Origin of the sequence: Natronococcus sp. CG52, assembly GCF_023913515.1 — an archaeon.
Classification (GTDB): Archaea; Halobacteriota; Halobacteria; order Halobacteriales; family Natrialbaceae; genus Natronococcus; species Natronococcus zhouii.
Genome location: NZ_CP099391.1, coordinates 888801 through 944608 on the forward strand (window position 1 = coordinate 888801; position 55808 = coordinate 944608).

General features: G+C 63.2%; 60 protein-coding genes and 1 tRNA gene (2 of these 61 cut by a window edge). 24 read left to right on the top strand and 37 right to left on the bottom strand.

The window, feature by feature from the left end:
• The 4 genes from sufD to NED97_RS04630 form a co-directional block, all read left to right on the top strand.
• Positions 1–996, top strand: the 3' portion of a protein-coding gene (gene sufD / locus NED97_RS04615) for a Fe-S cluster assembly protein SufD (protein ID WP_252489551.1). It extends 219 nt beyond the left edge of the window; only the last 996 of its 1215 coding nucleotides appear in the window; its start codon lies off the left edge, out of view; it ends in the stop codon at positions 994–996.
• 138 nt (positions 997–1134) lie between these two features.
• Positions 1135–2139 (top strand): hypothetical protein, encoded by a 1005-nt coding sequence (locus NED97_RS04620; protein ID WP_252489552.1) that lies wholly within the window; start codon positions 1135–1137, stop codon positions 2137–2139.
• Positions 2140–2197: 58 nt separating this feature from the next.
• On the top strand, positions 2198–2692 hold the full coding sequence (locus NED97_RS04625) for a ferritin-like domain-containing protein (protein ID WP_252489553.1): 495 nt from the start codon (positions 2198–2200) through the stop codon (positions 2690–2692).
• 67 nt (positions 2693–2759) lie between these two features.
• On the top strand, positions 2760–3191 hold the full coding sequence (locus NED97_RS04630; protein WP_252489554.1) for a metal-dependent transcriptional regulator: 432 nt from the start codon (positions 2760–2762) through the stop codon (positions 3189–3191).
• An 11-nt stretch (positions 3192–3202) separates the two neighbouring features.
• On the opposite strand, the gene NED97_RS04635 is transcribed toward NED97_RS04630, so the two are convergent.
• The 3 genes from NED97_RS04635 to NED97_RS04645 all read right to left on the bottom strand — a co-directional run bounded on the left by NED97_RS04635 (position 3203) and on the right by NED97_RS04645 (position 7193).
• Positions 3203–4981, bottom strand: a complete 1779-nt coding sequence (locus NED97_RS04635) for a phospholipase D-like domain-containing protein (protein WP_252489555.1) — start codon at positions 4979–4981, stop codon at positions 3203–3205.
• Between the two features lie 64 nt (positions 4982–5045).
• Positions 5046–6395, bottom strand: coding sequence for a HEAT repeat domain-containing protein (locus tag NED97_RS04640; RefSeq protein ID WP_252489556.1), 1350 nt, complete (start codon positions 6393–6395; stop codon positions 5046–5048).
• Between the two features lie 66 nt (positions 6396–6461).
• On the bottom strand, positions 6462–7193 hold the full coding sequence (locus NED97_RS04645) for a protein sorting system archaetidylserine synthase (protein ID WP_252489557.1): 732 nt from the start codon (positions 7191–7193) through the stop codon (positions 6462–6464).
• Between the two features lie 213 nt (positions 7194–7406).
• Between NED97_RS04645 and NED97_RS04650 the strand changes: the two genes are divergently transcribed.
• A complete protein-coding gene (locus NED97_RS04650; protein WP_252489558.1) occupies positions 7407–7850 on the top strand; it encodes a cupredoxin domain-containing protein in 444 nt (147 codons plus the stop codon).
• Positions 7851–8086: 236 nt separating this feature from the next.
• Here NED97_RS04650 and NED97_RS04655 read toward each other — a convergent pair whose 3' ends face one another.
• From NED97_RS04655 to NED97_RS04680, 6 genes are all read right to left on the bottom strand, one after another.
• Positions 8087–8728, bottom strand: a complete 642-nt coding sequence (locus tag NED97_RS04655; RefSeq protein ID WP_252489559.1) for a 30S ribosomal protein S3ae — start codon at positions 8726–8728, stop codon at positions 8087–8089.
• The gene (locus tag NED97_RS04660; RefSeq protein WP_252489560.1) at positions 8721–9035 is read right to left on the bottom strand and encodes a KEOPS complex subunit Pcc1; all 315 of its coding nucleotides are present in this window, start codon (positions 9033–9035) and stop codon (positions 8721–8723) included. The genes NED97_RS04655 and NED97_RS04660 overlap by 8 nt, the downstream gene beginning before the upstream one ends.
• The gene (locus NED97_RS04665) at positions 9032–10249 is read right to left on the bottom strand and encodes an exonuclease (RefSeq protein WP_252489561.1); all 1218 of its coding nucleotides are present in this window, start codon (positions 10247–10249) and stop codon (positions 9032–9034) included. Before NED97_RS04665 ends, NED97_RS04660 begins: the two co-directional genes overlap by 4 nt.
• 3 nt (positions 10250–10252) lie before the next feature.
• Positions 10253–10720 carry a 30S ribosomal protein S15 gene (locus NED97_RS04670; RefSeq protein ID WP_252489562.1) on the bottom strand — a complete coding sequence of 156 codons (468 nt, stop codon included), beginning with the start codon at positions 10718–10720 and terminating at the stop codon, positions 10253–10255.
• Positions 10721–10904: 184 nt separating this feature from the next.
• A complete protein-coding gene (locus NED97_RS04675) occupies positions 10905–12518 on the bottom strand; it encodes a long-chain-fatty-acid--CoA ligase (RefSeq protein WP_252489563.1) in 1614 nt (537 codons plus the stop codon).
• Positions 12519–12614: 96 nt separating this feature from the next.
• Complete coding sequence (locus tag NED97_RS04680) at positions 12615–14216, bottom strand: long-chain-fatty-acid--CoA ligase (protein ID WP_252489564.1); 1602 nt, start codon at positions 14214–14216, stop codon at positions 12615–12617.
• A gap of 197 nt (positions 14217–14413) precedes the next feature.
• On the opposite strand from NED97_RS04680, the gene NED97_RS04685 reads away from it, so the two are divergent.
• The 7 genes from NED97_RS04685 (at position 14414) to NED97_RS04715 (ending at position 20093) form a co-directional block, all read left to right on the top strand.
• Positions 14414–14485 (top strand) — tRNA-Ala (locus tag NED97_RS04685).
• Positions 14486–14644: 159 nt separating this feature from the next.
• Positions 14645–14884 carry a DUF7563 family protein gene (locus NED97_RS04690; protein ID WP_252489565.1) on the top strand — a complete coding sequence of 80 codons (240 nt, stop codon included), beginning with the start codon at positions 14645–14647 and terminating at the stop codon, positions 14882–14884.
• The gene (locus NED97_RS04695; RefSeq protein ID WP_252489566.1) at positions 14877–15476 is read left to right on the top strand and encodes a J domain-containing protein; all 600 of its coding nucleotides are present in this window, start codon (positions 14877–14879) and stop codon (positions 15474–15476) included. The genes NED97_RS04690 and NED97_RS04695 overlap by 8 nt, the downstream gene beginning before the upstream one ends.
• A gap of 157 nt (positions 15477–15633) precedes the next feature.
• A complete protein-coding gene (locus tag NED97_RS04700) occupies positions 15634–15927 on the top strand; it encodes a hypothetical protein (protein WP_252489567.1) in 294 nt (97 codons plus the stop codon).
• Positions 15928–16216: 289 nt separating this feature from the next.
• Positions 16217–17836 (top strand): DUF7845 domain-containing protein, encoded by a 1620-nt coding sequence (locus NED97_RS04705; RefSeq protein ID WP_252489568.1) that lies wholly within the window; start codon positions 16217–16219, stop codon positions 17834–17836.
• A gap of 343 nt (positions 17837–18179) precedes the next feature.
• A complete protein-coding gene (locus NED97_RS04710; RefSeq protein WP_252489569.1) occupies positions 18180–19607 on the top strand; it encodes a HEPN domain-containing protein in 1428 nt (475 codons plus the stop codon).
• Positions 19608–19838: 231 nt separating this feature from the next.
• Positions 19839–20093, top strand: coding sequence for a DUF7692 domain-containing protein (locus tag NED97_RS04715; RefSeq protein WP_252489570.1), 255 nt, complete (start codon positions 19839–19841; stop codon positions 20091–20093).
• A gap of 67 nt (positions 20094–20160) precedes the next feature.
• Here the strand turns inward: NED97_RS04715 and NED97_RS04720 are convergent, their stop codons facing one another.
• The 9 genes from NED97_RS04720 to NED97_RS04760 all read right to left on the bottom strand — a co-directional run bounded on the left by NED97_RS04720 (position 20161) and on the right by NED97_RS04760 (position 27255).
• A complete protein-coding gene (locus tag NED97_RS04720; protein ID WP_252489571.1) occupies positions 20161–20883 on the bottom strand; it encodes a hypothetical protein in 723 nt (240 codons plus the stop codon).
• A gap of 282 nt (positions 20884–21165) precedes the next feature.
• A complete protein-coding gene (locus tag NED97_RS04725) occupies positions 21166–21549 on the bottom strand; it encodes a hypothetical protein (protein WP_252489572.1) in 384 nt (127 codons plus the stop codon).
• Positions 21550–21703: 154 nt separating this feature from the next.
• The gene (locus NED97_RS04730) at positions 21704–22882 is read right to left on the bottom strand and encodes a hypothetical protein (RefSeq protein ID WP_252489573.1); all 1179 of its coding nucleotides are present in this window, start codon (positions 22880–22882) and stop codon (positions 21704–21706) included.
• Positions 22875–23081: a hypothetical protein gene (locus NED97_RS04735; protein ID WP_252489574.1), complete on the bottom strand. Its 207-nt coding sequence runs from the start codon at positions 23079–23081 to the stop codon at positions 22875–22877. Before NED97_RS04735 ends, NED97_RS04730 begins: the two co-directional genes overlap by 8 nt.
• Positions 23078–23887, bottom strand: a complete 810-nt coding sequence (locus NED97_RS04740) for a hypothetical protein (protein ID WP_252489575.1) — start codon at positions 23885–23887, stop codon at positions 23078–23080. The genes NED97_RS04735 and NED97_RS04740 overlap by 4 nt, the downstream gene beginning before the upstream one ends.
• Positions 23884–24408 (bottom strand): hypothetical protein, encoded by a 525-nt coding sequence (locus NED97_RS04745; RefSeq protein ID WP_382205943.1) that lies wholly within the window; start codon positions 24406–24408, stop codon positions 23884–23886. The genes NED97_RS04740 and NED97_RS04745 overlap by 4 nt, the downstream gene beginning before the upstream one ends.
• Positions 24409–24461: 53 nt before the next feature.
• Positions 24462–26237, bottom strand: coding sequence for a hypothetical protein (locus NED97_RS04750; RefSeq protein WP_252489577.1), 1776 nt, complete (start codon positions 26235–26237; stop codon positions 24462–24464).
• Complete coding sequence (locus NED97_RS04755; protein ID WP_252489578.1) at positions 26237–26800, bottom strand: PGF-CTERM sorting domain-containing protein; 564 nt, start codon at positions 26798–26800, stop codon at positions 26237–26239. The genes NED97_RS04750 and NED97_RS04755 overlap by 1 nt, the downstream gene beginning before the upstream one ends.
• A 23-nt stretch (positions 26801–26823) precedes the next feature.
• Positions 26824–27255 (bottom strand): hypothetical protein, encoded by a 432-nt coding sequence (locus tag NED97_RS04760; protein WP_252489579.1) that lies wholly within the window; start codon positions 27253–27255, stop codon positions 26824–26826.
• 109 nt (positions 27256–27364) lie between these two features.
• Here NED97_RS04760 and NED97_RS04765 point away from each other — a divergent pair, with 109 nt between their 5' ends.
• Entirely contained in the window at positions 27365–27550 is a 186-nt protein-coding gene (locus tag NED97_RS04765) for a hypothetical protein (RefSeq protein ID WP_252489580.1), read from the top strand.
• A 120-nt stretch (positions 27551–27670) separates the two neighbouring features.
• Here the strand turns inward: NED97_RS04765 and NED97_RS23445 are convergent, their stop codons facing one another.
• Together NED97_RS23445 and NED97_RS04770 are read right to left on the bottom strand one after the other, a co-directional pair.
• Complete coding sequence (locus NED97_RS23445; protein ID WP_455429869.1) at positions 27671–27979, bottom strand: DUF7344 domain-containing protein; 309 nt, start codon at positions 27977–27979, stop codon at positions 27671–27673.
• Between the two features lie 284 nt (positions 27980–28263).
• Positions 28264–29049 carry a hypothetical protein gene (locus NED97_RS04770; RefSeq protein ID WP_252489581.1) on the bottom strand — a complete coding sequence of 262 codons (786 nt, stop codon included), beginning with the start codon at positions 29047–29049 and terminating at the stop codon, positions 28264–28266.
• A gap of 323 nt (positions 29050–29372) precedes the next feature.
• On the opposite strand from NED97_RS04770, the gene NED97_RS04775 reads away from it, so the two are divergent.
• On the top strand, positions 29373–29870 hold the full coding sequence (locus tag NED97_RS04775) for a type IV pilin (protein ID WP_252489582.1): 498 nt from the start codon (positions 29373–29375) through the stop codon (positions 29868–29870).
• 54 nt (positions 29871–29924) lie between these two features.
• On the opposite strand, the gene NED97_RS04780 is transcribed toward NED97_RS04775, so the two are convergent.
• Positions 29925–30197: an ArsR family transcriptional regulator gene (locus NED97_RS04780; protein ID WP_345781223.1), complete on the bottom strand. Its 273-nt coding sequence runs from the start codon at positions 30195–30197 to the stop codon at positions 29925–29927.
• Between the two features lie 759 nt (positions 30198–30956).
• Here NED97_RS04780 and NED97_RS04785 point away from each other — a divergent pair.
• Complete coding sequence (locus tag NED97_RS04785; RefSeq protein ID WP_252489584.1) at positions 30957–31967, top strand: tyrosine-type recombinase/integrase; 1011 nt, start codon at positions 30957–30959, stop codon at positions 31965–31967.
• A gap of 572 nt (positions 31968–32539) precedes the next feature.
• Here the strand turns inward: NED97_RS04785 and NED97_RS04790 are convergent.
• The 11 genes from NED97_RS04790 to NED97_RS04835 form a co-directional block, all read right to left on the bottom strand.
• Complete coding sequence (locus NED97_RS04790) at positions 32540–33271, bottom strand: FAD-dependent oxidoreductase (protein WP_252489585.1); 732 nt, start codon at positions 33269–33271, stop codon at positions 32540–32542.
• Positions 33272–33457: 186 nt separating this feature from the next.
• On the bottom strand, positions 33458–34705 hold the full coding sequence (kynU, locus tag NED97_RS04795) for a kynureninase (RefSeq protein ID WP_252489586.1): 1248 nt from the start codon (positions 34703–34705) through the stop codon (positions 33458–33460).
• Positions 34706–34775: 70 nt separating this feature from the next.
• The gene (locus NED97_RS23070) at positions 34776–34901 is read right to left on the bottom strand and encodes a hypothetical protein (protein WP_256493409.1); all 126 of its coding nucleotides are present in this window, start codon (positions 34899–34901) and stop codon (positions 34776–34778) included.
• Between the two features lie 56 nt (positions 34902–34957).
• Positions 34958–35143, bottom strand: coding sequence for a hypothetical protein (locus NED97_RS04800; RefSeq protein ID WP_252489587.1), 186 nt, complete (start codon positions 35141–35143; stop codon positions 34958–34960).
• A gap of 258 nt (positions 35144–35401) precedes the next feature.
• Positions 35402–35743: a hypothetical protein gene (locus NED97_RS04805; RefSeq protein ID WP_252489588.1), complete on the bottom strand. Its 342-nt coding sequence runs from the start codon at positions 35741–35743 to the stop codon at positions 35402–35404.
• 70 nt (positions 35744–35813) lie between these two features.
• Entirely contained in the window at positions 35814–37748 is a 1935-nt protein-coding gene (locus NED97_RS04810) for an aldehyde ferredoxin oxidoreductase family protein (RefSeq protein WP_252489589.1), read from the bottom strand.
• A 589-nt stretch (positions 37749–38337) separates the two neighbouring features.
• On the bottom strand, positions 38338–38736 hold the full coding sequence (locus tag NED97_RS04815) for a helix-turn-helix transcriptional regulator (protein WP_252489590.1): 399 nt from the start codon (positions 38734–38736) through the stop codon (positions 38338–38340).
• A 189-nt stretch (positions 38737–38925) separates the two neighbouring features.
• Positions 38926–39156 (bottom strand): SelT/SelW/SelH family protein, encoded by a 231-nt coding sequence (locus tag NED97_RS04820; RefSeq protein ID WP_252489591.1) that lies wholly within the window; start codon positions 39154–39156, stop codon positions 38926–38928.
• Between the two features lie 69 nt (positions 39157–39225).
• Positions 39226–40032 (bottom strand): 5'/3'-nucleotidase SurE, encoded by an 807-nt coding sequence (gene surE, locus NED97_RS04825; protein WP_252489592.1) that lies wholly within the window; start codon positions 40030–40032, stop codon positions 39226–39228.
• 63 nt (positions 40033–40095) lie between these two features.
• A complete protein-coding gene (locus tag NED97_RS04830) occupies positions 40096–41625 on the bottom strand; it encodes a small ribosomal subunit Rsm22 family protein (protein ID WP_252489593.1) in 1530 nt (509 codons plus the stop codon).
• 6 nt (positions 41626–41631) lie between these two features.
• Positions 41632–42387 carry a prephenate dehydrogenase/arogenate dehydrogenase family protein gene (locus NED97_RS04835; RefSeq protein ID WP_252489594.1) on the bottom strand — a complete coding sequence of 252 codons (756 nt, stop codon included), beginning with the start codon at positions 42385–42387 and terminating at the stop codon, positions 41632–41634.
• 146 nt (positions 42388–42533) lie between these two features.
• Between NED97_RS04835 and NED97_RS04840 the strand changes: the two genes are divergently transcribed.
• The 6 genes from NED97_RS04840 to NED97_RS04865 all read left to right on the top strand — a co-directional run bounded on the left by NED97_RS04840 (position 42534) and on the right by NED97_RS04865 (position 47327).
• Positions 42534–42812 (top strand): hypothetical protein, encoded by a 279-nt coding sequence (locus NED97_RS04840; RefSeq protein ID WP_252489595.1) that lies wholly within the window; start codon positions 42534–42536, stop codon positions 42810–42812.
• 138 nt (positions 42813–42950) lie between these two features.
• The gene (locus NED97_RS04845) at positions 42951–43160 is read left to right on the top strand and encodes a hypothetical protein (protein ID WP_252489596.1); all 210 of its coding nucleotides are present in this window, start codon (positions 42951–42953) and stop codon (positions 43158–43160) included.
• Between the two features lie 203 nt (positions 43161–43363).
• Positions 43364–44377, top strand: a complete 1014-nt coding sequence (locus NED97_RS04850) for a thiamine pyrophosphate-dependent dehydrogenase E1 component subunit alpha (protein ID WP_252489597.1) — start codon at positions 43364–43366, stop codon at positions 44375–44377.
• Positions 44377–45405, top strand: coding sequence for an alpha-ketoacid dehydrogenase subunit beta (locus tag NED97_RS04855; RefSeq protein WP_252489598.1), 1029 nt, complete (start codon positions 44377–44379; stop codon positions 45403–45405). Before NED97_RS04850 ends, NED97_RS04855 begins: the two co-directional genes overlap by 1 nt.
• A 2-nt stretch (positions 45406–45407) precedes the next feature.
• Positions 45408–45674, top strand: coding sequence for a lipoyl domain-containing protein (locus NED97_RS04860; protein ID WP_252489599.1), 267 nt, complete (start codon positions 45408–45410; stop codon positions 45672–45674).
• A 597-nt stretch (positions 45675–46271) separates the two neighbouring features.
• The gene (locus tag NED97_RS04865) at positions 46272–47327 is read left to right on the top strand and encodes an NAD(P)/FAD-dependent oxidoreductase (RefSeq protein ID WP_252489600.1); all 1056 of its coding nucleotides are present in this window, start codon (positions 46272–46274) and stop codon (positions 47325–47327) included.
• A gap of 189 nt (positions 47328–47516) precedes the next feature.
• Here the strand turns inward: NED97_RS04865 and NED97_RS04870 are convergent, their stop codons facing one another.
• The 3 genes from NED97_RS04870 to NED97_RS04880 all read right to left on the bottom strand — a co-directional run bounded on the left by NED97_RS04870 (position 47517) and on the right by NED97_RS04880 (position 49466).
• Positions 47517–48701 carry a M24 family metallopeptidase gene (locus NED97_RS04870; protein WP_252489601.1) on the bottom strand — a complete coding sequence of 395 codons (1185 nt, stop codon included), beginning with the start codon at positions 48699–48701 and terminating at the stop codon, positions 47517–47519.
• A gap of 91 nt (positions 48702–48792) precedes the next feature.
• Positions 48793–49107, bottom strand: a complete 315-nt coding sequence (locus NED97_RS04875) for a DUF7521 family protein (protein ID WP_252489602.1) — start codon at positions 49105–49107, stop codon at positions 48793–48795.
• Positions 49107–49466, bottom strand: a complete 360-nt coding sequence (locus tag NED97_RS04880; RefSeq protein WP_252489603.1) for a winged helix-turn-helix domain-containing protein — start codon at positions 49464–49466, stop codon at positions 49107–49109. Before NED97_RS04880 ends, NED97_RS04875 begins: the two co-directional genes overlap by 1 nt.
• Before the next feature lie 119 nt (positions 49467–49585).
• Here NED97_RS04880 and NED97_RS04885 point away from each other — a divergent pair, with 119 nt between their 5' ends.
• Positions 49586–51361 (top strand): carbamoyltransferase family protein, encoded by a 1776-nt coding sequence (locus NED97_RS04885; RefSeq protein ID WP_252489604.1) that lies wholly within the window; start codon positions 49586–49588, stop codon positions 51359–51361.
• Between the two features lie 64 nt (positions 51362–51425).
• On the opposite strand, the gene NED97_RS04890 is transcribed toward NED97_RS04885, so the two are convergent.
• Positions 51426–52604: an inorganic phosphate transporter gene (locus NED97_RS04890; protein ID WP_252489605.1), complete on the bottom strand. Its 1179-nt coding sequence runs from the start codon at positions 52602–52604 to the stop codon at positions 51426–51428.
• A gap of 893 nt (positions 52605–53497) precedes the next feature.
• Between NED97_RS04890 and aroA the strand changes: the two genes are divergently transcribed.
• The gene (gene aroA / locus NED97_RS04895) at positions 53498–54790 is read left to right on the top strand and encodes a 3-phosphoshikimate 1-carboxyvinyltransferase (RefSeq protein WP_252489606.1); all 1293 of its coding nucleotides are present in this window, start codon (positions 53498–53500) and stop codon (positions 54788–54790) included.
• 32 nt (positions 54791–54822) lie between these two features.
• On the opposite strand, the gene NED97_RS04900 is transcribed toward aroA, so the two are convergent.
• The gene (locus NED97_RS04900; protein WP_252489607.1) at positions 54823–55554 is read right to left on the bottom strand and encodes a GNAT family N-acetyltransferase; all 732 of its coding nucleotides are present in this window, start codon (positions 55552–55554) and stop codon (positions 54823–54825) included.
• Positions 55555–55674: 120 nt separating this feature from the next.
• Between NED97_RS04900 and NED97_RS04905 the strand changes: the two genes are divergently transcribed.
• Positions 55675–55808, top strand: partial view of an alkaline phosphatase family protein gene (locus tag NED97_RS04905; protein ID WP_252489608.1) — the beginning only. Its footprint extends 1132 nt past the window's final position; only the first 134 of its 1266 coding nucleotides appear in the window; the start codon lies at positions 55675–55677; its stop codon lies beyond the right edge, outside the window.

The window sequence follows — 55808 nt, forward strand, 5'->3', positions numbered from 1 at the left end:
AACAAGGACCAGGTCGGCCCGGAAGAGGTCGACGTTCTCCCGTGGTCCGAAGCGGTTCAGGAGCACGAGGAGCTCCTGAAGGAGCGCTTCGGCAGCATCGTGGACCCGCAGGAGAACTACCTGACGGCACTCTCCACGGCGCTGTTCAGCACCGGAACGGTCGTCTACGTCCCCGAGGGCGTCGACGCCGAGGACGTCACCATCCGGACCGAACAGAACTCCCGCTCGCTGTTCAACTACACGCTCGTCGTCACCGAGAAATCGAGCTCGGTCACGATCCTCGAGCGCCAGTCGACCGGCGAGGAGCAGGAGGAACAGTACTACAGCGGGATCGTCGAGATTGACGCCGGCGAGAACAGCAACGTCCAGTACGGCAGCCTCCAGAACCTCTCGGAGGACGCCTACAACTTCACCGTCAAGCGCGGTGACACCGGCACCTACGCCACGATAGACTGGATCGAGGTCAACCTCGGCAGCCAGCTGACCAAGGCGGGAGTCTCGACCGAACTCAACGGCGAAGGCTCGGAAACGCAGATCGTCGGCGCGTTCTACGGCCACAACGACCAGCACTTCGACTTAGACGCGAAGGTCTGGCACCGCGCCGAGCACACGACCGCCGACCTCGTCACCCGCGGCGTCACCGACGACGTCGCCCGCTCGGTCTACGAGGGCGTTCAGGACGTCGGTCGCGACGCCTGGGACACCAGCTCCTACCAGCGCGAGAACACGCTGATGCTGAGCGACGAGTCCGAGGCCGACGCCTCGCCGAAGCTGATCATCAACAACCACGACACCGAGGCCAGCCACTCGGCGACGGTCGGCCAGATCGACCAGGAGGACCTGCTGTACATGACCTCCCGCGGCATCGATCCTCGATCCGCGCGCAACATGCTCGTCGAAGGCTTCTTCGTGCCCGTGCTCGAGGAGATCGCGGTCGACGAACTCCGCGAGGATCTCGAGGACCTGGTCGAAGCGCGACTGCGACAGCGCGACTAACTTCTCGAACGAGCGTCTCTCTGCCGTTCTTCTCTCAGTTCCCGTTCGATAGCCGCAGCACTCCACCGGTGCCGACCGACGGAGGGGAAGCCGGCGTCTGACGAGCCTTTTTGTACCGAAGCGAAGTACCGGTGGTCGATGCGGGAACTCCCCGTCGACCTGGACGAAGACACGCTCGAGGCCCTCGAGGCGGAGCGCCGACTGATCGGGTTCGAGAGTCGGGCCGCGTACGTCCGGTGGATCGTCGACCACCGAGGATCGATCAGTGACGCGTCGAGCGAGGGCGACGGACTGCTCGAGGCCTATCGACGGCGGGTCGAGAGCCTCGAGGGACGGCTCGAGGCTGCGACCGACACCGGCGAGTCGGAGACGGTAGACGCGGACGCAGCGGACGGGTCGACGAACGAGCGGAGCGGTCCCGAATCGGAATCGGAACCCGGTGAGGACGACGCGTGGCGGCGCTGGGAGCAGGATCCGACGATCGAAGTCCGCGGCCGACCGCGACGGACCGTCAGGCGAGCCGCGGACGACGAGCAGTCCGCGGAGGCAACCGTCGGCGGTTCCGCCACGACCGCAGTGGAGCGCGACCGTCCCGCTCGAGCCGAATACGATATCCGACGGGAGGGGGAGAGCGAAACCCCGCCTTCGGCTGAGACCGATTCGGCGACCCTCTCCCCCGAGCGCGTCGTTCGCATCGCCGAAGATCCGGTCTCGGCCGACGCGGACGTCCTCGACACCGTCGAGGTCGAGCGACTCGACGAGTTCTCTCGACGAGCGGTCGCGAAAACTCGAGAGCGGCTGGATCGGGACGTCGAAACGGGGCTCGACTACCGGTCGACGACGCCGCTGACGAGCGCGGACGTTCGTCCCGGCGAGGACCTCGTCGACCTCGAGACGCTGTCCGTCCCCGGCCGCTCCGAAGCGGAACTGGCGCGACGGCGTGCTGTCGCCGGGCGGGCGCTCGCCTTTCTCCGAGACGAGGGCGGAGCGCGAAAGGCCGACTTCGCCGAGCAGTTTTACGAGACGTCTCCGGCCGGCTACGCGACTCCCGAGAGCTGGTGGTCGTTCCTCAAGGAAGTCTTCAGGCAGGTCGAGGCGGTCGACGGCGGCGACGGCGCTCGCACCTGGCGATACACCGGTTGAACCGAACCCGAAGACGGAGATGCCGGAAGTTAAGTAGCATGCTCACCCACGAATATCTATGAGTCTGGGACAGCGTGTCTCGAGCGACCACCAACTAGCCCGACTCCTCCAGATCGGGGTCGTGCTGGAGGAAGTCGTCGAGTCACGCGCCGCCCACCACCTCGAGTCGCTGCCCGCCGACGAGCGTCAGGCGATCGACGACGACGTGCGGGAACTGCTCGCCGAGGCCGCCGAGGAGTCGGCCGGCCACCGGGAGCGACTCGAGGCGCTGGTCGACGAACTCGACGCGGAGACAGTCGCCTACGAGGAGATCAACGCGCTGGTCGACGCGCAGTACGGCCCGCCGGAGGATACGGACGGCGTCCTCTACGATCAGCTCTGTAACGAGGAGACCGCCTACAAGTTCTACGACGATCTGATCGAGGCGGTCGAGGCCTCCGACGCCGAGTTCGCGATCGATCGCGACCGGCTGCTCGAGACGCTGTACGACATTCGAGAGGAGGAACGGGAGGGCGTCGAGGAAGTGACCGAGATCATGGAGCGCAGGGCATGACCGGAACGCGAAGCGATCGGGGTCGACCGGCAGTTTGCAGCCAGACGGCGACGGACGGAGGGACGCAATGAACACCGCAGATCAGTATCTCAAGGCGATCTACCTCGCACAACGTATCGAAGACGGGCCGGCATCGACTGGAACGCTCGCCGATCTACTCGAGGTCAGCCCGGCGAGCGTCAACGAGATGATCGGGAAACTCGAGGGACGCGACCTCGTCGAGCACGAGAAGTACAAGGGAGCCAGCCTGACCGAGGAGGGTCTGGAGCGCGCACACGACGCCCTCCAGACCTACTGCATCATCGAGCGGTTCCTCGCGAACGTCCTCGAGGTCGAGGAGTTCCGCGACGAGGCCCGCGCGCTCGAGAGCGTTATCGACGATACGGTCGCGGACCGACTCGATACGATTATCGACCGGCCTAAGGAGTGTCCGGACTGTTTCGATCCCGAACTGGACTGCTGTGAACGGCTGGAACTCGTCGACGGCCGAGCGGACTGACTCGCAGACAGTTACTCCGCGCCGAAACGAACGTATCGCCGACCCACGAGCGCCGCACAGACGAGTACGCTGATGACCGTGACGGAGAGTTCGATCGGGAGTGACCACGTCTCGCCCTCCCAGTCGCTCTCGAAGACGTCCGCGTAGTAGCTCGCTGCCTCCGAGCTGTGCAGGGCGAGCAGCACTTCCCGATTGTGCTGCAGCGAGTTCTCGTTCCAGTTGGCGCTGCCGACGACGGCGGTCTCCCGGTCGATCACGACCCCCTTGGCGTGGATCTTTTCGAAGTCGTCCGTCTCGTCGACGAGCCTGACCTCGAGCGGAAGCTCCTCTGCGGCGACGGTTCGCTCGAGGTCGGCGGCCAGGGCTTCGTTCTCGTCCTCGACGTACCACGTCGAGTCGAGCAGGATTCGAACGTCGACACCTCGACGAGCCGCGTCGACGCTCGCCTCGAGCAGCGAGACGTCGGCGTCGATGCTGGCCTGCTTGATTAGAATCTCGTCGTCGGCGCCCTCGAGCAGTTCCCGTAGTCTGGACTCGGCGTTCTCGGGCGCGAGCAGGAGTTCGACCGAGTCGACCGGCACCGTCGCGGGATCGTGGCTCGTCCGGAAGTCGCGGGGCGGAGCGGGGTCGTCCTCGACGAACGAAGTACCGTCTCGGAACGCCGCACCCGACTCGGTGTCCCACCCCTCGAAGTCCGCCCGGAAGACCGCGGCCAGATCGGCCGCGAGTTCGGCGTTTTCGACGTGGACTCCCCAGCCGCGGCTCGACTCGCCGCCGACGCCGGAGGGCTTCCAGTTCTCGGTCGTAACGACGACCGCGTCGTCCGCGACGGCGTACTTGGGGTGGTGGTACCGGTAGCGCGCTCCCTCCCCGCCGATGACGCGAACGTCGACGCCGCCGTCCTCGAGCGTCTCGAGCACCGATTCGGTCGCGCGCGGCGTTCCGCCGACGGGTCCCGACTCGAGCAAGACCGCCACCTCGACGCCGCGGTCGGCCGCCCCGACGAGTTCCGCGGCGATCTCGTCGTCGGTGAACGTGTAGCCGGCCAGCAGGAGCCGTTCGTCGGCGTCGCGGATCGCTTTGCGCGGGACCTCCGGCGAATCGGGGAGGACGAACGCCGTCGCGTCGTCGACGTCCGCGGTCGAAACCGGGAGACAGGTCGCGTCGCGCGGCCACCACGATCCTCGGCCCGCTCCGTCGGTGGTTCGGTTCCGTTCGGTCGCGTCTCGCTGGCGGTGCCAGCGTTCGGCCGTCGGCGCGCGGTCGTACGACACCGCGTCCACCGTTTTCGATCCGTTCCGGAGTTCGAGTTCGTCCCCGTCGACGGCGAGTCGAAGCGTCCCCTCGAGTTCGACGACTCGATCGTCGGTCAGCTCGCGGGTCTCTTCGGGCGCAGTGCTGAGGGCAACCCGACCCGAAACCGTCTCGCTCGGGAGGTGCGCGGTCGTGTGGCCGTCGGTGATCGTCCAGTTTTCGAGGCTCGTCTCCGGCGGCGTCTCGACCACGAGAAACTCCCCGACGTTCCCGCGGGTCGTGGGATTCGGGTAGAGTTCGACGATCCGCGGCTCCGGGACGGCCGTCACGGATTCGGTCGGCCGGGGGCAGACGAGGTCGTCGGTCCCGTCTCGTCGAGGAGTCTCCGCAGCCGGTGGCTGACGCTCGTCGACCGCCGCTGGAGTCGCTTCAGATGACGAGACGACGGTGGCGCCACCGGCTGCGAACGGAAGCGAGATCGCGGTGACGGCGAGGACCGCCAGTCCGAGCGCGACCTCGACTCGCCGACGTGACATCGGCTCGTCTGGCCGCTCGTTCGTACTTAAACTCGCGGAAAATGCGGGCGTGAGCGAGTGTGAGTTACGCTGCCGGCTCGAGGTCGGCGCGCTCGGCCTCGGCCTGGACGAGGTAGGCGCGGTCGTCGGCGTACTCGGCGACGATCTCGAGTGCGTCTTTCGTGGCGATCTGGTTGAGCGCCCAGGCGGCGCTGGCCCGGACGCGGTCCGCCTCGTCGTCCTCGAGGAGGTCGGCGAGCGGCTCGATCGCTCGCGCGTCGCCGATCATCCCGAGTGCGCGGGCGGCGTTGCTTCGCACGTCCGGTTCGTCGTCGACGAGCTGGTTCGCGATCGGCTGGACGGCGTCCTCGGCGCCGATCTCTCCGAGCGCTCTGAACGCGGGCTTCTGCAGTTGCGGATTGGAGTCGACGTAGTCGAGCAGGGCGTCGACCACCCGTTCCTCGTCCGATCCGATCTTGCCGAGGATGCTCATCGCCTGCGTATCTCGGCGGTTCGCCTTCTGGAGCATCGGGTCGATGGCCTCCTCGGGGCCCATTCGTTCGAGAGCCTCCATGCAGTGGTCTTCCATGAACTCGGAGCCCAGCGAGTCGAGTGCGAGCAGGATCATGTCGACGTTGCCCCGCTTCTCGTGAACCTTCAGCGCGTGCCACTCCGGCGGGAAGTCCTTGACGTGGTCGAGCACGTCGTAAAATCCCTCGCGGCGGAGCTGTTCGCGGACCTCGAGGTCGGTCCACTCGGTGGCGTCGTCGACGTCTCCCTCGAACTCGTCGGTCGCCTCGAGCAGGTCGGCGATCGTCTCGGCGTCGTCGTCGGGGTCGAGCTCCGCAGCCTCGACCGCCTCGACGACGGCATCGAGCGTCGCGTCCAGTCGTTCAGGGACGTCCTCGCCAGCGTCGGCGATCGAGAGGTCGGTTCCGAGGATCGAGTTAATCGAGACGAGGTAGTCCTCGCCGGCCTCGAGCAGTTCCTCCTCGCCCTCCGCGGTCCAGCGCGTGCCGGTGATCGTGCCGCTGACGCCGTTTACCTCGCCGGTCACGTCTTCGGCGTAGGGACCGCGCTGCTCCTCGAGGTCGTCCTCGAGATCGTCGACGTCACTTTCGATCTCGTCGTACCGATCCTGAAGCTCCTCCTCCGGATGGACGACGTCTTCGTCCTCCTCGTCCTCGCCTTCCTCCGGCGGCTCCGGAATCTCGACGCTCTCGAACTCCTCGCGGAACGCCTCGATGTCCGTCTCGACGACGTCCAGATCGTCTTCGGTCTCTGCGGCCTCGAGATCGGCCTCGAGGGCTTCGACGTCGTCCTCGAATGCCTCGAGTCGACCGCGAATCGTCTCGAGGTCGACCGGTTCCTCCTCCGGTTCTTCCCGTTCCGACCCTTCGGGAGTCTCGTCACCGTTCGCTTCGTCCTCGCTCATGGAATCACCCGGGGACGACGTCGACGTGTGACTGCGTTCATACGCGATTATCGTGTCAGCACGTTCCTAAGCGTTTCCATGCGCGTCTGTTTCGGCGGGCCGGGGCTCCGGCCGCCAGTAGAACCAGGGGCTGAGCGTCATGTACGCGATCCCGAGCGTCAGCAGCGCGTACGGGAACGTTCGGCCGGCGACGTTCGGGACCAGAATCGCGAGCGCGTGGACGACGCCCATGATGGCCGCGTCTCGAGCCAGCAGGTCCGGGTACGGGATCCGCGAGACCATGAGGTAGGAGAACGCGGCCGTGACGCCGAGGACGAGCAGCGGGTCGTCGACCGGGTGGCCGGCGAGGATTGCGGCCCCGATGATCGTCGCGGCGAGGGTCGTCTGGACACCCTCGGTGTAGCTCCCCGTCGTGTCGTAGGCGGTGTACAGTCCCAGTCGGGCGACGGCCATCGCGACGAACAGTCCACAGACCGCCGTCACGACCAGTAATTCGGCGGAGACCGCGTCGAAGCCGATCCCGAGGCCCTCGCTGACGACGACGAACGCGAGGACGGCGGGGGCGACGGCGAAGGAGGCGACGTCGGCGAGCGAGTCGAGGTAGGGACCCGCCTCGGTCCCGCCGTATCGGCGCGCGAGGAGTCCGTCGAGTCCGTCGGCGATCGCCGCCAGCAGGATGAGCCGTGCGGCGAGGTCGATGTCGACGAACGCGACGACGATCGCGACGAACCCGAGCGTCGCGTTGGCAATCGTCACCGCGTCCGCGACGCCTAACCGGCCGACGAACCGCGGAAGCATACTCTCCGATTCGGGTAGCGGATACCTTACGTGTTTTCGTTTCGAGAGACCGGGCTCGATTCTCGATAGATTCCTGTGGTTCACGAACGTGTTCGATGGAGCAGCTTCACTGCTCCGGGCCATCGCTCGCTCCGTTCACGATGACGCCGCAGCAAATCCTCGTTCGAGAATCGAACCGGGGCCGTTATAGTGCGACTCTCCCAACGCCAACGTATGAACCGGCGCGTCTACCTCGCCGCCATCGGGACCGCCGCCTCGGCCAGTCTGGCCGGTTGCTCGTCCGTTCTCAGCGTTTTCGACGACGACGACGGACCGTGTGCCGGCGACGAGTGCGATATCGGCATGAGTCGCAACGAGTTCCTCCCCGAGAGCTACGAAGCGAGCGTCGGCGAGACCGTCGTCTGGAAGAACACGAGCGGCGCCGCCCACACGGTGACCGCCCTCGAGAACCAACTCCCCGACGACGCCGACTACTTCGCGAGCGGCGGCTACGAGGACGAGGAGACGGCGATCGACGCCTGGCACGAGCACCGCGGCGGCCGCCTCGGTACTCGAGACACCTACGAACACACGTTCGACGTCCCCGGCACCTACGCCTACATCTGCGAACCGCACGTCGAGGGCGGAATGATCGGCGAGATCGTCGTCGTCGAGTAGCCCGGACTCGCGAGAGCCGCTCGCTCGAGCGACGGGAGAACTGGCTTCTCGACGAGATCGTTTTGAGCGTCCGGTCCGCCGGTGCGCGTATGAACGTACGGCAGGTCGCTCCGTAGCTCCCCCCGAGAACCGGCGCGTCGGCTCTTCACGCGCACCTGACAGGACTATCACGGTCCCGATGTGTTCCACTCGTCGTCGTCGCACCGATAAAAATCGAGTCGGCGTCGAGGGCTGCGCTACTCGTCGGCTGCGACGTCTTCTTCGTCGACGTCGACGGACGTCGCTTCCTCCTCGGCGACTTCCTCGGGGTGGGCCTCGAGGGTCGTCTTCTGGATCTCGACGCGGCGAAGCGGGTAGATCGTCTTGGCCTCGCCGTAGATCCCCGAGGAGAGCCGTCCCTCGACGATGCTGTCGATGAGTTCCTCGAAGGTTCGCTCGGCGGCGGCCTCCTCGATCATCGCGACCATCTGCTCGCGGATGGCCTTCTCCTGGCTCGCGTCGGCCTTTTTCGTCGTGAAGGCGACGGGCTGGATCTGGACGCGGTAGTCGTCCGTCGTGAGGACGGTGACGTAGGCCTCGATCTTCGAGGCGCCGCGGCGAACCAGCGAGCGCAGGTAGTCGCGGGTCAGCGAGTGCTCGACGAACTCCGTGTACGCCGAGTCGCTCCCGACGTCGGAGATCTTGAACGTGAGCTTCGTGTTGTTCTCGCTGGCGTTGTTCGTCAGCTCGCCGAGCGTCGTTTCGATGGTTCGGTCGTAGACCTTTTCCGGTTCGTCCGCGGGGGTCTCACCGAGTTCCTTGCGGTCGAACTGCTCCGGTGCAAGGACGGTGTACCACCGCTTCTCCTGTTTCGCGCGTGAAACTGATCGTTCACTCATGATTCTGTGTTGTCTGGGTGTCGGACACAGCGCCCGTGTCCGTCGGTTCTGCGTGCTGTGCTACGTCGATCGCAACGTCGAGGTTGACCACGTAGTCGTCGACCGTCGAGTGGAGCCCGGACGTCGTCTCGCGTTCGATCCGCGTGACGACCGCGTCGTCATCGGACTGCGTCCGATCGCTCGAGGGACAGTCTCCCTCGCCGCCGTCGATCGTCGTCTCCATCTCGTCCGTGTTGTCCGGTGCGATCGCCCGAGCGATCAGTTCCGGATCGTCGTGTGTCGTCCGGATCGTCGCTCGTCGACTCACTGGAACTCCCTCACTGTCGCGATGATCGTCGACTCGTCCACGTCGGGGCCGTACCGCAGGTAGGCGCGTCGCCGGCCGTCGTCGTATTCGACGGCACCGTCGGTTTCGCCCTCGAGATCTCGGGCGACGGCTTCGACCGTCGCCCCGAGCGGCTCGTCGCCGCGGGTCGCGATCGCCGCCTCGCCGGTGGCGTCGTCGGACCGTGGCTCATCGATCGAGGGATCCCCCTCGTTGACGACGAGCACGGTTGGTTCGGGCGACCGGTAAGCGACGGCCACTTCGACGATCGTCTCGACGGGACCGTCCTCGACGGCGAGGACGAACAGCCCGTCGTACCGACCGGTCGTCGCCGTCTCGAGCGCCGCGTGGGTGCGTCGGCCGTGCGCTCGCCAGGCCGCGAGAGCGGCCTCCGAGACCCCGTGACCTATCGCGAGCGCGGTGCCGGTTCCGGGTTCGGTTCGGGCCGTCGCTCCGAGCACGTCGGCGTAGCCGCCGAGCGTCGCGAACGGAGCGTCGGGCGTCGCGTACGGCTTCAGCGCGCGCTGGATCGCGGTTGCGCTCTCGTCGGTGGCGTCCGGGCACCCGACCGTCTCGAGTGCGACGAGCGAACCGATCGCGCGGTGATCGTCGGCGTCGAGCGCGTCGGACTCGGGGAGCCCGAGCGGTTCGAACGCCTCGCGAACCGCGTCCGGATCGCCGGACCACGGCGCGCGAAGTCGCGTCGAGTGTGCGAGACCGTCGATCGGGTCCGCGGTCGGCACCGCGACGCCCGGCCGTCTGTCGACGAGGCCGCGGTCGCGTGCGGCCTCGAGCAGCCATTCGCTCTCGCCGGCACCGGGGTCGCTCCCGGCGGCCACGAGACCGCCGAGCGCGAGGACGGGGTCCGGCGTTTCGCCGAGATCGCGAACGAGCGAGACGGCCTCGAGCGTCGCGGCGCGGTCGGCCATCCCGAGCTGCGTGACGTCGGCGTCTGCGCTGCCGACGACGATCGTCACGTCGCCGCTCTCGGGTTCGCCGGCCGTCGCTCGCGCGGTTCGCTCCGCGACGGTACGGCCGACGGTCACCTGGAACGGGACGCCACGTTCGCTCATCGCCCGTGCGAGGAGCCCGCTCGCGGCGAGCGCGTCACCGTCGGCTCGCGTGACGAGCCGAACGAAGTTCGCGCTCTCGAGCGGGGCGGCCGTCGGCTCGGCGGTTCGACCCTCTGTGGACATCGGTTACTCTTCGAGGAGCTCGACTGCCACGTCGTAGGAGTACGCGAAGTCGGCCTCGAGTTCGTCGCCGCGATAGTAGTTGACCAGGCGACGCACCTTCGACTCGGTGTTCTGCAGGGCGCGCTTGTTCTGGGCGTCCTGCGGGTTCTCCTGAACGTGCTCGCGCAGGCGGATGGCGCGCACCATCAGGTTCCGAAGGTCCTCCGGGAGATCGGCTTTCGCGTCGTTCTCCTCGAGGATCTCGGTGATCTTCTTTCCGGTCGCCAGCTTGACGTCCGGAACCGGGGTGCCCGTGACGCCCTCGTCACGCAGCTTGATCCCGATCTGACTGGGATCGTGCCCCTGCTCTGCCAGTTCGACGACGCGGTCTTCGATCTTCTCCGCGTCGACGTCGCTCCACTCCGGTGGTTCGTCTGCCGCCGGCTTGTCCGAACCGGACGAGCCGCGACGGCGGGTGTGCATTCGTGCCATTGGTCGAGGATAGGAATCGCACTGACCGCACGTTACTCGGCTCTCGCCGTGCACTTCCGCAATCCCAAGCTGCCCGAAAGAGTGGACAGCGAGTCAGATTTGCGGCCGTGCGCTTCCCACCGGGGATATCGGGAGCAGCGACTAAAGGGTTGCGTCATCCGCCGCGACAGCGAGGAGGAGCCGACTATCCCTGTCCGACCATTACCTCTTCGTCCTCCCACTCCCGCTCGCGGAGTTCGTACTTCTGGATCTTGCCGGTCGCCGTCTTCGGGAGTTCGTCGACGAACTCGACGTGGTGGACGACCTTGTAACCGGCGAGCCGTTCGCGCGTGAACGCGGTCAGGTCGTCCTCGGTAACCTGTGGATCGTCCGAATCGCCGTTCGCCGGCACGACGAACGCCTTCGGCGTCTCGCCCCACCTCTCGCTCGGCGACGGGATGATCGCAACGTCCCCGACGTCGGGGTGGTCGAACAGGGCGTCCTCGAGTTCGATGCTCGAGATGTTCTCGCCGCCGGAGACGATGATGTCCTTCTTGCGGTCCTGGATCGCCATCAGCCCGTCCTCGTCGACGACCGCCAGGTCGCCGGTGTGGAACCAGCCCTCGCGCTTGTCGTCGAACGCCTCCTCGGTCTCCTCGGGTTTCTCCCAGTAGCCGTCCATCACCTGGTTGCCGCGGACGACGATCTCGCCGATCGTCTCGTCGTCCCACGGCACTTCGTTCCCGTCGTCGTCGACGACTTCGACCTCGGTCGAAAGCGGCGCGATCCCCTGGCGCTTCTTCAGCGCGAACCGCTCCTCGCTCTCCTCGTCGATCAACCGTCGAGTCGCGGACGTGCCGATGAGCGGCCCCGTCTCGGTCGCGCCGTAGAGCTGGCGGAAGTGCCAGCCGAACTCCTCCTCGACGGTCTCGATGATGCTCTCGGGCGGCGCGGCGCCGGCCGCGGTGACCCGCATCGGCGCGTCGCCCGTCGTCGGCACGTCGTGATCTTCGAGATACTCCTCGAGCAGCGTGAGCACCGTCGGTGCACAGCAGAGGAACGAAACGTCTTCCTCCCGGATCTGCCGGAGGTTCTCCTCGGCGTCGACGCCGCGCGTGCAGACGTGTTTCGCGCCCATTCCCGTGATGGCGTAGATGTGTCCCCAGCCGTTGACGTGGAACATCGGCAGCGTCCAGAGGTAGACGTCGTCGTCGCTGATCTCGTGGTGGATCGTTACGAGCTGGGCGTGGAGCGCTTCGGTGCGGTGGGTCCGCATGACGCCCTTCGGATCGCCCGTCGTCCCGGAGGTGTAGTTGATCGTGATGACCTCGTCCTCGCTCATCTCCGGCCGCTCGTACTCGGTGTCGGCGTCGTCGATGAGCGCCTCGAAGTCCTCCCACTGGCCTTCCACTGCGTCGGCGTCGGTCGTGATGAACGTCTCCGTCGGCACGTCGTCGCGGACCGCCTCGATCTTGTGGGCGTAGTCGTAATCAGCGACGACGGCGTCGACCCCAGCGTCGTTGAGCATGTACTCGTAGTCCTCGGGCGTCAGTCGGTAGTTCAGAGGCGTGTGGACCGCGCCGGTCTGCATGATCCCGTAGGCCGCCTCGAGGTGGTAGTGGGTGTTCGGATCGAGCACCGCCACGCGATCCCCCTTCTCGATGCCCCGCTCCTGGAGTACCGCGGACAGTCTGTCGGCACGATCGCCGAGTTCGTCGTACGTAAATCGCTCGTCCGTCGCGGCGACGACGGCTTCCTCGTCGCCGTAGTACTTGCGCGCCCGGTCGAGAAAATCGGTTACTAAGAGCGGAACCTCCATGCGGTGGGTTCTTGGGAATCGATCATTATCTTTGTTGGGGATCGGTCAATCGGTGCCAGCACCGAAACCGGCCGACGGCGAGGGTACCGCAGGGCGCTACTGCTGGCCGACCCGTCGCTCCGCGTCGTCCCAGTACTCCTCGCGGAGTTCGTACTTCTGGACCTTCCCGGTCGCGGTTTCGGGAAGGTCGTCGACGAAGTCGACGCTGCTCGGTTTCTTGTAGCCGGCCAGGTGCTCCCTCACGAACTCGACGATTTCGGCCTCGTCGGGATCGGATCCTTGCCGGGGGACGATCAGCGCTTTCGGCGTCTCTCCCCACTGCTCGCTCGGGACGGGGATGACGGCGGCCTTCTGGACGTCCGGGTGGTCGTAGAGGACGTCCTCGAGTTCGATGCTCGAGATGTTCTCCCCGCCGGAGATGATAATGTCCTTCTTGCGGTCCTGGATGGCGACCATGCCGTCCTCGTCGATGGTGGCGAGGTCGCCGGTGTGGAAGTAGCCCTCAATGCGCTCGTTGAACGCCTTCTCGGTCTCCTCGGGCTTGTTGAGGTAGCGGTCCATCACCTGGTTGCCGCGGACGACGATCTCGCCGATCGTTTCCCCGTCCCGCGGGACGTTCTCGCCGTCCTCGTCGACGACCCTGACGTCGGTACAGAGCGTTTCGAAGCCCTGCTTGACCTTGAGTTCGCGCCCCCGCTGGGCGAGCCGGCGCGGCGAGTTGCTGGTCGTGATGATCGGCGCGGTCTCGGTGAGCCCGTAGATGTGGATGATCCGCCAGCCGAACTCGTCCTCGACGGTCTCGATGGTGGCCGTCGCGGGCGCGCTCCCGGCGGTCGCGATCCGGACGTCGCGGTCGCCGGTCGTCTCGAGGTCGTCTCGATCTTCGTGGTACTGGATGAGGTTGTTCAGCACCGTCGGCGCGCCGCACATGAACGTGACGTCGTACTCCCGGACGCGGTCGAGGACGCCCTCGGCGTCGAACGTCCGCTGGCAGACGTGGGTTGCGCCGGTACCCGTGATGGCGTAGGTGTGCCCCCAGCCGTTGCAGTGGAACATCGGCAGCGTCCAGAGGTAGTTGTCGTCGTCCCGGATCTCCATGTGCTGGTTGAGCACCAGCGCGTGCCAGTGTTCGGTCCGGTGGGTCCGAACCACGCCCTTCGGGTCGCCCGTCGTGCCCGAGGTGTAGTTGATGCTGGCGTCGTCGTCCTCGTCGATCTCCGGCCGGTCGGGTTCCTCGGTCGGCCGGCCCTCGAGGAACTCCTCGTAATCGAGCCAGTCGCCACCCTCGATCTCGTCCGCCCGATACCCGACGTACGTCTCGGCCGGGATCGAGTCGCGAACGTCCTCGACCTTCTCGGCGTAATCGTAGTCCGCGACGAGCGTGTTCGCCTCGCAGTCGCCGAGGATGTACTCGTACTCGCCGCTCGTCAGGCGGTAGTTCAGCGGGACGAACACCGCCCCGAGTTTGTTCGTCGCGTACAGCGTCTCGATGAAGTAGTGGGTGTTCGGCGCGAGCAGCGCGACCCGATCACCCTGCTCGACCCCGCTGTTCGCGAGCGCGTGCGCGAGCTGGTTGACGCGCTCGTTCACCTCGGCGTAGGTGTACTCCGTGCCGTCGTGGGCGATTACTCCCGCGACGTCGTCGTAGAGGTCGACGGCCCGGTCGAGGAAGTCCGTCGTGAGCATCTCCTGTTTCATTGGTAGACACTAACAGACAACCACGGGACCTGCTTAATTTTTTGCTATCGATCGGCGGCCCGTCGTGGGAATGATGTTCGAGGGATGAAGCGACTCGAGCCGGTACGGGACCGCGTCCCACGTCACTGCGCCCCGTCGCTGTCGCCCGATATCGAGGGGTTTATACTCACGTGTGCAAAAGCAGGGAGTGCGTACGAGGGCTCGTAGATCAGCGGTAGATCATCCCCCTGGCACGGGGAAGGCCCCGGGTTCAAATCCCGGCGAGTCCATCCGAATTCTACTTCCGTATCCAGGGAATTAAAACCTCGAGTAGCGTCGCTGTCCGTCTCGAAATCGCCGGAATATCCGTTTAGAGAGTCTCCCTACACAGGTGAGTTCATCCGGACCCCGCACGCACCCCTTCGGTGTCTTGCGGTTAGCAGAGGGAGGTGGTCGGCATGACGGTCGCTCCCTGGCCGTCGACCGACAACTCGAGTTGTCGCAACTGTGGCACCCACGTTTCTGACCGGTTCCGTCGCGTCTACGGCGACAATGGCAACCACGCCCACCGCTGCGGCGAGTGCGATACCTTCGCTCGGCTGAGCCGCGGTTCTGCTGCTGGAAGGGATGTCCCGATCCCGGATCCCGAGACGTCGCCCGGCCGTCACGGAGGTGAGGCCGATGTCTGAACGCCTCGAGTGGCCGCCGGAGTTCGACCGAACGCCGACGGACGAGCGAACCCGGAACAACAGCTTCGACGTCTCGCTGGCGAAGGCGTTCGACGATCTCGAGGCGGAACTGTCGCGACTCGACGTCGACGACTTCCGCTACTCGTTCGACGCTCAACAGCGCAAGCGAGATCAGCGACCGTACGCCCGTGCGAACCCGAACGATCCGAGTTTCGTACTCCACTGGAGTATGGGCGGGGAGCAGTACGCGGTGGCCTGCGACCGGTTCTCGCAGCTCCGCGACAACGTGCGAACCGTCGGGCTGTACGTCCGCGAGAAGCGGAAAATGGAGCAGCGGCCGGTCGTCACCGGCGAGTCGGAGTTCGCGAACGCGCGGCTACCGCCGGCCGACGAGGAACCGATCGCCACGGAGGTGCCGCCGCATGAAATTCTGGACGTCGCTCCGAACACGAGCGAGTCCGATGTCCGGAGAGCGTTCCGGGAAAAGGTCAAAGACGCCCATCCCGACAACGGCGGGAGCACGGCGGCGTTCCGTCGAGTCAAGGACGCGAAAGAGGCGATGTCGGTCGACGGGTCGGGAGGTGGCCGATGACGGAGTTCGTTCCGGCGAGTCGGCTATATCACGTCGAGAGTCGGACGCCCATAGCCCATCCGACGGAGCAAGCGACCGACGAGCAGGTTCGGTGCGCGCTCGAGCGTCGCGAATTTGCACAGTCTGAGAACTCTACGCGAAATGCAGGGGGTCGGCGATGAGTTCCGAGGTTCGACGTGACGGTCGCGACCTCGAGGAAGAACTCGCGAGCCCGGCAACCGGACACATCGGGATCCCCGTCGACGCCAAGTGCGTAGGCTGTGGGCGCGTTCGCGTCAAGCGCGTACGTCTCGAGGAACTCGACCAGAAGCCGACCGTCGAGCCAGCGACGCTCGAGGCGGCGGAACTCACGTCGTTCAAGCACGTGTGTTACCCGTGCGAGGGTGCGACGTGGTGGAACCCGGTCGCGGTCCTCTCAGGACTGCTCGAGAACGGGGGTGAGTCGCCGTGAGCGACGATACTTATCGATCAGCATATTCGTCGAAGCGTCGCAATCCCTCAGAGATTGCTACAGCAATAGTAATCAATCCTCCAACGACAGCCAGTAGCGTCAATTGCGGGATCACTGCCGCGAGTGCGGTCAGTTGTATTACGATAGCCATCAGAATTAGATCCTTTTGCCGTTCTCTTTGCCTATCCATACGGGCAGTCATATCAAACTCTACACAAGTATCTTTTCTTTCAAAGCATTCAGACCAGTCACTACAGCCGGATACTAACCACGAGCGGGGTGCGTAGCCGTGTCCCAGGTCGACACGACGCCGCACGAAGTCGAGGGCCGCTGGAAGTGGCCCGACTGGGGCCGCGGACCGTACGACGCGCTGTCGTCGGTGATGCTCGGGCCGCCGTTCGAAGGCTACCTCGAGCTGGACGTCGAGATCGACGGCGAGCCGTGGCATATCAAAGTGAGCTACAGCAAGTCCGGGTTCGCACCGCGGCTGTCCGACGGGATCAACGCCGAGCGGCTGTACGAGTGGGATATCGTGGGCCGTGGGCGCGGCGAACGGAAGGCGTCGTACAACGTCTCGCCGCGGTTCCCGAACATGCGCCACTGGGAAACCGGTGATCCGGTGAACCTCCCGTGGGAGAACCAGGTCGGCGAGGTCGACGGGGTCGACGTCGAGTTCCACACGAGTAACGTCGAACCCGAGCGCGGGCTCGAGTTGCTACCCGAGTTCTTCGCGGCGATCTTCGAGGAAGCCGGCGAGCGGATCCACTCGGAGTACTTCCGGACGGATCCGCACCCGGCGAGTCGGATGTGGGCGTACGAACGGTACGTCCGGATCCGCCGATCGTGGGCTGAAAAGCTCTCGTCGGCCGGCGTTCTCCAGAAGGTCGTGCATCACCTCGCCGACCTCGAGGGCGTCAAGGCCGAGTTGCACATCGACAACAAGGAGGTCGTCAACCACCAGAACCGGCTCTTTTTGAACCCGGCGTCAGCCGGCGAACTCCTACCCGGTCACACCTACGGCCGGAAGCTCGAGATCTACCAGCTGGCGGATCCGGACGCGGTCTCGAAAGATCACCCGTCCTACCACCCGAAGGTGGAGGTGCTAGTGAACAAGAAGATGAACGCCGGCGAGGCGTGGGCGTGGGCCGATCGACACGACGTCACCGAGCAGATCGAAGAGACGCTGTTGAACGCGCTGCACTGGGAAGACATCCCGCTCGCGCCTGACGGAAACGGCGTCTACGTCGCGGACGATCACTTCGACGCGGTGGCTCGAGAGCAGCCCGTCGAACTGTACGAGGATCCGACGCCGCGCCTCGAGGCGAAGACCGATCACCTGTTGATGACGACGCTCCGAGATATGGGCGAGACGGCACGCGACGTCACGGAGTCGGTCGCAACCGACGGCGGTTCGACCGTCGACGGTCTCGCCGACCAGCTGGGGAAGCACCCGGCGACGATCTACCGGGCGATCGAAGATCTCGGCGACGTCCTCGAACTGGACCAAGGCGACATCTCGTTCCGCGTACGGAAGTACCGCGACGAACTCCGGGCGCTCGTCGAGAGCGCGGAGTACGCGATCGAAAACTACGCTGATCGGATCCAGCACGTGATGGGCCTCGCCGATCACATCGCGGAGTCCTCGCCGTTCCAGCAGTGGCTTGCGGAGAACGGCGCCGAGATCGAGTTCGACCAGGAGGGCGAACCGAAGCGGATGCGGATCGACACGATTCTCTCGAATCTGAAGGCGAGTAGCTTCGAGAACGTGTGGGCCGTCGCTGCGGAAGCGCTCGAGAAGTGGTCGAAGTCAGGTAACGATCCGGCCGTCCTTCGGCGAGCGGAGCTGACCTGGAAGACGCCCGGTGGCGGAACCGAACTCGGATTCGTCGGCGCCGTCGCCGACCGCTAAACCGACCTCGGTAGTGGCAACGCTCTTTTGGACCTTCTTTTCAGCAATTCAGATTGTACTATAGTCGCGACTGTCCAATTCTGGTTGTAGTTCTCGCCTCGAGGGCGGGATCGGCGCCGCGATCGCGCCGCGAGGCTGCGGGTCGGTTTCGCGCGCAGCGCGAAACGCCCCTTGCCGAGTGTCCCCAAGGGGACAGAGTCAAAAAATTACACCGCCCCGCCCCCGCCTTTGCCCAGCAGATCTCCAGTTGAAGCACATGAAATAGTGGTCCAGATAACTACCCTTTCAGTATATATGGAGGTAGTATCAAAGAATATAAATAATACAAATCTCATTTCAAAATATGAATCAAGAGTTTACTGATGACCTATATGCAATAATAGACGATATTGAAGATACAATTAATGAAAACATTGATGGTTTTCCTGAAGTTGAAGTCACCTATTGGGCTAATAATTGTGACAAGTATGACTATGATGAAGTAGTGGACACATATATGAGGAATGGCGGTTCTAGTGGGAATCCTGTCAAACTATCTCAGGAAAAGGATACAAAAGTAAAAATACCTCGAGAGGCCAAGCATGAGAACACTATTTCAATAATTGAGGAGTCAGATCAATACCAAAATGTACTCGATATATTACAGAGGGAGATGTCTGAGAGAAACAACAATGAGGCTACAAGCCAGCAAATACCATCTTATTCCGAAGAGCGACCTGAGTCATTGCTAAGTAAATTTGTTACTGTTGTAGTTGATGAAATAATTGAGTCTGAATCTGGTGAAATAGGCAATAAAAAAAGAGCTAATTTGATTTCCTCTTTTAACAGAGAAATTGAAAAACCTCTAATTAGCTATAATATGGATATATTCTTTTATGGTATAGCATGCAATTTTGAATCCACAGAGTTAGAAAATGGTATGAACATATCTCAAACTAGTAGTTCTGATTTAGAATATAGAACCCATTTGGATCGACCAATGATAATGAATTTGCGATTAGCTCCAGTTAAGCCACCAACTCTGAAATTATCATACGATATAAAATCTGAAGACATGAATACAGTATATAAGGAGATCGATATTATTTCAGCTCTTCTGAGGCTTTATTCTGTATCTACTGCAACGGTTATAGGGCACGATATTAATGCACAATCGCCTCTACGAAGAGGCACCCAACGTTGGGTTGATGCAAATAGAAACTATCGGTTTGTATCTACACTGGAAGATGGTGATCAAGAGCATATTAATAATTTCATGGAAGTAATTGAGAGAAGATTCCGAGAAGAAATAATGGAAAGACCAAATCAAAATCATCTGACCATAGCACACGATAGATATGAAAGTGCACTTACTGGAGATAGTACTGAAAGCGCAATAGCCTCTACGATTATGAGTTTAGAAGCACTATATCTAAAAGAAAATGAAAAAGGAGAACTTTCAGAAAGACTCGCTCAACGCACTGGAATGCTACTAAGTTGTTTGGATTATCAACCTATGGAAGTATATTCTAAAATCAAAAAAGGATACAGCGTGAGAAGTAGTTATGTCCATGGAACTAAGACAACAGATAATTTCTCTGATAAGTTATCTATAAGAACAGCATCATTTGCACGTAAATCAATGATAATGTTTCTTCAAATGAAGTCTGAATATGAGAAAGAAGAATTGATCTCAAAACTCGATAATGCAATCATGTCACCAAACGCTCGACAGCAATTTGAAGAAGATCTTGATGAAATCTGTGGTTATAAGCCTCTAAAAAGTCACTAACAGTATTGCTCAACGCTTTCTTCATCCACCCCCAGGGGTTGCACGTCGCCAAATCCGGTTGCCCGAATATGCACACGAGACGTGAACTGCCGTGTGCATATCTCGAGTTGATTCGCCGTTCGAACCACTGTTCTTCTACGATGGAGTGAGAGGTTCGGCCGGTTTTGGGCCGAAATAGGCCGTTCAGTGAGTCGAAAAAACTAGGATATCGCGGGTCGTGTGTACGAGAGTATGCGAATCCGAACCGACGGCGATTACGCCTATCGACGAGACGCGATCGAACGAGCAGCTGAGTTCTACGACTGTAACAAGACCAAGGCCGTAGTTAGTGCGTGCGACGACGTTCCTCACTTCGTCCGCGCTGCTCGCCAGGTCCTCGAGCGCGACGATCTCACTCTCGAGCAGCGCCGGGAGATCGCCGAGACACTGAGCACTCGAGCAGTCTCCTTCGGAATTAGTACTGAAATTAATACGAGATCTAAGTAAGGGGCCAAATTGATCGATTTTCCGCTTGAGTTTTCTGGAGGATTTCTTAGAAAGGGTCATTAAATGGCTATGCGGGAGCGAATTCAAACAACATCAATGTGAAGAAAAAGAAGAGGAGAACTAAACCAACAGCAATGAGCATCACTAAAAAAGCGATTACCCAATGTTTGTCTCCGTCCACTGAGGGCCCTCCAGTGGATATGCTGTGAGTTCCAACTTTGAGTTCAACTCCGTATCCGATAAGAGAAAGAGCCAACGCCACGAAGCCCATTGTGAGAAAGAGAGTGACCGCTGCTGCAGCGTTCAAAGCTGCGTAAAAATATCCTGGTACGGTAGCAGGAGCGGATTCATCTACAATTGGCTCCTCCACTACTGGTTCTTGTACAATCGGTGCATCTACTGGCTCTTCCACCGCTGGTACTCCTTCTCCTGGCGGTGGTTCTTCGACTTCCGGTTCTTCCTCGTCATACATTACATCTTCATTGTCCGCCTCATCCTCCTCGTCGGATTGTTCATCGTCCGCCTCGTCCTCCTCATCAATTGGCTCTTCTTCCTCGTCAATCGGTTCTTCTTCGATTGGCACGAAGCCTCCAATCAATATTCCAGCAAAAAGGAACAGTGAGAAAGACAATATAAAAATAGAAGTTAACTTCCATTTCCTTCGAAGACCGTATTTTACCGCAAGTATTGCAGATGATAGAAATCCACTAATCAAGATTAGAAGTACTAACCATCCCGGAATTGCTATCCAACCTATAATATAATAGATCGGTAATGTTGTTACGTTCATATCTTATACTAACATCACATAGGTTAAAAATGAGGGACCATATTCCAGCGATCGCTTAAAATACTAAATACATTATGGTACATAAAACCATTATATCACGTTTTCAGCACATATATTGTGAATAGGGAGAAAACCGCGCGTCGAAGCATGACTAGCGCTATTTCTAGTCAGTGCTATTCAACGCTGTTGACAAGCAGTGATTCGATCTATCCTGTCGAAAACCAGTGAATATTCGAAGACATGGACCAGATTAGTATGGCTACTATAGCTGGACTTACCTTATCAGAATATAGTACCAACTGAAACCTTCGCCTGAGCGGTTCCCCGGTGATCACCGCCGCCATGCCACCGAAGTAATGGAAGGTCACTTGACCGAACCATCTTATCACAAACCACCGTGCATCCCGATCGCCCATGTGGCCGATACACCACGAAACAGTACCACCCGTCTGCCTGCCGTAGTTTCTCGTGGTACTTTCGATAGACCTTGAAGTTTCCCGGCTGCCCATCGCTGTGTTCGAGCATCGTACTCTTAATCTCGACCGGCGTTCCGTTCCCGAACTTGGCGTCGTGCCAGCTTGAGCGCTCCAAGTCGAACCGTCGCTTCTTCGCCATCCGTTTCTCGCAGATTGTTCCGAAGTGGTTCGCTCGCTTCGAGCGATTCATACACACCACGCGCATCGCGCGCCGATATATATCAACTCCTCCTCACGTCTCGACGAGCGCCCATCGGTCGCCTCGCTCCCCGCGGGAGCGAGCGATGGGCCGGTTAGTGTAAAGGGGGGTGTCTTACCGTAACCAACTAACCAACTCGGCTCCCTCATGCGATTATCTCCTCGACCCTACCAAGCGTCTCTCGGTGCTGTCCGTCGTCGCGGTACTCCTTCCACCGCGTATTGACCCATCCGTGGCTGTACGGCACGAACGTGGCGGTTTCACGGTCCGTCATTCCCTCCTCTTTGCACCTGATCGCGGTCCAGATTGCGGTCATCTTCGCGGCCTCATCAGCCCCCAGCTCGTCCGATTTCTCGCCGTACTCCGACCAGCGCCAGTCGCTCGCTTCCTTCGTGTTGTACCGGAGGTCGGTCGGGGGAACGCCCTCAATCTGTCCCTGGATATCCGCGAGTTCTGCATTCCGGATCGAGTCGGCGATAACGGCCTTCTTCTTGCTGACCTTCTTCACGATCGTGCCGACGCGCCACAGCATCGGGTGGATCGATCGCTCGCCGTGCGCGATGTAGATGAGTGCCCCACCGTACTTCCGGATCTTGTAGACGAGCGGCGCCATCTTCTGCCGGGTTTCGTACCCCTGCTTTCCGGTCCCGCTCGCGGAACTCGAGAACTCGTCGCCGATGAACAGCTTCGGCCGTTGGCTGTGCTCGAGCGGATCGCCGTCCTGTTCGACCCATTCCATGAGGGTTCCGTAGTCGGGGATCCAGCCGTCCTGGACGTCGCCGTCGTCGTCGACCCAGCGGTTCTTCTCCTCGAGCGACTGGATGTTCGTGCCGAGCAGCGAGTCGTTCTGATGGAGAGCTCGCCACCGTTGCGCGAGCAGACAGGCGAAGTCGGTCTTTCCGGCACCCATCTCGCCCAGAACGACGATCACCGGTGCCGGGCCGTTAATCAGTTCGTCAACTTTCCCGATTGCTTTCAGTCCTGAGACGTCCGCTCGCTGTGACGTGTCTCCAACCATGTGCTTGATAGTCGGCATATCGCTGTTCTCCATCGCTTTCCGGAAGGTTTCGGTTCCTTCCATCATTCGAATCTGTTCGTTCTTTCGCAGATCCTTCGCCATTCCTGGCATCTTGTCGGGCCGCTCGGCCTCGCGAGGATCGTAGTGGATCTCCCGCACGGCCATCGCTCGCGAGACCTTCTCGTCGCGAACGATTGCACCGTGGTCGGCGATCTCCCGGTTATCCCGGTCGCTGTATCCCTCCTGGTGTTCGCGCGCCTGTGCCGCCGTGAATAGCGCCTGCTGGTCAGCCTGTTGGTCACTCATAGTTTTCTCGAACGTCTTCGTCGGTCGCTTCCTCGAGCTCGGTTCCGCCGTCGGTCTCTGTATGGCGCCCATGTCCATCGCGGCGATCGCGGCCGCCGTCCCGGTCCCGCCGGAACGAATCGACGACGACGAGCAGAACGACGTTCATGAACAGACTCGCGCCCATGCCCACCGCGAAGACCGTCGCGACGTCGATCATCGCTCGGTTCCTCCGTCGGTTTGCATCGGCTCCATCGTCACGTCGGCATCGCTGCCACCCGGATTCTCGACCGGATCGTAATCGTGTTCGTAGTTGCCCAAGTCGCTGATCTCGTCGGTCGAGAACTCGTTCGCGTCCGTCTCAGCTGCCTCGAAGCGTTCCTTCACGCTGGTTCGCTGCGTCATGAGACCGCGTTCGTCGGCCTCCGCCTGCGCGTTGATCGAATCGCGTTCGATCTCGACGCCCATCTTCGAGATCCTGGCGCGGAGCTTGTTGTAGGCGATCGCCGTTTCGATCAGCTCGCCGTGGATGTCCTCGAGCATCGTCTTGACCGTGACGAGCTTCGAGTCCGCGAGCTGCGAGAAGTAGCAGCCGGTGACGATGAGCGTCCCGTTCTCTCCCTGATCCGGATGCCAGTCGAACTCTCGAACCTCGAACGCCTCCTCGTCGTTGCATCGGTATGGGCTTGGGCCTTCGACGGTCTTGTTTTCCCAGACACCGGGTTCAACGTAGAGCTTCTCTCGAACGTCCTCGACGCCGTTGATGTGGTGCACGGTCACCATGTTCCGCTGCCGGAGCGCTCGAGCCCCGGTCACGAACAGACCGAGCAGCGGCGGCCCCAGGAGCAGAGCGGCGGCGAACCAGCCGAAGACGATCGGTGGAATGCCAGGCACGGACGGCCGAAGCCAGACCAACGCCGCGCCGAGAGAGACGAGAACGCCGAGAACGACCAGTTGGCCCTCGGCCGCGACGTAGGTGATCCGGTCGGACCAGCCGCCGAACGTGGCGCTCGTCTCGTCGCTCATGCTTCGATCACTCCTGATTCTTCGCTTTGGACGACGTACCACGCGCCGATTCCGGCCGTCCCGACGGTCATGATAACTCCGGAGAACAGACCGGATTCACCGCCGAAGTGACGGAACGGGTTTTGCTCAACCTGTCCGGAACTCACACGCGCACCTGTGCCCTGTTGGAGTGATCGCCTCGTCGCGATCGCGACGCCGGCGCCCTGCGTATCGGTGACCGCGAACGTGACCGTATTCTCTCCCTCGTCCAACTCTACCTCGTCGTAGTTGAACGAGCCGGTACCTTCCTCCCAGTCGCTCGCTTCGGTCATCGAAACCTCCGTTTCCTCGTCGGCTTCGATCGTGATCGTGAACATTCCCGGCGCGTACTCCCAGTCCGTGATTCTCGTCTCGCTGTCGATCTCCTGCTCGTAGTCGTCGCGCGTCTCGGCGACCGTCTCGTTCGCTTCCTCCTCGAGCGGGTCGGCGGCCTTGTCGGTCGCGTTCTCCTGCGCCGCGACCGGGCCGGCGCCCATGCCCATCGCTAAAAGCAGGGCTGCTACCGTGGCAAAAATAAAAATGCGTTTCATGTTGGTTAGGTCCAGGGGAGTAGGTCGGTCACCGCGCCGACGACCGCAAGAACCACAACGCCGATGATCGCGACTCCGGCGAATGTGTCGCCTCCGAAGCCATCGCCACCGAAGGTCGGGAGTCCCCAACCATCCTCCTCCTCGTCGTCACCGTCGTCATCGTCATCATCTTCGTCTTCGTCATCAGTGATTTCGCCACGGCGTTCGTCAGACTCCTCAAGCGCCTGGATGAACGCGTCGGCGTCGTACGATTCGTACTCCGGTCCGCTCATGTCGATCGAATCGACTTCGTTTCCGTCAGCGTCCCACAGCGTCGTGACGGTGAACTCGCCCTCGAGCAGCCGAACCTCCTCGCCACCGCCGACGACGATGGACGGGTTTCCGGGGAGTTCGTCGATTCCCTCGTTCTCTCCGCCCGCCTCGTACGTCGATTCGTCAAGGACGGAAACGCGATCGTCGAACGTGACGTAGGTCGTATCCGCCTCGATTATCCCGCCGGGCGGAGATCGGGCGAACATTACGCCCTCGTACGTACTTCCGTCGACTTCGACGGGTTCATACGTGATCGTTCCGTCCGGTTCCTCGGTTCGTTCGACGTCGTTGGCTCCGGTGAACTCGATCTCCATGCGGGATTGCAGATCGTCAGGGCCCTCGAGGTCGAGCAGGTGCCGGAGTGCGAGGGTCAACTCCTGCCCGGAGTCCTCGGCGTCGCCGGAAAGGTGCCGGACCATCCCCTCGGCGCCGCGGACGTCGTTCGGGTCGAGATCTCCCGCGTCCATCGCGGCGTACAGGTCGTCGGCGAGCCCGTCCGGGTAGGCGTCGCGAACTGTCTGCGCCTGCTGCTCGAACCGCTCGAAAACTTCCACGACGGGGCGGTAATCGTACACGTACTGGCTCTCGAGGCCGGACGTGGTGTTTTGGACCATGAAGTTACCGCTCCAATAGATGTCCATGCTCCCGCCGTCGTAGCTGGAGTACGTAACGAACTCGTTCGCGACGTCTGCTCCCTGCCAGTCGCCGAACGGTTCGAACTCCATGAGGTAGTCCTCGCTGTCGTAGTCGGTGTTGAGGATCATCGTCGCCGCGACGACTTCCTCCTGGGTTCCGTCGACGAGTTCGACGGTAGACGCGTGGGTATCTCCCGTCAAGCGCGATCCCTGATAGCTGCCGGCCATCTCGGCGTCGTCTGGAAGCCCGATGTGAAAGAACTCCTCGGGGATGTCCGCGTAGTCGTTGGCTGTCCCGGCGAGGTACGCCAACTCCGCCATGTGGGCGTTCGCCATCTGGAGCGTCTGATTCTGTTGGTGGGCGAAGTACTCGAGAATGGCGGCCTTCGCGTCGGCGTCGGCTTCCGTCGCCGTCTTTCCGTCCTCGTACGCGTTCGCGATCGCGTTTCGAGCGTCGAGGCTGGCGAGCGTCTCCGTGTCCTCGAGGTCGTTCTCCTTCGCCGTGATCTCGCGGAGCAGGCTGTCGTGAAGGGATTGGCCCGAGACGTGCAGGTCGTGCTCGATCTCCTCTACTGTCCCCTCTTCGTCGATCTCCGAATCTGGATCGGCGAACCCGCACGAAACCGGAAACGCAAATCGAAGTTTCGAGTCACAGGTGCCCTCGAAACTGAAGTTGTCACCCAGTGCCCTTTCGGAGCCGAGCGTTACCCCCGCTGCTGAAGCCCCGGCTGCAACTGCCGTCGATTGAAGAATCTGCCGCCGCGACAGCGTGCATCCAGGTTCGACCTCGTGGGCTTTGGGCTGTGGGCTGCTACTGTCATCCGAAGCCGACATCAGCTACCCCTCCGTGCAGCGAGCGCCCCGGCCGACGCGATCGCCGCGATCGCCACCGCGACGCCGAAGCCAGGCGAAGCGTCCATCGTCTCGGTTCCGAACTGGGCGCCACCGATCGACTCGTCGTCAGCCGCGACGAACCCGCTCACGATGTGGTTCGCATCGTGTTCGACCTCGATGATGGCGCGGTATTCGGTCTCCGGGTCCAGCTCGTCGTCGGTCGTCGTCCCGACGCTGTACTCGTTCGTGACGGTCTCGTTCGGCGATCCGATCACGGTGTCCTCGAGCACGGGAGTCTCGTCGATCTCCGAATCGTTGTATTCTGTCTCGTCGTAGATCGTGAGCTCCACCGTCTCGTTTCCGGTGTTCGTGAACTCCTCGGCGAACTCCAGATCCAACTCGACGTATTCGGTCTCGTTCGTCGTCTCGACTGTACTGTTACCGATTTCTTCCCATTCGGTCCCGTCGGTCTCTTCGGCCGCGCCGATCGCTGCGAAGCCGCCGACCGCGAGCGTCAGTAGTGCCAGTGCAACTGCCGCCGTCGTGATTTTCGAAAATTGCATTGTTGATGTCTCTCCGGTGAGTTTTACTTGTAAGCGATAACGTAGAACGCCGCCGCGTTCAGGATGACCGAGAACCAGCCGAGGTACCACATGGACTCCATAGTGATCTGAACGGCCGGTACGAGCGCGCCGAGCACGTTCAGCAGCACGGCCAGAAGCACAACGACTGTCTCAACGTCGGTCCATTCCTCCGGCGTACTCTCGTTCGTGAGCCACGCCGTGATCAGCACCCCGATCGAGATGATGAAGGCGTACGTGATCTCCGTCCCGTGGGCGGCATAGAGCGCGTCGTTAAGCGAGACGTTCAGCGGAGCGCTGAACTCGAGCGTGCCGACCGCGCCGATCGAGAACGACGCCAGGACGAACAGCGGAGCGAGCAGGCTGTCTGTAAGGTCGATACCGTCTTCCCGACGTACTGAATCGGGAACGTATTTCGCTGGTAGGCTGAGTGCCATCCCCGCTGCCTGCTTTCCGCCGCGACGAAAGTGTCAGGAAAACCACCGGGAACCATAGGGAAAGGAGATAGTCACCAAGTTTTATGGGAAGTGGGGTTGCCCGCCGTGTATGGCACTGAACAAGTTACGCCAGTTGGACCAGGATTCGGTCGGCGTCACGCTCCCGAAGGACGATATCCGCATCGAAGGACTGCTTGACGAGGATGGAACGCTCGAGGGTGATCACCACGTCCACATTCGGCACGTCGACGAAGGCGAATGGGCGCTCGAGCTCGTCGACCTAATCGACGTGTGAGTGAGTTATTTCCGAAATTTACAGATACTCATTTCTAAGAAGGGAATCTTGTTCGAATCAGCTGCTATGTAGACCTGCGAACTGAACGGCACATTCACTTCCATTCAGACTGAAAACGAGTTATCGGTTTGCAATAGCAACTGCTAGTGCTTCTAATTCAGAATGACCATGATACCGTACTATGTCGCTTCTCTTGTCGTACTCAAGATATCCGACCTCTGCCAATCGAGGGAGCACTGAGTGGTACAACTGTCCAGATACTTGTTCTCTGTCTCCATGTGCCTCTTTTTCGAGATGGTCAATGAGATCGGTGAGTTGTACAGTGTCTTCCGATGAATTCCGGAAATACGAGAGGATAGGACGACAGTGCTGAGTGGCACAGATAGTTAGCAGGTCGTTCGTCTCGTCAGCCTGTCGTGGGTTTCCCATTTTCGTGGTTCGCTTGTTGCAGCACACGTTTGGACTGGGTATGCGAACCACGTGAGAACTCACGGGAATGGACGACGGCACGCCGTCGTCAGAACGTCCACTGCGTATTAGAGCAGACGCACACTATGTAATTTCGGGCGCTGTACTTTAGATAAGGGGGTGTCAATAATATAAGGGATTTGGTAGTATGTCTGTCAGTAACTGACAAGCGAACACTCGCTAAGTCTGTCTCCTGTACGTAACACGACTACCGAATCTAAATCAAATAAACAGACGCAGGAGTTTCACGTCACGACCCCGAGCGACCGTGCCGCATCCGCTGAAATGACGATGTACTTTTCGCGGAGTTCGACCCCTCCACCGGCGACGTCAGAAATCAGCTCAGCCAGGTTGGAGAGATAGGTTCGGTTCCGGTCCTCTCGAATCGTGAGCGTGTCTCTCCCTTCGTGTTCGACGGCCCTATTCTCGAGATAGGCGTACACGAACGTCTCCCGAACGTCGGCCGGTGCGTCCTCGAGGTACGACGGGAGTTCGAGTCGCTGTTGGGCTTTGGGCCCGACTGGCGCACCGAGCACGGCGAGCACGCGCCCCAGAACGATCCCGTCCTCGGTCGGTCGAACTTCGTCGGCCCGGCCGTCGCGATCGTCGTCGATCTCGTAGTCGACGTTCGCGAGTTCGAGGGCGTCGAAGACGTGCGAATCCTCACCATGGTGATTGAGCGTAAACAACGCTCGGTAGTTCTCCTCTGCGATCGATCCGCCCGAGAAGACGTTCGCGACGAGCGCGTTCAGGCCGGTGAACTCCGGGTCGTCGTAATTGACGTCGAGCCAGCCGTGGGCATGGGCGGCTTCGATCGCTCGGACCGAGTCGGGTGCGCCGCCGTCGTCGATCCAGGTCCGAAGTCGAGATCGCGGAAGGTCTAGGGCGCTCGCGGTCGCGCTGGATTTCGTGTCGTGTTTCGAGGCGTACCTGGTGGCCCGGCGGTACTGCTCGACCGCTTCCCAGGCGTCAGGGTAGGCCCCGCCGTCGTAGGTGCGCGCGAGTGCGCGGTCGGTTACGAAATCGGTCATGCTCGAGTCGTGTAATTCCAGCAATATATTGGTTGCTTTCCGAACCTATTCCGGATAATCGCAAGCAGGGGTCGACTTCAAGACGGTGCTGTAGACCTTCTATCACTCACTGATTATCAGTTCTGAAAGTCTTATAGGATGTTTTGATATTCACGATACTATAAATATATATGCAAGCAGTTTCGTCGTAACTAATAGCACCAAACGGCGGAAGGATGGAAGGGCGCTGTGGGTTGGCTGACCCCAATCCCCACATACGCATGTCACGGGTCCAGACTCGAGACGATAATCCTTGCGACCGTTCATCGGTGCGGAAAACAACAATGTTCGACAAACTCGGAAAGAAGCTCCTCGGAAACGAGGAGGAACGTGCTGTATCGCCAGTGATTGGCGTCATCCTTATGGTGGCCATCACTGTGATTCTCGCAGCTGTGATCGCTGCGTTCGTCCTGGATATGGGTGGTAGTCTTAACGAAGAAGCACAGGCAGGCGTTAATCTTGATGTCGACAGTAACGAACGCGACATTCAATCAACGTGGACTTCTCAAGGTAATTCTGATGAGATTGACGTAACTATTGAATATACGGTCATGGAGTCGGGAACTGAATCTGATCAGATAACGGTGAAAGAAACGATTAGCTCCGTTGGAAGCTCAGAAAGAGTTGATTGGGCCGCTCTAACTGATGATGCGGAACATTCCGAAATCACGGATAGCACTGATGTGACCGACGCTGAAGGCACTATTACTGCGACCGCATCCATCGATGGTGGTTCAAGTACGGTCGTGGCTACCGAGAGCTTCGAATTCGACGAGCCGTAACTGAATAGTCTTTCAATCACTCGTTTTCGCGCTCTAACTACAAGATTAGGGAGTCTACAGCTGCAGATCTTCAGAATTTAACTCGCCTAAGAGATATGCTTGGCCATGGTCAGTGATTTGGTAAAGTCCACGATCTTCATCGTAGTATTCTACGAGGTTTCCCTCTTGGAGTGCTCGAAGCCGACGCCGAACATGAGAGATCTTGTAGTCAATGTTTGCCTCGACGGTGGTCGGGTTCGCCACAAGTGGTTCGTTTCCTTCGTTCAGTAAGAACTCGAGGATTGCATCGTCAGCTCGCGTCATCCAGTCCACCCGTGGCCGTCGCATTCGAGTAGCAAGACACACAGCACCGTGATAGCTGTCGTGATACCGTAGCGTATCAGCATCGTTCACATCTCTATAGTGCATTGTTTGATGCACTAGATTGAAGTACCCGCCGTTCCTCGGTGAGCGCAACGGAAGCCAGACGGACCCGCCGGTACCCGGTCGGGTCCTCGAGAAAACACGCGGACCCGGTGTTAGGGGCACCGGCCCGCCTGGCTCCCGTATCTAAGGTACGGAAGCATGACAGCAAATGATCCCGCGGGGAATAAAGACCCCGCTCGAGCGCATCGATCGGCCCGGTGCCCACGGCCCACGAGAGGTTCGGAAGCCGGGTTCGGAAACATCGGAAACGGCGGAGTCCCGCCGAGACCGGTCTACGGACGTGTTATTCACGATATTCTGAGTTTCGGAAACATCGGTACCGATGCTCTGACCATTAAGACGGCTGACTCGAGAGGGTATATTACGCCGACGGACAGCAGCCGCACGCGCCCCAGCTCCTACACTACGGCGCGTGCGGTTCGTCCGCGGTCCCAAGACTACTGAGACCATGACAAGCGAGACACGCAACCACGGTAAACGTACTGGATACTGTACTGAAAGCGAGAGTTTCACCCTCGTCGGTAGCTGCGACGTGCCGACGTGTGACGGCCCCGCCAGGAAAATCACCCCGGAGGGATACGTCTGCGACGCCTGTGCATCGGCGGTCACCGCCGAGTACGGACGGGTTCGCGATCGAGATCTCGAGGCTGCAGGTGAACGATGAGCCAGGACCTCGAGCCGATCACTCCCGCGGAAGCGGTGAACCTCTACATAAATCACCGCGAGCCGGAACTTTCGGACAAGAGTCTCCAGAATCACCGTTACCGGCTGAACTCGTTCGTCGACTGGTGCCAGGAAACCGGCGTCGAGAATCTGAACGATCTCTCGGGTCGAGATCTGCACCGGTTTCGAACCGCGCGCCGAGATGAGGGTATTGCGAAGGTCACGCTTCGCGGCCAACTGGCAACGCTTCGCGTGTTCCTCGAGTTCTGCGCGTCGATCGACGCCGTCGAGTCGGGAATGCGCGAACGCGTGTTACTCCCCGAGGTCGGCGCCGACGAGGAATCGAAAGACGAGAAACTCGACGAAGAACGCGCAACCGAGTTACTCGACTATCTCAACCGGTTCGCGTACGCCTCTCGCGAGCACGTGATCGTTGCGATCCTCTGGCACACCGGAATTCGACTCGGGAGCCTCCGCGCGTTCGATCGCGGCGACTTCGACGCCGACGAACAGTGCCTGGATCTCGCCCACCGACCAGAGACCGACACGCCGCTGAAAAACGGCACCGCTGCCGGGCGGTCGATCGCCGTCGGTGAAGAGTTCTGCCAAGTCATTCAGGACTACATCGATACGCACCGCCACGACGTCACCGACAAGTACGGTCGACACCCGTTGATAACCAGTTCCCAGGGCCGGCTTTCTTCGACGGCGATCCGGCGGGCGATCTACAAGACGACGCGGCCGTGTCTCCATAGCGAGTGTCCGCACAATCGCGAGCGAGAGAACTGTGAGGCGATGCTCCACGATCAGGCGAGCCAGTGTCCGAGTTCGAGGTCTCCCCACGGTCTTCGCCGTGGTTCGATTACCAGCCACCTCCGCGACGGGACGCCGGAGGAGATCGTCACGGACCGGATGAACGTCTCCGGTGACGTCCTCGACCAGCACTACGACCGACGCACAGAGCGCGAGAAAATGCAGCTCCGACGCCAGTTTATCTCCGACGCATGATGACCGAATACGCCACGTTCCGACCGCACACGAATCGTATCGCCGAAACCGCTACTGAGTCCGTTCAGAAAGTGAACGAACCCTCGTATTCCGCACCCGGCGCGGGGGTGCCACCCCGGCGAGTCCATGATTCTTGCGCGGCTCACAAATTCGTGAGCAGCGCGAATCGTCGTCGAAGGAGGGATTCGTAGCCCTGGAAGTCGCGGTTCGAAAGACGCGTAACGTCTTTCGTCACTGAGCGGGATCGAAGATCCCGCGAGGTACGCGAACCCGAAGGGTCCGCTTGATCACGAGAGAGCGAAGCGAATGATCGTCTTCCTTCGGGTTCAAATCCGACAAGTCCTTTCACTCCCGTTCGTTCCGTTCACTCCAGTCCACTCGAATTTCTGCCGTAGTACGGTTCTATACCGCAAAACGGGCCTCGGGCCGACCGAATTCGCTACGTTCAGACTGGCGACTGCCCTCTCGCGGAAAGCGCTCGGCAGACGTCCGAACGCGGAGTAGCGTCTGCCCCCGTTTTTCTGAACGGACGGATGTAGGTAGCGCGAACGGCCGCCGGCTTCGACTGTCGGTCACCGGACGTTCGGGTGTTGTTCCGGTTCGTCCGGGTGCGGGTCCGCGAAGTACTCCCGCGTGACCTCCATCGACTCTCGCTCCCGTCGTCGTCGTTCCTCCTCGTCGATCTCTTCGACTCCGGGCGGGACGTTGATCCCGCGCTCGGTGAAGTAGCCCTCCGGGGCGACCCAGTCGTGGAAGAAGCCCCCGCCGTGGTCCTCGAGCAGCGTCACGGCGACCTCGGCGCCGTGACCGGCGGCGACGATCGTCTGGTGCGGCTTCGCCGCGAGGCGTCCCGCCGCGTAGAGCCCGTCGACGCCCGTTCGGCCCCGTTCGTCGGTTTCGACGAATCCGTTCCCCTGCTCGATGATCTCGACGCCCTCGATGCCGCTCAGGTAGTCGGTCGCGTTCTTCGTGGCCGCGATCACGTACGCCGCCGAGCGGTCGTCGCCGGACGCCGTCTCGATCGAAAATCCGTCGTCGATCGGTTCGATCCGGGTGACGTCCGCCTCGTGGAACGTACATCCGGATCGCTCCGCCTGATCCCGCATCATGTCGAGAAGCAGTCGGGAATTCACCCCGGCCGGGAACCCGGGGTAGTTTTCCAGGTGGGCGTTGCGTCGAAGGAGCGGACTGCCGGCGGAGAGGACGACGGTATCGAATCCGTGTCGGGCCGCGAAGATCCCCGCCGCTCGTCCGGCGACTCCGCCGCCGATTATCGCCACGTCGGAGTGAACGGTCTCGGACATGCGTGGTGGTACTCCTCGGAGGCTGATCAAGGTACATCCGCGTGCGGTCGCGACCGCCGCGAGCGTCGCGGGATCCGTCGCGTCGCTCCCCTGGACGGGCGTCGACGCCGAACGGACGACATCCGCCGCGCGGATTCGATACCGTCGTCTCGACGGCCGGAACGCCGACGACGAGGTACCGCGCCATCAGGTGACGTCGGCGTCTTCCGGTTCGATCCCCTCGTACGCTCGTTCCTCGAGAACCCCCACAAACTCCTCAACGACTCGATAAACGTCTTCGAAGCTCGTGTACAGCGGGGACGGACAGACCCGGATCGCGTTCGGCGCCCGGAAGTCTACCACAACATCGCGCTCCTTCAGCGCGCGGCTCACCCCGTAGGCCTCCGGGTGCTCGAGCGCGACGTGGCCGCCCCGCCGATCCGGCTCCCGCGGCGTCCCGACGGTACACTCCGGCAGTCGCTCGTCGGCGAGCGCGACGAGGTACTCGGTTAGCTCGAGGGACTTCTCGCGGATGGACTCGATCCCCGCGGCCTCGATCGTCTCGAGGGCGCCCTCGAGCGGCGCCATCGCGAGCACCGGCGGGGTTCCGATCTGGTAGGCGCCGGCGTCCGGCGCCGGGGTGTACGTGGAACGAAGCTCGAACTGCGTCTCCTTCTCGTGGCCCCACCAGCCCGGCAGCGCCGGCCGCCGGTCGAAGTGGCGTTCGTCGACGTACAGTCCCGCGGGCGCACCCGGCCCGGCGTTACAGTACTTGTAGTGACACCAGACGGCGAAGTCGACGCCGACCGACTCGAGCGCGTGGTCGACGACGCCGACGGAGTGGGCGAGGTCGAACCCCGCGAGCGCGCCGTGGTCGTGGGCCGCGCTCGTCAGTCGCTCGAGGTCGAGCAACTGTCCCGACCGGTAGAGCACCGAGGGCATGAACAGCACGTCGACGTCGTCGGAAAGCGCGTCGACCACGTCGTCTTCCTCGATCGTGCGACCGTCGCGAGACTCGACGACGACCAGGTGATCGTCGGGATCGAGGCCCCGCCGTCGCAACTGCGCCCGGATCGCGTAGTGGTCGGTGGGGAAGTCGAGTTCGTTGACGACGACCGTCCCGTCCTCGAGGAAGGTGTCGATCAGCGCGTGGATGTTGACCGTCGTCGAGTTGGCGACGCTGACTTCGGAGCCCTCGGCCCCGACGAGCGGGGCGAGGCGGTCGCCGAGCGTCTCCGCGTACTCGAACCAGGGCGGATCGCCGTCGGTCCAGCCGCCGATGGCCCGCTCGCGCCACTCCTCGCGGACTCGCTCGAGCGTCCGCTCCGCGCCCTCCGAAATCGGACCCAGCGAGTTCCCGTCCATGTACAGTCCCGGGACGTCGAAGCGGTCGGCGAACGGCTCGATCGGATCCGCCGCGTCGCGTTCCCGCGCGGCGGCACGACTCGTATCCATACTGGAGCAACGAACGGCGCCAACGAGGAAAGTTCCGTCTGTTCTTTCGATTCGCGCCCACCACCCGCGTTCAACTCGGGTCCTCGTCGATCCCGCTGAACGGCTGCCAGACGCCGAGCAGGACGGCGAAGAAGCGGACGCCGAGCCCGATTCGCAGTCCGATCTCCTCCCAACCTGCCGTTTCGAGACGAGTCACCGGTGCCGGCGGGAGAACGAAGCGCTCGGAAGAAGATCGACGAACGAGTCGCGAGGCTACTGACGGGGTCGCACCGACTCGACGTCCGCCAGTCGGTAGTACTTCGTCGTTCTGTCGCCGGCGTGGTGAGGTTTCGTCTCCGTCCGCGGACGGCTACACCTGAGCCAGCCCGCCTCGAGCCGTTCGACGGTTTCGAACCGCTTCCGGACGCCGCTGGTCAGGTCGACGATGAAGTTTCCCATGGGCGAGATCACCGACCACGCTCGTCGCCGGTCGCGCTGTTGAACAGTTCGTGACGATCGGTTCCGTCTCCGGAGGAGCCGCTCATCGGTCGCGATGGGGACGTGCGTAACGCGTCGTGATACATTGCCCGCGAATCCAGCCAGGAACGGTATATGTCTTCCGGTCAGCCGTCCGAGTGCGGGACACGTCAGGCGGGCGGCCGGCGGTCCACGACCGATCGAGACGTCGATTCTCGCCGAAATAGCTCGCCGGGACCGTCACTCGTCGTCGTACTCGGCCAGCGCCACCGGATCGGGATACGACTCGAGGTCGGTGACGGTCTCGTCGAACCGTCCGCGCTCGGACTCGGCGTACTGGTAGCGCTGGATCCACTCCCGGTGGCGGTTGTATCGAATCTCGATCCGTTCCCAGAGCTCGCCGCGGTCCGGATCGGTCCGGATCGACACCGTCTCGTAGGCGCGAATTCGGTAGTCGCCGTCGGCGTACCCGGTCACCTCGAGCGTCGTGCGCTCGGGTTCGAGTTCGTTCGCCGCGTGCTCGAGAACGCGCTCGGCGAGGTCGTCGAGCAGCGCCAGCCGTGGAATGTCGCTCTCGCTCATCGGTCAGCGCTCCTGATCTGGTCCGCGACGATCGGCATCCGGTCGGCGACCCGCGAAAAGATCGACGCGGTCAGTCGTCGCTCGGAGCTGCGGCGCCGCCGTCGCCGGTGCTGACGCCGGTTCCGGGACCGATTTCGATCTCGAGGTCTGCGAGTTTCTCGTCGGGAACGACGCCGTCGACCCAGCCGCGGTGGTCGTAGTACTCGTCTTTCATCTCCTCGAGTTCGCAGTACTCGCCCTCGCTGGCGCCCTGGCCGCGGATGCCGTCCTCGAGGAAGCGCGCGGGCAGCGAGTCGTCCGCGCCGTCGAAGCCCGCGAGGTTGTTGTAGTAGCGCTCCAAGTTGTAGATGCGCTCGCCGGTCTCCATGAGTTCGTCCTCGGTGACGTCGAAGCCGGTCATCCCGTTGTACTGGGAGACGTACTCCTCGATCCCCTCGGCGAAGGCGTTGAACTTGCAGATGTCGAAGCTGTCGGAGATGGCGTGAAGGTCCTGGAACTCCGCGGTGAGTTCGCCCTTGCCCTCGTACTCGTAGGGGTCGACCTTCTCCGGGATGCCGAGAATCTCCGCGGCGGGGGTATAGCCCCGCAGGTGACAGGCCCCGCGGTTCGACGTGGCGTAGCCGATTCCCATCCCCTTCATGCAGCGCGGGTCGTAGGCCGGGATGGTCTGTCCCTTCACGGCCAGGGAGTTGTCTTCGGCGCCGCGGGCCTCGGCGACCCGTGCTGCACCCTCCGCGAGGAGGTCTGCGAGGTCGTCCTCGCGGCGGGCGATGCGCTCGATCATGTCGACCATCGTCTCGGAGTCGCCCCAGTCCAACTCGCCGACGTCCTCGAGTTTACCCTCCTCCGTCATCTCCATGGCCATCGCCATCATATTGCCGACCTCGATGGTGTCGACGCCCATGTCGTTACAGCGGTCGATCATCAGCGCGATGTCGTCGCGCTCGGTGTGGCCGGAGTTCGGGCCGAGCGCGAAGGCGGACTCGTACTCGTAGGACTCCATCCGGACGTTCATCTCCTCGCCCTTGTGCATCGCCTGGACCTCGACTTCCTTCTTGCAGGCGACCGGACAGGAGTGACACGTCGGCTCGTCGACGAGGATGTTCTCCCGGACGTTCTCGCCGCTCACCTTCTCGGCGTCGAACTCGTCGTCGGCCCAGCCGTCCTCGACGGCGTCACCCGTCGAGGTGTACTTTCCGTTGCGCGTCGGCAGCCCGGACATCTCCTCGGTGATGTTCATCAGGACGTTCGTCCCGTACATCGAGAGGCCGCCCTCGTTGGGCGCCGTGACGTCGGACTCCGTGATCGCCTTCATCGCCTGCTGGTGGCCCTCCTTGAACGTTTCCGGGTCGGCAGGCTGGGGCATCTTCGTGTTCGACTTGACGACGATCGCTTTGAGGTTCTTCGAGCCCATGACGCAACCGGTGCCGCCGCGGCCGGAGGCCCGGTCGTCCTCGTTCATGATGCAGGCGTAGCGGACCCCGTTCTCGCCGCCGGGGCCGATCGCCATGAGGCTCAGATTCTTGCCGTAAGAGCCGTCGACTTCCTCTTCGAGCGTGTCCCGCGTTTCGTGGACGCCCTTCCCCCAGAGGTGTGAGGCGTCCCGAAGTTCGACCTCGCCGTCCTCGACGACGGCGTAGACCGGTTCGTCGGCCTCGCCTTCGAACAGCAGGCCGTCGAAGCCGGCCCACTTCAGCCGGGCACCGGACCAGCCGCCGTGGTGACTGTCGGTGACGGTACCGGTCAGCGGCGACTTCGTACAGACGGCGATCCGACCGCTCATCGTCACCTGCGTCCCCGACAGCGGGCCGTTCACGAACGCCAGCAGGTTGTCCGGCCCGAGCGGGTCGACGTCCGGCCCCTGCTCGAAGACGTACTTCACCCCGAGTCCGCGCGCGCCGATATACTTCTTCGCGTCCTCCTCGTCGATCGGGTCGTGGTTCACCTCCCCCTCATTGAGGTCGATCCGTGCAACGTTGTTCTGAAATCCGCCGATCTCGGTCATTGTAATGTACGTCCAGTATATTCACTGCCTGTCGTGTTAGGTGTTGTCGTGTATTCGTAACCGATATCGGTTACCCCCTCGAGTTGCAGATCCGTCCCCTCGACTGGCGGATCGGTGCTTCGATCGAGGACTCGAGCGAGCCGACCGACTCGGTAGCGACGAATCCGCTACGAGTAGCTGGCAGAGCCGTATCACGGGTTCGAGCGCTCCGCAAAAGCTGACTCGAGTGAGTCGATTCGACTCGGTACGAACTGCCCTCGTCGCGAGTCTAAAAGAGGAGCGAGACGACCCCGAGGACGAGAAACGCCAGCACGATCCATTCGGCGATCGACGTGGTGAGTCCGGCGACACGTCGTGCCGAGGGTACTGGCAACGATCGCGATGACGAAAAACACCGGTGCGAGTCCGGGTACGCCTCACCAGTAGATCACCGATAAATACGAGCGTGGCTTTCATACGCCGTCGCATCCGCGCCCGAAGGTTTCACCTAATCGCAACGTTACCGTTCGCCGTCGATATCGTACGATTCGGTCGCAGTCGGCGGGCTCTCTTCCGGGAGGAGACGTAGAACACGACCGCTGCTCGAGGCTCACTCGTTCAGGTGCGAGCGGTATCCCTTGGGTTCGAAGCCGCGACGGCAAATCACGCGTTTCCGGCCGACGGTGATCGCGCTGACCTGGTCTTCGTCTTCCATGCGGTCGATGACGCCGGCCAGGTAGTCCTCCGACCAGCCGGTTTCGTCGAGAACGGTCGACTCGTCGACCCGTCCGCCGCGTTTGACGAGCAGTCGGAGAATCTTGTCGTCGTCCGGGAGCTTCCGTTCGTCGGTGCCGTACTCGATCTCTTCCGCGTAGCTCAGCGTTTCGTCGTTATTTTCTTCGATCGATTCCTCCCGCGCTTCCGTCGTAGACTCCGCTCTCGTCTCGTTGTCGGCAGAATCGCCGGACCAGAGAGACGAGAGACGCGTCCAGAGTGTACTGAATACCATATGTTGGTCACCCTCGTTGAGACTACCGCTGCTTGAACGCCCACCTACCTTGCTCTTATGTTCAACCCGTTATATACTTGGTCTGCTGTCGAGTTCGGTTTGTGTTCACACCGCCGCCGTGGAATAGCGGCAGCCTTGCGAGCCGCAAGTTGGTTATCTCCATCACGAGTCAGTGCGGATTCAACCGCGTCACACGTACGCACGAACCTCGCGAACGAGCTCGTCGACGTCGTAAGAGTCCTCGCTCTTGTCGAACACGACCGTGTCGTCGACGCGAACCAGGAAGACCCCGTCGTCGCCGGTCCGGAGCGTAACTGCCTCGAGGTCCTCCCGGAACGTCGTCAACAGTGCGTGCTGGACGTCCTCGGCGCGGGAGAGGAACCCGCACGGAACGCAGTACTCGATTTCGACGCTCGTCACACGCCACGGTTGAGCGGCGACGTACAAATCTTCCCTGTTCCGGGACGCCGGGCGGGGTCGATCGAGGTGTCAGTGGTCGGCCGCGACGACGGTCTCGAGGTAGGTCTCCGCGAGCGCTTCGAGGATCTCGTGGTGGTTCGTCGTGTGAGGCGCGGTCAGCGGGGAGATACTGATCCGACCCTCCGCGACGGCGCGACGATCCGTTCCGTCGGGATCCGGTATCGTCTCGGGGTCCATCGACTCCCAGACGCGGTCCGTGAGGTGGATGACGTCGCCGTCGCGTCTGGCACCCATCTCGTAGCGCTTCGAGGGCTCGGTGATCTCGATCGGTGCCGGATCGGCGTCGGGGAGCGGCACGTTGACGTTCAGGTACGCGGCGTGCTCGAAGAGTTCCGTCTCGAGGGCGTGCTCGACGAGGTAGGACGTCACGCGGGTCGCCTCCTCGAAGTCCGTCTGGGTGAGCTCGATCTCGTCGAACGGCGTGTCGTCGACGGGGACGTACAGCGACGTCGCGATGGCCGGGACGTCGAAGAACGCGGCCTCGACGGCCGCGCTAATCGTCCCCGAGCGCCCGAGGACGTACTCGCCGAGGTTCGCGCCCTTGTTACAACCCGCGACGACCATGTCCGGTTCGGGGCCGAGTTCCGCCAGCCCCGCGACGACGCAGTCGGCAGGCGTCCCGTCGACGGCGTAGCCCAGTTCGTGCTCCCGGACGTCGACCTCGTGGGAGATCGACCGACCGCAGGCGCTCTGGTCGTCCGCCGGCGCGACGACGGTCACGTTCGCGCGCTCGGAGAGGGCGTCGTGTAGCGCCCGAATGCCGGTGCTGTCGATCCCGTCGTCGTTCGTCAGCAGGATCTCGCGGTCGTCGCTCATACCGACGTCGTCGGACGGGGGCGCGAAAAACGCACCGGAATGCCGGACGGGTCGGGTAGTGACTCAGCTGACCCGGTCGACGATCGTCTCCTCGTCGACGACCAGATTGTACGCCTCCTCGTCGTCGTTCCAGAGAACGAGAGCCTGCTCGAAGGAGAGCACGTCGCCGTAGTCGGCCTCGAGCAGCGCCCGATTGAGCGACGTCTCCCGGGTGAGGACGGCGTAGTGGTCGACGGTCTCGCTGCCGTCGCTGATCTTGAACAGCGGGTTCGAGTTGCCGGATCCCGGTCGGTCGCCGCCGTCGTCGCCGGTCTCCGACAGCGATCGGCTGAGTTTCGCCGCGGCGAGGTCGATCCGGTTCGTGACGTGGCGCTCCATCTCGGCCATCTTCGCCCGCTCGCTCGTCTCGAGGTCGACGTCGATCCGGCGGCGGCCGTCGAGCCGCAACAGCGAGTGGGAGAACTGGACGTCGACGTTGACGAACTCGCCGGGGGAACGCTCTTCGTCGTGCTCGGGCGTCGCCTCGTCGAGTCGCCGCTGGAACGCGGGCACGGCGAGGTCCGGACGCACGTCGAACGACCAGCCGCGATCCGACGGCGTCTCGCCGGGCCAGAGTCGGACGGTCGGTCCGTAGACGGTGACCTCGCTCTGCGGCGCGTCCGCGGTTCCGTTCGCTTCGTCCGCGTCGCTCGGTCCCGCGTCGATCCGCGTTCCTTCGAGGTCGCGTTCGATCTCCCGGAGCTGGACGCTCGTGTTCCTGTCCGCCGGCGCCATCGCCAGTAGCGTGCCGTCCGGCGCGAGCGCCTCGAGGTACGATTCCGTGACCGCCCGGGGGTCCTCGAGTTCGCTCAGGACGTTGCAGGCGAGCACGAGGTCGAACCCGCCCTCGCCGTTCCCCGGGAGGGTGTCGGGATCGAACGCCTCGGCCGTCGTCCGGTGGACCGTCGTGTGGACGTTGCGGTCCGTCTCCGCGAGCAGCTCCTCGAGGACGTCAGCGGCCGCGCTGGGTTCGATCGCGTGGTACTCGAGCAGGGCGTCGTCGGGGAGGTAGTCACAGAGTCCGAGGGCGGGGCCGCCGACGCCAGCGCCGACGTCGAGCACGCGCAGGTTCCGATCGAGAAGGCCGCGTTCGGCCAGGTCGTCGAGCGCGTACTGGACGGCGGCGTAGTAGCCCGGCAGGTGGTAGATCGCGTAGCCCGCGGCGACGTCGTCGTCGTACTCGACGCGACGACCCTCGAGGTAACGCGACTTGAACCGGCGGATGGTCGATCGGAGGAGATCGCCCGCGGCGTCCTCGTGCCAGTTCACGCCGTAGCGCTCGACGAGCAGGTCCTCGAGTCGCCCCTCGTACGACTCGGGGAAGCGCTCGACGGGACCCCGGTTCGGTCGAACCGGTTCGTCGCCGACGGGGACGAACGTGCCGTCTTCGCGCTCGATCAGGCCCAGGTCGACGGCCTCCTCGCGGAGGTGCTGGCGCACGACCGCCGGATGCGGGCTGCCGTCGACGTAGTCGCAGATCTCGTCGGGGTCGATCGGTCGGACGTTTCGCAGGTACTTCGCGTTCGAGCGGATGGCTTCGCGTTGATCAGTCATGTGTTCTCACTCCTCACTCGCGTCGTCGCCGTGCACTCGTCGGGCGGCCTCCCGGTACAGCGACTCGAGTTCGTCGGGGTCGGCGTCGGCGATCGCAGCGGCGGCGTCGGCGACGTCCTCGGCGCCGTCGAACGTCCGCTGGATGTCCGCGTAGACGCGCGGCGTTCCCTCGGTCATCCGCGCCGCGAGCGCCCGCAACTCGTCGTAGATCGGCGTCTCGAATCCGTCCGGAACGCGGTCGGCGGCCAGCGCGAACGAGAGGACGGCGGCGTGGGTCGTCGCCTGAACCGTCTCCATCGCCTCGTCGTGTTCCGTCGCCGTCGTCTCGACCAGCCCGTTACCCCGTCGCTCGAGGGCCTCGAGCAACGCTTCGGTCGTCGCTCCCTCGTTCTCGCGAACGACGGCGATCGAACCGGGGGCGCGCTCGGGTGCGAACAGCGGGTGGAGGCTCGCGCGCTCGAGGTCCGGCGCGTGGCGGGCCATCGCCTCGAGCGGTTCCGCCATCGCGCCCGAGACGTCGACGATCGCTCGCCGCGCTCGAGGGGCGTGTTCGGCGATCGCCGCCGCGGCGTACCCGAGCGGCACCGCGATGCAGACGACGTCGTAGGCGTCGTCGCGCTCGAGATCGGTGACGTCGCCGCTGGTCGCGTCGGCGGCCGCGGCCGCGACGTCCGGATCGACGTCGGTAAAGGTGACGTCGGCGTCGACGGCATCCCCGAACCACGTCCCCATGGATCCCGCACCGACGATCAGTACGTCCATTGGGCTGTGTTACCCGTCGGCGTTGCAAAAGGCGTTCGATCGATCGGTTCGCGAGGTCGTCCGCGACCGCTCCGCCTTCCGGCGACCGTACACCGTCGCAAGCACGACCGATATGCCTCCGAGTCGAGAACTATCGACGGGATTCTATGACCGAGGACTCACTGACGGAACTCGACCGACGGCGAACGCTCGAGCTTTCCGGCCTCGCCGCAGTCGGCTCGATCACCGCCCTCGCGGGATGTAGCGACAACGACGACGGCGACGGGGACGACGAACAACCCGAGCATCCGGACGAAGTCGACAACGGTTCGGACGGCGGCGGTGGCGGTCCGATCGACGAGGAGGAGGAGACCGGCGGTCACCCCGAGGAGGGCGAGGACGACGAACCGGACGAAGACGGGGAGAACGACGGCGAAGGCGGCTGATTCACGCATCCCGTTCACCGATCGCGCCGCGGACGCTTTTCGAACGAAACGTCGATATACTCGGAATGTCCCGGTAGCAGTAGTATCGGCTGCGAACGACGGCCCGGTTCCTATTCCCGTAGGCTGATCACTGCCCGTATGGTCGATATCGGCAATCCGTTCGGCGTCGATCTGGCGACGATGATGTTCGGGGCCGGGTTCTCGCTGCTCTTTTCCGCGGGTGCGATGCGGTACGAGGAACAGCTCGCCGGTTGGACGTCGGCCGAGGTGATCGGCGCCGCCGGAGGAGTGCTTCTCGCTGCCGGAACCGTCCTCGGTCTCGGCCTCGTGATCGCGGGCCTTCGGTAGCCGAAACGCGACGCGAGGGAGCGATTCCCGGTTCGCTTACTCTCCGTCCCGGAATCGTGCTGCTGACCCGATTTACCGGTTCCTGACGGTGTCGCGTGCAGGAGGTCGAACCCTCGCCTACCGCGAGGCACGATCAGCTATATGATCGTTCGTGTGGAACCGTGCCGATGTGAACCATGGTGGCAGTTAACGAATTACGGTCCATGTTCGAGGACATGGTTACGGCGAGGTACTACGAGGAGCGCCTCCAGGAGGAGTACCTGGAGGGAAAACAGCCGGCGTTCGACATCTCGGCCGGCCCGATTCCGGGCGAGTTGCACCTCGCGGCGGGTCAGGAGGCCGCCGCTGCGGGCGTCTGCCAGCACCTTCGCGACTCGGACACCGTGACGGCGCCGCACCGCCCGCACCACGTCGCGATCGCGAAGGGCGTCGACCTGAATCGCATGACCGCGGAGATATTCGGCCGACGAACCGGTCTGAGCAAGGGGAAGGGCGGTCACATGCACCTGTTCGATCCGGACGTGAACTTCGCCTGTAGCGGCATCATCGCGCAGGGCTGTCCGCCGGCGGTCGGCGCGGGACTCGCGGCGACGAAGCGGGGCGAGGACAGCGTGGCCGTCGCCTTCCTCGGCGAGGGCGCGATCAGTCAGGGGGCGTTCCTCGAGTCGCTCAATCTGGCGGCCGTCCGGGAGCTTCCCGTCGTCTTCGTCGTCGAGGACAACGACTGGGCGATCAGCATGCCGAAGGATCGCGTCAGCGACGTCGCCGACGGCTCCCGGCGCGCCGACGGCTTCGAGATGCCGGGAGCCCGCGTCGATTACGACGACGCGACGGCGGTCTACGACGCCGCGAAGGAGGCGATCGGTCGGGCGCGGGCGGGCAACGGCCCGTCGCTGCTCGAGGTCCAGGTCCACCGCCGGATGGGTCACTTCATGGGCGATCCAGAGAGCTACCGGCCGGACGAGGACAGGGAGGCCGCACAGGAGCGCGACTCGATCGAGCGGCTCGCGGCCGACCTGCGGAGCGAGGGCGTCGAGGACGACGACCTCGAGGAGATCCGCGAGCGGGCCCGCGACCGCGTCGACGAGGCGATCGAGTGGGCCAAGGAGCAGCCGAAGCCCGACCCCGAGGAGGCCCACGAGGACGTCTTCGTCGACCCGCCGTCGGGCGTGACGACGGACGAACCGACCCACGAGATCGCCGGAGGTGACGACTGATGGCACAGAAAGAATCCCAGCAGGCGGTCGAACGCGAACTGACGATGAGCCGCGCGATGGTCGAGGCGATCGGCCACGAGATGCGCGAGGACGACGAGGTTTTCTACATGGGCGAGGACGTCGCCGACTACGGCGGCATCTTCGACAGTACTCAGGGGCTACTCGAGGAGTTCGGTCGCGACCGGATCATGGACGTCCCGATCAGCGAGACGGCGTACATCGGCGCCGCCGTCGGCGCCGCCCAGCAGGGGATGCGGCCGATTGCGGAGCTGATGTTCGTCGACTTCTTCGGCGTCTGTATGGACCAGATCTACAACCAGATGGCGAAGAACACCTACATGAGCGGCGGCTCGGTGAGCGTTCCGATGGTGCTGACTGCGGCCGTCGGCGGGACGTACAACGACGCGGCCCAGCACTCCCAGACGCTCTACGGCACCTTCGCCCACCTGCCGGGAATGAAGGTCGTCGTCCCCTCGACGGCCTACGACGCGAAGGGACTGATGCACAACGCCATTCGCGACGACGATCCGGTCGTCTACATGTTCCACAAGCGCCTGATGGGAATCGGCTGGATGCCGGCGCCCGACGGGCCGAAGACGCCCGTTCCGGACGAGTCGTACACGATCCCGTTCGGCAGCGCCGACGTCAAGCGCGAGGGCGACGACGTCACCGTCGTCACGCTCGGCCTGCACGTCCACCGAGCGCTCGAGGCCGCCGAGACCCTCGCCGAGGACGGAATCGACGCCGAGGTGATCGATCTCCGGACGCTCGTTCCCCTCGATACCGAGACGGTCCTCGAGTCGGTCGAGAAGACGGGACGGCTGGTCGTCGTCGACGAGGACTACCGCTCCTACGGCGTTACCGGCGAGATCATCGCGCGTGTGGCCGAGGACGGACTGGCCGACCTCGAGGCCGTCGAGCGAGTCGCCGTCCCGGACGTTCCGCTTCCGTACGCCCGGTCGATGGAAGACGAGGTGATTCCGGGAACGGATGATATCGAAGCCGCGATCCGCTCCGTGCGATCCTAACTATGGGCGGAAACGAAGACCGGGTCGCCGTCGCGGCGGCGGACGTCTGGCCGGACGACGTCGAGGCGGACGAGACCGGCGTCGTCGTCAACTGGTTCGCACGGGAGGGTCGGCGGGTCGACGAGGGAGAGGCGATCTGCGAGATCCAGATCGAGAAGGTCAGTATCGACGTGCCGGCCCCGATAACGGGGGAACTCGTCGAGATCGAACGAGGCGAGGACGACGAACTCTCGCGGGAGGATACGTTGGGCTGGCTCGCACCCGATTGAGTGACTCCCGTCTGTCTCGATGGAGGTAGTAGACTCCGTGTTCGTATGGTCTCGTTCTTCTTTCGGCGGCCGAGATGGTCAGTAATCTCCCAACTTCTCCGATCGTTTCGGTCGGGACGGTGAATTCGATGACGAGTTTCGAGTCGGCCGCCTCGATGTTGTCGGGGGAAACCGAATCACCGTTCGAATTCCGCTGCGTATCGTTGGTGCCGGAGGTCATGGTGAGCGTGACTCGAGTTGCGGAACGCGGGTTGTTCGACGTGAGACCCGCGTAACGGCCACGCGAATGGATCAGCGTCACGGCGGCACGACGATGCATCCACCATCTCCTCCGTGATCGGAAATGGAAACACGGTGCGCGATCGTTCCGTAACGGGACGACGAACTGCCGGTCGGATATGCCTGTGGCCAGAATTTGTGAACACGCGAGTGACAGCGCTCGACGATCGAGTCGTCGTATTTCGGGGACGGCGTTGTCGCTTGCGAGTCGGTCGCGCGTGCCGTACCCGTAAACGAGCGAGGCGAGCGAACGCGACGAGCCGGCAAACGGCGCCGGCTGCGTGAGGGTACTTCAGCGTCCGACTCGAAGGGGACGGTATGGAACGGATCGGGATCGCCGGCGCGGGCGCCGGCGCGGCCGCGGCGGCCTTCGAAATCGAGGAATCGACCGCCGACGTCTCGGTGACGGTGCTCGAGAAATCCCGCGGACTCTGCGGTCGGGCGGCGACCCGACGGCGAGACGGTATCGTCTACGACTACGGCGCGAACTACGTCAAATCGGACGACGAGGGCGTCGCCGACCTCCTCACGGAGACGCTCCCGAGCGACGGCCTGGTCGACGTCACCGACCCGGTCTGGACCTTCGACGGCGAGGGCGAGATTTCGCCCGGACGCGACGCCGACGAGCACAAGTGGACCTACCGGGAGGGGCTGACGCAACTCGCGAAGCGGCTGTTCGACCGCACCGGCGCGACGATCCACCGGGAGACCCGCGTCGAGCGCGTCGTGCGCGACGCCGACGCCGGGACGTGGAAACTCGAGGACGCCACCGGGAAGCGCTGGGGACCGTACGACGCCGTGCTCCTCAATCCGCCGGCGCCGCAGACGGCCGACCTGCTGCGGTCGGCCGCGTGGGAGTCGGACTGCCGCGAACCGCTGGTCGAAGCCGTCGAGGACGTCCCGTACCGTCGGATCTGGACGGGAATCTTCCACTACCCGTTCGAACTCGAGGCGCCGTATTACGCGCTGGTCGACACCGACAAGACCCACGAGATCGGCTGGATCGGCCGCGAGGAGTGCAAACCCGGACACCTTCCCGACGGCGAGTCGCTGCTGGTCGTCCAGGCCAACCACGAGTGGTCGGTCGATCACGCGGACGAGGATCCCGAGCGCAACCTCGCGGAACTCGCGGCGCTCACCGCCGGATTGCTCGAGGACGACCGTCTGACCGATCCCGACTGGACCGATCACCAGGACTGGCGCTACGCGCTGCCGGAGGCGGGCGTCGCGAGCGATCCCCTGCAGCGCGCGGAGAGCGAGGGACTGTACTGTCTCGGCGACTGGGTCGCCGGCGAGGGGCGGTTGCACGCGGCGCTCCGGAACGGACTCGAGGTCGGCGAACGCGCGGCAAAAGACAGCTATAGTACCAATTAACGGTTTCCACACCGACCGCACTGTCCGCGGTTCTCGCTTGCTTCGCTCACGGGTCGTTCCTCCCCGTTCGCGTCCGCGGTTCTCACTCACTTCGTTCGTTCCGAACCGCGCTCCCTCCGACCCGCGCTCCCGTCGTGCGATCGGGTGTGCACTGACTGTCAGTGGCTACTATCGGCTAGCGCTCCGGCGTTACCTGGCGATCGGCTCGAGTTCCACCCGATACTCGGTCAGGTTCTCGTAGCCGTCCTCGGTGACGACGACGAGGTCCTCGATTCGGACGCCGCCCACCTCGGGGTCGTAGATGCCGGGCTCGATCGTGATCACGTGGCCCGGCTCGAGTTCTCCGCCCGTCGGGGCGACGCTCGGCTGCTCGTGGATGTCCAGCCCGACGCCGTGGCCGGTGCTGTGGATGAATCCCGTCTCGGCGTTCGGATTACTCCGGAGGCTGTCGTAACCGGCCTTCTCGATCACGTCGCAGGCCGCGTCGTGGACGTCGGAGCCGGTAACGCCCGCCTCGATGGTCTCGAGTGCGGCCTCGAACGCCTCCTCGGTAACGTCGTACCGCCGGCGCGCCTCGTCGCTCGGCTCGCCGCGGGCGAACGTGCGGGTCATGTCGCCGAAGTATCCGGTCTGCTTGTCCCGCGGGAAGATGTCGATCACGATCAGCTCGTTCGCCTCGAGCGTGCCGCTGCCGCGGTTGTGCGGGTCGGCGCCGTCCGGGCCGCATGCGACGATCGTTTCGTCGAGCGCACAGCCGTGACGCAGGAGGGTGATCTCGATCTTCTCCTTGACGTCCTCGCTGGTCAGCGGTTCGTCGCCGTGGACGAGGACCCCGTCCTCGACGGCAGCCGTCGCGATGAGTTCCTCGGCGACGGCCATCGCGGCCTCGTTGGCCTCCTGGGTCGCCCGGATCTGGTTCGTCTCCCAGGGGGTTTTCGTCGCTCGAATCCCCTCGACGACGCCTTCGGTCTCGGCCGCGACCGCGAGCCCCTGCTCTCGAAGACCGTCCGCGGTTCCCGTCGGGAAGTTCCGGGGCACCGCGATCGAGTCGACGTCGCGGTCCGCGAGGAAGGCGGCGATCGTTCGAATCGTTCCCTCGTACGAACCGTGTTCGGCGAGCAGTTCCTGGTAGTCGTACGCGGCGCGTCGCGTCACCGAGTCCGCCGTTGCCTCCTTCGTCGCCCGGCCGTACTCGAGGCCCGAAACGAGGAGGTGAACGTCGCCCTCCGCGGTCACCAGCGTCTGGTAGGCGTCCGGTGCGGTAAAGCCGGAGACGTACCGCTGGTCGGAGTCCGAGGCGTCGTCGTCGATGAGGTAGCCGTCCGCTCCCTCGTCCTCGAGGGCGGCGAGAAGCGGCGCGAGGTCGATCTCCATGTGGTGGCTTGTGCAATCACTCCACATAATTGCGCGGGTTGCGGAACGGCGGTCCGCCGGTTCCGCTAATCGCGTGCGAGACGGCCGGCCGCTACGTTCCCGTTCGCAGCGAAACGAGGACGAGCGTCAGTCCGACCGAGACGAGTCCCGCCTGCACGAGTCCGGCCGCCGAGATCGAAACCCCCGCCAGATCGTAGAGCATTCCCTCGCAGATCGCTCCCGTCCCGATAAAGACGAACCCGCCGGAGACGTACAGCATCGGCTCGTTGCCGCTTCGGCGATAGCCGTGGTAGGCGATGTAGGCGATGGTGAGGCTCAACGCGAGCACGACCAGCTTCGCACCGTACGCGATCGGGAGACTCGACGCGATCCAGGTCCGCGTCGCCGGAACGGTGTCTGAGGCCATCAGTCCCCACCTCGGAGTTCGGTCCAGAGGTCGGCGAAGTTGTCGGCGAGTTCGTCCCGAGTATCGACGGCGACGGTCAGTTCGTCGCCGTCGAACGTCGCACGGACGGACTCGACCGTGGTCCGGTAGACGCTTCGGTGTGAGCCGTCGGGATCGACCACCGTCTCCTCCTCGAGCAGCCCGTGATCGTCGAGCGCGGCGACGCGGCGGTAAATCGTCGGCAGCGACGCGTCACACGCCTCGCTGAGTGCCTTGGCGGTCATCGGCCCTTCGTTGGCTGCAGTCAGAATTTCGCGCGCGTACGGATCCGCCAGCAAGTCGAGAATCGAACCGGAATCACGACCACGATCGGTATGCACGGCTGGTGTTCGTACGGTATGGCGTATATAGCCGGCGTTTTTCTGGCCGAGAGAATTTTCGAGGGGATTTTGGATCCTCCTCGCCGAGGGGGTAAACGAGCCCTCCCGTACGTATGAGTATGCCATCGTATACCCTCGCCTGTAAACCCGCGATCGGGCTGTACGGCCAGCACGATCCGAGTGCCGTCCTCTTCGAGAACGGAACCCCGATCTTTGGAATCGAAGAAGAGCGGCTGACGCGGGACAAACACGCCGTCGACACGTTCCCCGAGAAGGCGATCCGTGCGTGTCTCGAATACCGCGATCTCGATCTTCCCGATCTCGAGCGAATTCTGCTGCCGTACGACCCGCAGCTGCGCTCCCGAATCCGGCGCCACTACCTCGTCGACGCGGTTACGGCACCCGGGATCGCCAGAAAGGTGTCCGCGCTCGAGCGAACGATCATCGACGAGGTGCGAAGTCAGTTCCTGCCGACGCGGCAGGTCGAGTCCCGCCTCGAGTCGATCGGAACGCCGGTGCCCTCGGTCGAGTGTCGCTCGCACCACCGTTGCCACGCGGCGAGCGCGTTTCACCCGTCCGGGTTCGACGACGCGCTCGTGCTGACGATCGACGCGAAAGGGGAGTACGACTCGACCGCCATCTGGCGCGGCACCGAAGACGGGCTGTCGCGGATTCGCACGTACGAACACCCGAACAGTCTTGGCCTGTTTTTCGCGATCGTAACCGAGTACCTCGGCTACCGCATGTTCAACGGCGAGGGGAAGGTGATGGGGCTGGCACCCTACGGCGAACGGCGACCGGAGATCGAACGAACGCTTCGCGGGCTGATCGACACCGGGGTCGATTACGACGTGACGGCACTGACGAAGCGGTGGGGGACCGGCTACGGCGTCGAGCAACTCGAGGAGGCGTTCGACCGCCCGCGTAACGACGATCCCGGCGAGTTCGACCGGTGGCAGAAAGACCTCGCACACACGGCCCAGAAACTCCTCGAGGAGACGGTCTGTGAGATCGTCGAGGCCTACCTCGGCGCTTCCCGGTCGAACCGCGTCGCGCTGGCGGGCGGCGTCGCGCTGAACTGCAAGCTCAACAAACGCGTCAGGGAGCTCGAGGCCGTCGACGAGACGTTCGTCCAGCCGGTGGCACACGACGCCGGGCTCGCGCTCGGCGCGGGCTGGCTCGACCGGCGCCCCGCCGACGTCGAGCCGCAGTCGACGGTCTACTTCGGCCCCGAGTACGAGACCGGCGAGATCGAGTCGCTGCTCGAGACCAACAAGATCGAGTACGCGAAGCCGGACGACCTCGAGCGATACGTCGCCGAACGGCTCGCCGACGGCGCGCTCGTCGGCTGGTTCCAGGGGCGACTCGAGATCGGACCGCGCGCCCTCGGCGGTCGCAGCATCCTCGCCGATCCCCGGACCGCCGAGTCGCGCGACCGGGTCAACCGGTACGTCAAACACCGCGAGGAGTGGCGACCGTTCGCCCCCTCGATGCTCGAATCGGCGGCACCTGAGTACCTCGTCGACGGCCAACGGGCACCGTTCATGATCGACACGTTCGACGTCCGCGAGGAGAAACTCGACGAACTCGAGGCCGTGATCCACCCGGCAGACGGCTCGACGCGACCCCAGACGGTCGACCGCGAGCAGCATCCGCGCTACCACCGGCTGATCTCCGAGTTCGAGTCGATCACCGATGTCCCGGCCGTGTTGAACACCTCGTTCAACGACCACGGGGAGCCGATCGTCAACACGCCGACGGAGGCGATCAAGGACTTCTACGGGATGGGCCTGGACGTGCTCGTGCTCGAGGACTGCGTCGTCGAGAAGCGGGCGGCGAAGACGGACGACGGCGAGCGCGAACGCGACGCCGTCGTCGGCGGGCCCGGGCGGTAGCGTACGTAATACAACGTCGTCGATTCGGATCCCGAAAGGCAGCCACCGTATCCGATACCGTCGCTCAAAAGCCGAAGACCGGCACGTACCGGAAGGTGAGAAACGCGCCGATCGTCGCGAGAGCGGGGACGAAGTTCTGGATGACGATGACGCGAGCGGTCGTCGACGGGTCGAAAAGATCCGACGCGTACGGGATGCTCTCGACCGCCTCTTCGCCGATTTCCGGCGCCGACTCGCCTTCTTTTTCGATGGTCAACGAACCGACGGAGACGGTCGCCTCGCCCTCGCCGTGTATCACCTCGGAGGCCGTTATCGTTCGAGTCGCCCGACCCCAACCGAGCCCGATAATGCTCATCGTCGCGACGACCACCAGTTGAACGGGGATACCGATCGCCGATAAGAGCGTGACGATCGTCGCCGAGACCGTCATCACGACGACCGCCGCGGTCAGCGGCAAGTTCGTGATGTCGTTCCCCATCGTTTCGAGCGTTCGCCGGGCGATGGTGAACGCGCCGATGGTGACGGCGACACCCGCGAGGATCACGCCGCTCTCCATCGCGAGGGCGCCGCTGCCGACGAGCGGTGCGACGGCGTTCGCGACGTTCGAAGCGCCGGAACTGAACGCCATGTAACAGCCGATGGCGACGACGACCAGTGAGCCGGTGATTTCTCGGCGGCCGGTTCCCTCGGCGATCCCGATTTTCGGGACCGCCGAAGAGCGATCGACCACCCAGAGGTGGGTCTGTCGACGGGAGATGGCGATCCGCTCGTTGATCGTCGTGTAGAGGTACCGGCCGACGACGGCGCTGATCCAGAACGCGACGATCGGGGCGACGATCCACCAGGAGACGATCTCGCCCATCGTCGCCCAATTGAGCGTGTCGGTCGCCAGACCGAGGCCGGCGATCGAACCCACGGCGGTCATCGAGGTCGACGCGGGTACCCCGAAAAGGTTGCCGAAGAACAACGCCAGACCGATGAAAAAGAGGATCGCGATGCCCGTCTCGAGCGTCAGAAACCGCTGCTCCTCGATGATCCCTTCGCCGAGCGTCTCGACGACGGCCGGGCCGACGATCCACCCCCCGAGGACGAAGAAAATCGACATCAGTACCGCCGCGCCGAGTTTCGAGAGAACGCGTGCGCCGACCGCCGGACCGAACGAAACGCCGGTCGTCGCGCCGCCGATATTGTATCCCACGAAAACCACTACCAGAATGCCGATCAGTAAGAGCGTCTCTATCACGGGTTAGAGAACGGAACGACGCAGAATAAACGTCCCGCGTGGTACCATAGACCTTACGTAATATCGGAGAGACAATCGGCGCTCTAACGGACGATTCGAAAGACGCTCATCACTCCTCGCATCTCGAGGTGGCTCTGGGTACTGAAGCTGAGTTATATTCAACACGCGTTTTCTCGCGGAAGATATCGTAGCCGGTGTGTGTCTTGGAGTCCTCGACGAAAATCCGGCGGTCACCGGTGTTCGACACCCGCTCGAGATCGAACGGCACGTAATCGGGTTCCGAAAGAAGAGGATGAAACAGCTTCTGCGCAAGGGATGTTATTCGTTACCGTGGTTCTACGCGGCCACGAGCGCGTGAAACGTCTGAGTCTGTATCTCGAATCCGTCCGATTTACCGATCTGCTCGGGCGGGTCGTCGCACCCGACAAATCCCTGCTGACCCGCCAGAACCTCGCTCATACCGCGTACGCTGGTACGATCCGTGCTTCGGTTGGAGCGATACTCTTGGCGTTCTCGTCCGTTGATCCGCTTCTCGGTATCGGAATCTTTTCCGTCGGTTTTTGGCTCGTCCTCACGGTCGGACACCTCATCGTCGGACTGGCGTATTTCCGGTCGATATCGTACGCTGCGAGTACTCTCGATCGAGAGGAGTACGAGTAATAATCACCGCTCTCGAGACCCGACGGATATCCGGGTTCACCGTTCGAGAGGCGGCCGGGGAGTCGATTCAGTACCCGTAGCGTCACGTTCGAACGCGCCGCGTAACGGCCGCCTCGGAGAATCTATCGCGGTCCGAACCCGCACATCGGGCGGTCGGTTCGTTCGAGCGCGCGCCACCTCGGAATATCACCAGCATCGGTACCGTGATAGGGCGGCCCTTCCCAGAGGCCAGTATGGACGTCACGATCTCGCCGTCTCGAGTACAGGGGCGGGCGCGGGCACCGCCGTCGAAGAGCTACACGCACCGAGCGATCCTCGCCGCCGGCTACGCGGACGGCGCGACCGTCCGCGACGCGCTCTGGAGCGCCGACACGAAAGCGACCGCTCGCGCCGTCGACCTGTTCGGCGGCGACGTCGATCGAACCGCCGACGGGACCCTCGATATCGAGGGATTCGACGGCCAGCCCGGCGTTCCGGCGGACGTCATCGACTGCGAGAACAGCGGGACGACGATGCGGCTGGTGACGGCCGCAGCAGCACTCGCCGACGGAACGTCGGTCCTCACCGGCGACTCCTCGCTCCGAAGCCGGCCACAGGGGCCGCTGCTCGAGGCCATCGCGGACCTCGGCGGCGACGCCTACAGCACCCGCGGAAACGGGCAGGCGCCGCTGGTCGTTACCGGGCCGATCACGGGCACCGAGGTCTCCATTCCCGGCGACGTCTCCTCGCAGTACATCACCGCCTTGCTGATGGCCGGCGCCGTCACCGAGGAGGGGCTCGAGATCGACCTCGAGACCGAACTCAAGTCCGCACCCTACGTCGATATCACGCTCGAGATGCTCGCAGACTTCGGCATCGAGACCGAACGGACCGAAACCGGATTCGCGGTCGAGGGCGGCCAGCGCTACGAACCCACGGACGGGGAGTACCGCGTCCCCGGCGACTTCTCGTCGATCTCCTACCTGCTCGCCGCGGGCGCGATCGCCGGCGACGAGGGTGTCCGCGTCGAGGGAGCACAGCCGAGCGCGCAGGGCGACACGGCCATCGTCGAAATCGTCGAGCGGATGGGTGCCGACGTCGACTGGAACCGCGAGGACGGCACGATCGACGTCTCGGCGACGGCCCTCCAGGAAGTCGAGGTCTCCGTCGAGGACACGCCGGACCTCCTGCCGACGATCGCGACGCTCGGCGCGATCGCCGACGGCGACACGCGGATCGTCGACGCCGAGCACGTCCGCTACAAGGAGACCGACCGAGTGAGCGCGATGGCCGAAGAGCTGGGCAAGTTGGGCGTCGAAACGACGGAAGAGCAGGACGCGCTGACGGTCCACGGCGGCGAGTCGAATCTCGAGGGGGCCCGAGTGGACGGCCGCGGCGACCACCGCATCGTGATGGCGCTCGCGCTCGCCGGTCTGGTCGCCGACGGCGAGACGACGATCGCGGGCGCGGAACACGTCGACGTCTCCTTCCCGAACTTCTTCGACGCCCTCGAGGAACTGGGGGCGACGCTCGAGCGCGACGACTGACGGCGGGACGCGATTACGGGCGACCGGCTCCGTCAGAACGCGTACGCCATCAGCACCTCGTCGACGAACTCCTCGTCGATCGTGTAGTGATTCTTGCGGATTCCTTCGGTGTGCCAGCCGTGGTTCTCGAGGAACGCGAGCGCTTCGTCGTTGGTCGCCGGAACGCTGTTGTACACCTTCCGGTACCCGTTCGCCTCGGCCCAGTCGACTCCTCGAGAGAGGAGCGCGCTGGCGACACCCCGTCTGCGATGATCCGGTCGAACGCCGACGGTGAGCTGGGCCGTCTCGTGGAGTTTCTCCACCTGGGGCAGATCGAGGTGAACCCATCCGGCGACGGCGTCGTCGACGGTGGCGACGAAGAAGACCCGCGACTGGACGGTGTTGTGGCGCGTCACCGCGTCCTCGTACAGCAACTGTTCGGCGACGGTCTCCGCGACGACGTACGTCTCCGTCGAGGTCACTTCCCGGATCGCGTCGACGAGGTCGTCGAAGTCCCTGTGCTGTGCGGGACGGATGGTGTAGGTCGCCTCGGTGGTGTCGTACTTCTCGACGGAGCCGACGTCGAGCGCGAGCCGGACGGTACCGCCGGTCTCCTCGAGGTACCCTTTCGCTTTCAGCTCGCCGAGTTCCGACCGGAACCGCTCCGGCGGGAGCGACGCCATCTCCCGGACCCGGTGTCGAGCCGCCGTTCCGTGACGTTCGACGTACTGGTAGATCTCTTTGCTCGCCTGGCTCTCGAACGTCGGCCGTTCGGGTGCGCGCATACGGGTGCTCTCGCAGGGAACCGGCATAGTAATTGCTATTTGGTAGCAATCACCACGATGATTTGCCGACCCCGCTCGATCGCCGAGGGGACTTTCTTCTGCGGCCCCGTCGAGACGAGTGTGCGTACCGATCTCGAGTCCCAGCTTCGCGAGCGTCTGACCCAGGGAGGATACCTGTTCCCCGATTACGACGGGTACTGCTTCGCGAACGTCCCCGAGACGGCGGTTTCGGTGCTCGACGACGGCTTCGACCG

Bases quoted from the DNA above. Each gene is read 5' to 3' on its own strand.
- NED97_RS04755 (WP_252489578.1), bottom strand. From the start codon at position 26,800: ATGCAATTTTCGAAAATCACGACGGCGGCAGTTGCACTGGCACTACTG.
- NED97_RS04730 (WP_252489573.1), bottom strand. From the start codon at position 22,882: ATGAGTGACCAACAGGCTGACCAGCAGGCGCTATTCACGGCGGCACAG.
- NED97_RS04620 (WP_252489552.1), top strand. From the start codon at position 1,135: ATGCGGGAACTCCCCGTCGACCTGGACGAAGACACGCTCGAGGCCCTC.
- NED97_RS04735 (WP_252489574.1), bottom strand. From the start codon at position 23,081: ATGATCGACGTCGCGACGGTCTTCGCGGTGGGCATGGGCGCGAGTCTG.
- aroA (WP_252489606.1), top strand. From the start codon at position 53,498: ATGGACGTCACGATCTCGCCGTCTCGAGTACAGGGGCGGGCGCGGGCA.
- NED97_RS04670 (WP_252489562.1), bottom strand. From the start codon at position 10,720: ATGGCACGAATGCACACCCGCCGTCGCGGCTCGTCCGGTTCGGACAAG.
- NED97_RS04715 (WP_252489570.1), top strand. From the start codon at position 19,839: ATGCGAATCCGAACCGACGGCGATTACGCCTATCGACGAGACGCGATC.
- NED97_RS04810 (WP_252489589.1), bottom strand. From the start codon at position 37,748: ATGACCGAGATCGGCGGATTTCAGAACAACGTTGCACGGATCGACCTC.
- NED97_RS04770 (WP_252489581.1), bottom strand. From the start codon at position 29,049: ATGACCGATTTCGTAACCGACCGCGCACTCGCGCGCACCTACGACGGC.
- NED97_RS04790 (WP_252489585.1), bottom strand. From the start codon at position 33,271: ATGTCCGAGACCGTTCACTCCGACGTGGCGATAATCGGCGGCGGAGTC.
- NED97_RS04830 (WP_252489593.1), bottom strand. From the start codon at position 41,625: ATGACTGATCAACGCGAAGCCATCCGCTCGAACGCGAAGTACCTGCGA.
- NED97_RS04850 (WP_252489597.1), top strand. From the start codon at position 43,364: ATGTTCGAGGACATGGTTACGGCGAGGTACTACGAGGAGCGCCTCCAG.
- NED97_RS04635 (WP_252489555.1), bottom strand. From the start codon at position 4,981: ATGTCACGTCGGCGAGTCGAGGTCGCGCTCGGACTGGCGGTCCTCGCC.
- NED97_RS04860 (WP_252489599.1), top strand. From the start codon at position 45,408: ATGGGCGGAAACGAAGACCGGGTCGCCGTCGCGGCGGCGGACGTCTGG.
- NED97_RS04710 (WP_252489569.1), top strand. From the start codon at position 18,180: ATGAATCAAGAGTTTACTGATGACCTATATGCAATAATAGACGATATT.
- NED97_RS04645 (WP_252489557.1), bottom strand. From the start codon at position 7,193: ATGCTTCCGCGGTTCGTCGGCCGGTTAGGCGTCGCGGACGCGGTGACG.
- NED97_RS04760 (WP_252489579.1), bottom strand. From the start codon at position 27,255: ATGGCACTCAGCCTACCAGCGAAATACGTTCCCGATTCAGTACGTCGG.
- NED97_RS04775 (WP_252489582.1), top strand. From the start codon at position 29,373: ATGTTCGACAAACTCGGAAAGAAGCTCCTCGGAAACGAGGAGGAACGT.
- NED97_RS04725 (WP_252489572.1), bottom strand. From the start codon at position 21,549: ATGAATCGCTCGAAGCGAGCGAACCACTTCGGAACAATCTGCGAGAAA.
- NED97_RS04625 (WP_252489553.1), top strand. From the start codon at position 2,198: ATGAGTCTGGGACAGCGTGTCTCGAGCGACCACCAACTAGCCCGACTC.
- NED97_RS04855 (WP_252489598.1), top strand. From the start codon at position 44,377: ATGGCACAGAAAGAATCCCAGCAGGCGGTCGAACGCGAACTGACGATG.
- NED97_RS04805 (WP_252489588.1), bottom strand. From the start codon at position 35,743: ATGAGCGAGAGCGACATTCCACGGCTGGCGCTGCTCGACGACCTCGCC.
- NED97_RS04675 (WP_252489563.1), bottom strand. From the start codon at position 12,518: ATGGAGGTTCCGCTCTTAGTAACCGATTTTCTCGACCGGGCGCGCAAG.
- NED97_RS04655 (WP_252489559.1), bottom strand. From the start codon at position 8,728: ATGAGTGAACGATCAGTTTCACGCGCGAAACAGGAGAAGCGGTGGTAC.
- NED97_RS04630 (WP_252489554.1), top strand. From the start codon at position 2,760: ATGAACACCGCAGATCAGTATCTCAAGGCGATCTACCTCGCACAACGT.
- NED97_RS04750 (WP_252489577.1), bottom strand. From the start codon at position 26,237: ATGTCGGCTTCGGATGACAGTAGCAGCCCACAGCCCAAAGCCCACGAG.
- NED97_RS04815 (WP_252489590.1), bottom strand. From the start codon at position 38,736: ATGGTATTCAGTACACTCTGGACGCGTCTCTCGTCTCTCTGGTCCGGC.
- NED97_RS23445 (WP_455429869.1), bottom strand. From the start codon at position 27,979: ATGGGAAACCCACGACAGGCTGACGAGACGAACGACCTGCTAACTATC.
- NED97_RS04800 (WP_252489587.1), bottom strand. From the start codon at position 35,143: ATGGGAAACTTCATCGTCGACCTGACCAGCGGCGTCCGGAAGCGGTTC.
- NED97_RS04845 (WP_252489596.1), top strand. From the start codon at position 42,951: ATGGTCGATATCGGCAATCCGTTCGGCGTCGATCTGGCGACGATGATG.
- NED97_RS04870 (WP_252489601.1), bottom strand. From the start codon at position 48,701: ATGGAGATCGACCTCGCGCCGCTTCTCGCCGCCCTCGAGGACGAGGGA.
- NED97_RS04695 (WP_252489566.1), top strand. From the start codon at position 14,877: ATGTCTGAACGCCTCGAGTGGCCGCCGGAGTTCGACCGAACGCCGACG.
- NED97_RS04700 (WP_252489567.1), top strand. From the start codon at position 15,634: ATGAGTTCCGAGGTTCGACGTGACGGTCGCGACCTCGAGGAAGAACTC.
- NED97_RS04665 (WP_252489561.1), bottom strand. From the start codon at position 10,249: ATGTCCACAGAGGGTCGAACCGCCGAGCCGACGGCCGCCCCGCTCGAG.
- NED97_RS04740 (WP_252489575.1), bottom strand. From the start codon at position 23,887: ATGAGCGACGAGACGAGCGCCACGTTCGGCGGCTGGTCCGACCGGATC.
- kynU (WP_252489586.1), bottom strand. From the start codon at position 34,705: ATGGATACGAGTCGTGCCGCCGCGCGGGAACGCGACGCGGCGGATCCG.
- NED97_RS04785 (WP_252489584.1), top strand. From the start codon at position 30,957: ATGAGCCAGGACCTCGAGCCGATCACTCCCGCGGAAGCGGTGAACCTC.
- NED97_RS04745 (WP_382205943.1), bottom strand. From the start codon at position 24,408: ATGGGCATGGGCGCCGGCCCGGTCGCGGCGCAGGAGAACGCGACCGAC.
- NED97_RS04865 (WP_252489600.1), top strand. From the start codon at position 46,272: ATGGAACGGATCGGGATCGCCGGCGCGGGCGCCGGCGCGGCCGCGGCG.
- NED97_RS04765 (WP_252489580.1), top strand. From the start codon at position 27,365: ATGGCACTGAACAAGTTACGCCAGTTGGACCAGGATTCGGTCGGCGTC.
- NED97_RS04640 (WP_252489556.1), bottom strand. From the start codon at position 6,395: ATGAGCGAGGACGAAGCGAACGGTGACGAGACTCCCGAAGGGTCGGAA.
- NED97_RS04835 (WP_252489594.1), bottom strand. From the start codon at position 42,387: ATGGACGTACTGATCGTCGGTGCGGGATCCATGGGGACGTGGTTCGGG.
- NED97_RS04650 (WP_252489558.1), top strand. From the start codon at position 7,407: ATGAACCGGCGCGTCTACCTCGCCGCCATCGGGACCGCCGCCTCGGCC.
- NED97_RS04885 (WP_252489604.1), top strand. From the start codon at position 49,586: ATGCCATCGTATACCCTCGCCTGTAAACCCGCGATCGGGCTGTACGGC.
- NED97_RS04680 (WP_252489564.1), bottom strand. From the start codon at position 14,216: ATGAAACAGGAGATGCTCACGACGGACTTCCTCGACCGGGCCGTCGAC.
- NED97_RS04780 (WP_345781223.1), bottom strand. From the start codon at position 30,197: ATGCGACGGCCACGGGTGGACTGGATGACGCGAGCTGACGATGCAATC.
- surE (WP_252489592.1), bottom strand. From the start codon at position 40,032: ATGAGCGACGACCGCGAGATCCTGCTGACGAACGACGACGGGATCGAC.
- NED97_RS04720 (WP_252489571.1), bottom strand. From the start codon at position 20,883: ATGAACGTAACAACATTACCGATCTATTATATTATAGGTTGGATAGCA.
- NED97_RS04875 (WP_252489602.1), bottom strand. From the start codon at position 49,107: ATGGCCTCAGACACCGTTCCGGCGACGCGGACCTGGATCGCGTCGAGT.
- NED97_RS04840 (WP_252489595.1), top strand. From the start codon at position 42,534: ATGACCGAGGACTCACTGACGGAACTCGACCGACGGCGAACGCTCGAG.
- NED97_RS04900 (WP_252489607.1), bottom strand. From the start codon at position 55,554: ATGCGCGCACCCGAACGGCCGACGTTCGAGAGCCAGGCGAGCAAAGAG.